The organism is Streptomyces sp. P3, from assembly GCF_003032475.1.
GTDB lineage: Bacteria > Actinomycetota > Actinomycetes > Streptomycetales > Streptomycetaceae > Streptomyces.
The window spans coordinates 5381680-5439350 of sequence record NZ_CP028369.1 but is presented as its reverse complement, the minus strand read 5'-3'; the positions used below and the strand labels follow the sequence as shown (position 1 = coordinate 5439350).

7 protein-coding genes (2 of these 7 only partly in view) are annotated in these 57671 nt (G+C 73.7%); all 7 read right to left on the bottom strand.

The genetic code is table 11. The features are described from left to right. Nucleotides 1-779: the 5' portion of a type I polyketide synthase gene (locus C6376_RS24280; RefSeq protein ID WP_107449151.1), read on the bottom strand. Its footprint begins 10090 nt before the window's first position; the window shows 779 of its 10869 coding nt (coding positions 1-779); the start codon lies at nt 777-779; the stop codon falls past the left edge of the window. 37 nt (nt 780-816) lie between these two features. Continuing rightward, nucleotides 817-10986: a type I polyketide synthase gene (locus C6376_RS24275; protein WP_107445371.1), complete on the bottom strand. Its 10170-nt coding sequence runs from the start codon at nt 10984-10986 to the stop codon at nt 817-819. 66 nt (nt 10987-11052) lie between these two features. Next, nucleotides 11053-35085 carry a type I polyketide synthase gene (locus C6376_RS24270; protein ID WP_107445370.1) on the bottom strand — a complete coding sequence of 8011 codons (24033 nt, stop codon included), beginning with the start codon at nt 35083-35085 and terminating at the stop codon, nt 11053-11055. A 283-nt stretch (nt 35086-35368) separates the two neighbouring features. Continuing rightward, complete coding sequence (locus C6376_RS24265) at nt 35369-36163, bottom strand: futalosine hydrolase (protein WP_107445369.1); 795 nt, start codon at nt 36161-36163, stop codon at nt 35369-35371. After that, nucleotides 36160-37227 carry a glucose-1-phosphate thymidylyltransferase gene (locus tag C6376_RS24260; RefSeq protein WP_107445368.1) on the bottom strand — a complete coding sequence of 356 codons (1068 nt, stop codon included), beginning with the start codon at nt 37225-37227 and terminating at the stop codon, nt 36160-36162. The genes C6376_RS24265 and C6376_RS24260 overlap by 4 nt, the downstream gene beginning before the upstream one ends. A 95-nt stretch (nt 37228-37322) precedes the next feature. Then, nucleotides 37323-52313, bottom strand: coding sequence for a type I polyketide synthase (locus C6376_RS24255; RefSeq protein WP_107445367.1), 14991 nt, complete (start codon nt 52311-52313; stop codon nt 37323-37325). A gap of 45 nt (nt 52314-52358) precedes the next feature. Next, on the bottom strand, nt 52359-57671 hold the final stretch of the coding sequence (locus tag C6376_RS24250) for a type I polyketide synthase (RefSeq protein WP_159083238.1). Its footprint extends 7116 nt past the window's final position; only the last 5313 of its 12429 coding nucleotides appear in the window; its start codon lies beyond the right edge, outside the window; its stop codon occupies nt 52359-52361.

The window sequence follows — 57671 nt, the reverse complement described above, 5'->3', positions numbered from 1 at the left end:
TCCGCGAAGGCGCGGCAGCGGCCGTTCGGCGACAGGCCGCGCTGGCGGCTGAACTCGAGGAAGATCGTGGGCGTCGACATGACGGTGACGCCGCCGGCGAGGGCGAGGTCGCACTCTCCCGCGCGCAGGGCCTGCGCGGCCAGGTGGAGGGTGACCAGCGAGGAGGAGCAGGCGGTGTCGACGGAGACGGCGGGGCCTTCGAGGCCGAGGGTGTAGGAGATCCGGCCGGACAGCACGCTGGGCGCGTTGCCCACCCCGTCGTCGCCGGCGTTGTCCGACAGACTGAGCAGGGTGGTGTAGTCCTGCAGGTTGGTGCCGGAGAACACACCGGTGCGGCTGCCGCGCAGGGCGATCGGGTCGATCCCGGCGCGTTCGAGCGCCTCCCAGCTGATCTCGAGCAGGATCCGCTGCTGCGGGTCGGTGCCGACGGCCTCGCGCGGCGAGATGCCGAAGAAGCCGGCGTCGAAGTCGCCGACACGGTCGATGAATCCGCCGGTGCGGGTGTAGCTGCGGCCGGGGGTGCCGGGCGTCGGGTCGTACAGGGAGTCGATGTCCCAGCCCCGGTCGCGGGGCCACTCGGACATGGCGTCGCCACCGTCGTCGAGCAGCCGCCACAGATCGTCGGGGTCGCTGACCCCACCCGGGAATCGGCAGCCCATCGCGACGATCGCGACGGGGTCGTTGCGGTGTGCCTCGGCCGCGGCCAGACGCTGTCGCGTCTGGTGGAGGTCGGCCGTGACCTTCTTCAGGTAGCCGAGGAGTTTTTCCTCATCGCTCATGTCTTGTCACCCGTTCTCAGGTCCCTTGGCCGCGCCGTCAGGAGATGCCGAGGTCGTTCTCGATGAAGTCGAAGATCTCGTCCGCGCCGGCGGACTGGATCCGGTCGCTGACGTCGTCGCCGCCGCCGGCCGCGTCGGCGGCGGCGGTGTGACCGCCGAAGCCGGCGAGCAGCGACTGCAGGCGGGCGCCGATGCGATCGCGCCGGACGTCGTCCTTCGCCAGTGCGGTCAGGGCCGCTTCCAGGGAGTCGAGCCCGGCGAGGACGGTCTCGGCGCCCTCGGCGCCGTCCGAGAGCCGGCCGCGCAGGTACCCGGCGAGCGCGGTGGCGCTCGGCTGGTCGAACAGCAGGGTGGCGGGCAGGGCGAGTCCGGTGGCGGCGCCGATCCGGTTGCGCAGTTCGACCGCCATCAGCGAGTCGAAGCCGAGGGCGTTGAACGCCGTCGTGGCGCCGACCCGGTCGGTGCCGGTGTGGCCGAGGACGGCGGCGGCCTCGGTCCGCACCAGGCCGGTCAGGGTGCGTTCGCGTTCGGCCGCGGACTGTCCGGTGAGCCGTTCGCGCAGGGCCTGCGGGGCGCCCGTGGCGCTCTGCGGGCGGCGGGCGTGCAGGTCGCGGACCTCGGGGAGGCCGGTGAGCAGCGGGCTGGGCCGGGAGGTGGTGAAGCCGGGGGCGAAGCGTGCCCAGTCGACGTCGGCGACGGCGAGGACGGCGTCGGTGCGGGCGACCGCCCGGCCGAGGGCGTCGACGGCCCGCTCGGGGTCGAGCGGGTCGATGCCGCCGCGCCGCATGCGGTGTTCGCTGTCGGCGTCGGCGGTGGCCATGCCGCCGCCCGCCCACGGCCCCCACGCCACGGAGGTGGCGGGCTTTCCGTCGGCTCTGCGCCGTTCGGCCAGGGCGTCCAGACAGGCGTTGGCCGCCGCGTAGTTGGCCTGGCCGATGGTGCCGAGGGTGCCGGAGATCGACGAGTACAGGACGAACGCGGTGAGTTCGCGCCCACGGGTCAGTTCGTCGAGATGGCGGGCGGCCGCCAGCTTGGGCCGCAGGACGCGGTCCAGGGATGCGGCGTCCATGCCGTCGAGCAGCCGGTCGTCGAGCACGCCCGCGGTGTGCACGACGGCGTCGACGGGGTGCTCGGCGAGCAGCGCGGCGAGCGCGTCGCGGTCGGCGGTGTCGCAGGCGGCCAGGATCAGCTCGGTGCCGGAGTCGGCCAGCGCGTCCTTGAGGCGGGCGGCTCCCTCGGAACCCGCGCCGGAACGGCTGACGGCCACGATGCGGGCGGCGCCCTGCGCGGCGAGCCAGGTGGCCGTGCGCAGACCGAGCGCCCCGGTGGCCCCGGTGAGCAGGACGGTGCCGGACCAGTCGGGCGCGGATGCCCGGGGCGCGCCGGCCGGGGCGCGTTCGAGGCGGCGCACGAACGTGCCGACGGGCCGTACGGCGACCTGGTCCTCGCCTGTGCGGTCGGCCAGCGTCGCGGCCAGCCGGCGCGCCACGTCGCTCGCGACGGCGGTGTCGGTGCCGGCGGGCAGGTCCACCAGACCACCCCACAGCTGCGGGTGTTCGAGGGCTGCGGTGCGTCCCAGTCCCCACACGGCGGCCTGTTCGGGGACGACCGGTGCCTCCGTCCCGAGCACGCCGACGGCGCCCGCGGTGAGCGCCCACAGGCGCACGGCGTCGGTGCCCGCGGCCCCGTCCGAGAGGGCCTGGACGAGGGCGGCGGTCGCGGCGAGGCCGGCCGGGACGGAGTCGAGTCCGGGCAGCGCGGCGATGTCGGCGGCGAGCAGCGACAGCACGCCCGTCCAGGGCCCGTCGCCGTCCTGCCGCAGGGAGCCGAGGGCGGTGGCCAGGACCGTGCGGTCCGCGGTGGCGCAGTCGACGGGCAGGACGCGGACCCGGGCCCCGTGCGCGGTGAGCGCGTCCGCGACGGAGGTCGTCCAGGCGCGGCCGTCGAGCCGGTCGGGAACGGCGAGGACCCAGGTACCGGCGGGTGTGGCCACGTTCTCCGTGGTGGGCCGCCACACGACACGGTGCTCCCAGCCCTGGATCTCCGTCTGCCTGCGGTCCTCGCCGCGCCAGGCGGCGAGGGCGGGCAGCACCGCGCTGAGCGGGGCGTCGGTGTCGACGGCGAGGCGCTCGGCGAGGGCAGAGGGGTCCGCCGCCTCGACGAGTCTCCAGAAGGCGGCGTCCTGGTCGGACGCGGCGGGGTTCGGCGCGGAGGCCTCCAGCCAGAAGCGCTCGCGCTGGAAGGCGTACGTGGGCAGGGGCACGGGCCGGGCCTCGTCGTCGACCGGCGGCGCCGGCACGTCGCCGAGCCCGTGCACGTGCAGCGTGGCGGCGGCGAGCAGCGCGGAGCGGCCCTCGGGCAGGTCGCGGCGCACCAGGGGTACGGCGGTCACCGCCCCGGAGGCGCTGAGGCCGTCCTGGACCAGGGTGGTGAGGGTGGGGTCGGGGCCGAGTTCGAGCGTGAGGGTGACGCCGTTCGCCTCCAGGGTGCGGACGGTGTCGCCGAAGCGGACGGCCCGCCGGACGTGGGCCACCCAGTAGTCGGGGGTGGTCAGGGCGTCGGCGGCCGCGAGGTCGCCGGTCACGTTGGACACGATGGGGACGGTCGGCGGGTGGAAGCGGACCCGGGAGGCGACGGCGCGGAACTCGTCGAGCATGGGGTCCATCAGCGGCGAGTGGAAGGCGTGGCTGACCCTCAGACGCCGGGTCTTGCGGCCGCGGGCCGCGAACACGGCGGTGATCGCCTCCACGGCGTCTTCCTGGCCGGAGACGACCACCGAGACCGGTCCGTTGACCGCGGCCACGGCGACACGGTCGGCCCGGTCCTCCAGCAGGGGCCGGACCTCGTCCTCGGTCGCCTCCAGTGCGGCCATGGCGCCGCCCTCGGGCAGGCTCTGCATGAGCCGGCCCCGGGCCGCGACCAGGGCGCAGGCGTCGGTCAGGTCGAGGACTCCGCCGACGTGGGCGGCGGTCAGTTCGCCGACGGAGTGCCCGGCCAGCACGTCGGGCAGCACACCCCAGGACCGGACGAGGGCGTGGGCCGCGGTGCCGTACGCGAAGAGGGCGGCCTGTGTGTAGGCGGTGCGGTCCAGCAGGGCGGCCTCGGCGCTGTCCGGGGCGGCGAAGACGACGTCGCGCAGCGGCGGTCCGTCGAGGTGGGGGTCGAGTCCGGCGCACACCTCGTCGAAGGCGCGCGCGTAGACCGGGTGGGCGTCGTACAGGTCGCGGCCCATGCCGGGGCGCTGGGCGCCCTGTCCGCTGAACAGGACGGCGAGCCGTGCGCCCCCGGCGGTGCCGGTGACGGTGCGGGCGTCCGGCTCGCCGGCGGCGACTGCGGCGAGCCCGGCCAGGAGTTCCGCACGGTCCGCCGCGACGACGGCGGCCCGGTGGGCGTGCGGGTGACGGGCCACGGCGAGGGTGCGGGCGAGGTCGCGGAGGTCGTCGTCGTGGCGCAGCAGGTGGGCGCGCAGCCGGCCGGCCTGGGCGCGCAGCGCGTCCGGGGTGTGCCCGGAGACGGGGTGCACCCGGGGTGTCTCGGCGGGCGCCGTCCGTTCGGCGGCGGGCTCGGCGGCGGGCGGCTCCTCCAGGATGACGTGGGCGTTGCTGCCGCTGATCCCGAAGGAGGACACGCCCGCGCGGCGCGGCCGGTCGCGGCGGGCCGGCCAGGGGCGGGCCTCGGTGAGCAGTTCGACGGCGCCGCTGGTCCAGTCGATGTGCGGGGAGGGCTCGTCGACGTGCAGCGTGCGCGGCAGTTCGCCGTGGCGCATGGCCATGACCATCTTGATGACGCCCGCGGCGCCCGCGGCGGCCTGGGTGTGACCGAAGTTGGACTTCGCGGATCCCAGCAGCAGGGGTTGCGCGTCGCGTTCGCCCCCGTAGGCGGCGAACAGCGCCTGGGCTTCGATGGGGTCGCCGAGGGTGGTTCCGGTGCCGTGCGCCTCGACGGCGTCGACGTCGGAGGGCGCGAGTCCGGCCGAGGCCAGCGCCTGCCGGATGACGCGCTCCTGGGCGGGGCCGTTGGGGGCGGTCAGGCCGTTGGACGCGCCGTCCTGGTTGGTGGCGGAACCGCGGATCACGGCGAGGACGGGGTGGCCTTCGCGGCGGGCGTCGGAGAGGCGTTCCAGCAGGAGCATGCCGACGCCCTCGGAGAAGCTGGTGCCGTCGGCGGCGGCGGCGAAGGCCTTGCAGCGGCCGTCGGCGGCCAGCCCGTTCTGGGCCGTGAACTCGGTGTAGGTGCCGGGGGTGGCCATGACCGTCACCCCGCCGGCCAGAGCCATCGAGCACTCGCCCTGGCGCAGGGCGTGGGCGGCGAGGTGCAGGGCGACCAGTGCGGACGAGCAGGCGGTGTCGACCGTCATCGTCGGCCCCTCCAGGCCGAAGGTGTAGGCGACTCGGCCGGAGATGACGCTTGCGGACACGCCGAGTCCGATGTAGCCCTCCATGCCTTCGGGGATGTCGGCCAGGCCGGAGGCGTAGCCGGAGCCCATCGCCCCGACGTAGACGCCGGTGCCCGTGCCGCGCAGGGAGAGCGGATCGATCCCGGCGCGTTCTAAGAGCTCCCAGGAGGTCTCCAGCAGCAGCCGCTGCTGGGGATCCATGGCGAGCGCCTCGCGAGGGGCGATGCCGAAGAGGGAGGCGTCGAAGTGTGTGGCGCCGTGGAGGAATCCGGCCTCCAGGCCGGGCAGGCGGTCCAGGTCCCAGCCGCGGTCGGTGGGAAAGGCGCCGATGGCGTCCTGGCCCTCGGAGACGAAGCGCCAGAGGTCCTCGGGGGAGGTGACCCCGCCGGGGTACTGGCAGGCCATGGCGACGACGACGACCGGGTCGTCCTCCTCGGCCGCGGTCCTCCCGGTGGCGGACTGCACTGCGGTGCCCGCGAGTTCACGGGCGAGGTGGCGGGCGAGCGCGCTGGGCCGGGGGTGGTCGAAGACGAGCGTGGCCGGCAGCCGCAGCCCGGTCTCGGCGTTGAGGCGGTTGCGCAGGTCGACGGAGCTGAGGGAGTCGAAGCCGAGGTCCTTGAAGGACTGTTCGCCGTCGACGGCGCCGGCCGAGCCGTGGCCGAGGGCCACGGCGGCGTGGCGGCGGACCAACTCGAGCAGATGGCGCTCCTGTTCGGGTGCGGACAGGCCGGACAGGAGGCGGCTCAGTGCGGAGGAGTCCGCGTCCGCGGCGCGGGCGGTCCGCCTGCCCCGGGCCGCCGGGACGAGGCCGTGCAGGAGGGCGGGCAGCCGTCCGGCCGAGGCGGCCGAGCGCAGCGCGGCGGGATCGGTGCGCAGCGGCGCGAGCAGCGGCTCGCCGGTGGCGAGAGCCTCGTCGAGCAGGCTCAGGGCCCGCTCCGGGTCCAGGGCGGGCAGTCCGGAGGCCGCGATGCGGCGCCGGTCGTCCTCGCCGAGCCCGCCGGTCATACCGCTGTCGTGGTCCCACAGCGACCAGGCCAGCGAGGTGCCGGGCAGGCCGGTGGCACGGCGGTGGTGGGCCAGGGCGTCCAGGACGGTGTTGGCGGCGGCGTAGTTGGCCTGTCCGGCGCCGCCCAGCAGGCCGGCGGCCGAGGAGAACAGGACGAAGGCGGTGAGGTCGGCGTCCCTGGTCGCCTCGTGCAGGGTGAGCGCGGCGTCCGCCTTGGCGCGCAGCACGGCGGCGAGCCGGTCGGGGGTGAGCGAGCCGAGTACGCCGTCGTCGAGGACTCCGGCGGTGTGCACCACGCCGCGCAGTGGCCGCTCCCCGGGCAGCGTGCCGAGGAGGTCGGCGAGGGCTCCCCGGTCGGTGGCGTCGCACGCCTCGACGCGTACGACGGCGCCGTGGGCGGTGAGTTCGTCCGCCAGTTCGCGGGCGCCGGGGGCTTTCGCGCCCCTTCGGGACGTCAGCACCAGGGAGCGCACTCCGTGGGTGGTGACCAGGTGGCGGGCGACCAGCGCGCCGAGCGCGCCGGTGCCGCCGGTGACCAGGACCGTGCCGTCCGCGTCCCACACGGGCGCCCGGCCGACGGCGGGCGTCCGGGTCAGCGCGGGGGTGAGCAGCGTGCCCTCGCGCAGGGCGAACTGGGTCGCCCCGGTGCCGACGGCGGCGGCGAGGGCGGCCCGGGAGGCGTCGGTGCCGTCGATGTCGGCGAGGACGACGCGGCCCGGGTTCTCCGTCTGCGCGGAGCGGACCAGGCCCCAGACGGCGGCGGCGGACAGGTCGGTGACGTCCTCGCCGTCGACCGCGCCGACGGCGCCGCGCGTGACGATCACGACGGGGGCGCCGTCGGTGCGCGGATCGGTCAGCAGTGTCTGCAGGCGGGTCAGGACGCGGCCGGTGATGTCGGCGGGGGTCTCACCGGGAGCGGAGACGCACGGCAGGACCACGGCCGAGGGGGCGTCGTCGGCGCCGAGCGCCGGCCAGGCGGGGACCAGGCCGGCCGGGTCGTCGTCGGCGAGCCGCGGGCCGTCGGCGATCGCGGCGTCGGGCGCAGCGGCCTCGGGCAGAGCGCTGTCGCTCCAGCGCACCGCGTACAGGGCGCAGTCCGCGGGCCGGGCGGTGTGCTGGGCGACCTGCGAGAACGGGCGGCTGACAAGGGAGTCGACGGTGGCGACGGGGCGTCCCGTGCCGTCGGCGAGGTGCAGGCTCACGGCGCCCGATGCGCCTCGGTCCAGGCGGACCCGGAGCCCCGTGGCCCCGACGGCGTGCAGTGTGACGCCGCTGAACGCGAACGGCAGGCCCACGCCTCCCCGTTCGCCGCCACCGCTGTCTCCCCCGCCGTCGTCGCCCCTGCCGTCGTCGGCGAGCTGGGCGTGCAGGGCGGCGTCGAGGAGCGCCGGGTGCAGACCGAAGCGGGCGGCGTCACGGTGCTGGTCCTCGGGGAGGGTCACCTCGGCGTACCAGGTGTCGCCGGACCGCCACGCGGCCCGCAGCCCCCGGAAGACGGGGCCGTACTGGTAGCCCCGGGCGGCGAGAGCGTCGTAGAAGCCGTCCAGGGGGACGCTGCGGGCGCCGGAGGGAGGCCAGGCGACGGGCTGCTCGGCCTCGGGCGCGGCGGGCGCCGGTGCGAGGACGGCGGTGGCGTGCCGGGTCCAGGGGCCGTCGTCGTCGGCGTCGGCCCGCGAGTGCACCGTGACCGGCCTGCGGCCGTCTGCGTCGGGGGCGCCGACGGCTATCTGCAGCTGCACACCGGTGGTGTCCGGGAGCGCCAGCGGGGCTTCGAGCGTGAGGTCGTCCAGGAGACCGCAGCCGACCTCGTCGCCGGCGCGCAGCACGAGTTCGACGAACGCGGCGCCCGGCAGCAGGACCGTGCCGGACACGGTGTGGTCGGCGAGCCAGGGCTGGACTCGGGTGGACAGCCGCCCGGTGAGCAGGACCCGGTCGTCGTCGGCGACGCGGACGACGGCCCCGAGCAGCGGGTGGCCTGCGCCCACGAGCCCGGCGCCGGTGACATCGCCGGAGCCGAGGGAGGGGCGCAGCCAGTAGTGGTCCTCCGCGAACGCGTAGGTGGGCAGGTCGACCCGCGGATCGGCCGGGTCGCTGCCGAGCAGGGCCTCCGGTTCGACGGAGGCCCCGTGGACATGGGCGGCGGCGACGGCGGCGAGCAGGGTGCGCGACTCGGAGCGGTCCTTGCGCAGCACGGGCACGCAGAGGCGGTCGGCGGTGTCGTCGGGCAGGCCGGTCCGGGCGAGCGCGGTGAGGGTGGCGTCGGGGCCGAGCTCCAGGAAGCGGGTGACACCGTGGGCGGCGAGCCAGTCGACGCCGTCGGCGAAGCGGACGGCGTGACGCAGGTGGCGCACCCAGTAGTCGGCCGACGCCAGTTCCTCGGCCGTGGCCGGCCGTCCGGTGAGGTTGGAGACGACGGTCAGGCGCGGAGGGTGCGCGGTGACGCTTTCGGCGACGGCCCGGAAGTCGTCCAGGACGGCGTCCATGCGTGCCGAGTGGAAGGCGTGCGAGACCCGCAGCCGGCGGGTGGCGCGGCCGCGGGCCGCGAGTTCGGATGCGACGGCCTCGACGGCGGTCTCGTCACCGGAGATCACGGTGGCGCGCGGGCCGTTGACGGCGGCGACCGACACGGCGTCGCCGTGTGCGGCGAGCAGTGCGCTCACCTCGTCCTCGGCTGCCTCGGCGGAGACCATGGCACCGCCTCGCGGCAGGGCCTGCATCAGCCGCCCGCGGGCGGCGACGAGCCGGCAGGCATCGGGCAGCGACCACACGCCGGCGACGTGCGCGGCGGAGAGTTCGCCCAGCGAGTGCCCGAGAACGTACTTGGGCGTGACGCCCCACGACTCCAGCAGGCGGTAGAGGGAGACCTCGACGGCGAACAGGGCGGGCTGGGCGAGGCCGGTCTCCCGCAGCGCCTCGTCGTCCGGGGCGCTTTCGAGGACGGCTTCCCCGAGGCTCAGGCCCAGTTCGGGGTCGAGATGGGCGCAGACCTCGTCGAAGGCGCGGGCGAAGGCGGGGAACGCGCCGTACAGTTCGCGGCCCATCCCGGGCCGCTGGGCGCCCTGGCCGGAGAACAGGAACGCGGTCGCGCCGCGCAGGGTGCGGCCGGTCACGACGTCCGGATGCTCCTCCCCCGCGGCGAGGGCGCGCAGGGCGTCGCGGGCGCCGGCCGTGTCCTCGGCGAGGACGACGGCCCGGTGTTCGAAGGCCTGCCGCGTGCCGGCGAGGGCGCGGGCGGTGACGTGCGGGTCGTCGGCGGGGTGGGCTTCGGCGTGTTCGAGGAGGCGGGCGGCCTGGGCGCGCAGCGTTTCGGCGCCGCGCGCGGACAGCAGCCAGGGCGCCAGCGGCAGCCGCCCGGCGGTCGCGGGGACCCGACCCGACTCCTCGCTCCCCCCGTTCCCCTCGGCCTTCTCGGTCCCCTCGGGCGCGGCCTCCAGGACGACGTGGGCGTTGGTGCCGCTGATACCGAAGGACGAGACGGCGGCGCGGCGGGGACGTCCCTCGGTGAGCGGCCAGTCGGTGGCCTCGGTGAGCAGCCGGACGTGACCGGCGTCCCAGTCGACGTGGGTGGACGGCCGGTCCACGTGCAGGGTGCGCGGCAGCCGTCCGTGCCGGAGGGCCATGACCGTCTTGATGACGCCCGCGACGCCGGCCGCCGCCTGGGTGTGGCCGAGGTTCGACTTCAACGAACCCAGGCGCAGCGGGCGTTCGGCGTCCTTGGCACGGCCGTAGGTGGCGAGCAGGGCCTGGGCCTCGATGGGGTCGCCGAGGGTGGTGCCCGTGCCGTGCGCCTCGACGGCGTCGACGTCCGCGGCGGTGATCCCGGCGTTGGCGAGGGCCTGCTCGATGACGCGCTGCTGGGCGGGCCCGTTGGGCGCGGTCAGACCGTTGGAGGCGCCGTCGGAGTTCACGGCGGAGCCGCGGACGACGGCCAGCACCGGGTGTCCGTTGCGGCGGGCGTCGGAGAGGCGTTCCACCAGCAGCAGGCCCACGCCCTCGGACCAGCCGGTGCCGTCCGCGGCGTCGGCGAAGGCCTTGCAGCGGCCGTCGGCGGCGAGGCCGCGCTGCCTGCTGAACTCGAAGAGCAAACCCGGGGTGGCCATCACGGCGACGCCGCCGGCCATGGCGAGGTCGCACTCGCCCGCCCGCAGGGCCTGCACCGCCCAGTGCAGGGCGACCAGGGAGGAGGAGCAGGCGGTGTCGACGGTGACGGCCGGCCCTTCCAGGCCCAGGACGTAGGAGATGCGGCCGGAGGCGACCGAGGTGGCGTTCCCGGCGAGCATCAGTCCGTGCACGTCCTCGGGCACCTCGACCGGGCCCTGACCGTAACCGGAGGTCGCGGCGCCCACGAACACGCCGGTGGAGCTGCCGCGCAGGGTCCGGGGCCGGATCCCGGCGCGCTCCAGCAGCTCCCAGGACGCCTCCAGCAGGATCCGCTGCTGCGGGTCGGTGGCGAGGGCCTCGCGGGGGCTCATGCCGAAGAAGGCGGCGTCGAAGGAGGCGGCGTCGCGCAGGAAGCCGCCCTCGCGGGTGGAGAACGTGCCGGGCCGGTCGGGGTCCGGATCGTAGCGGTCCGCGATGTCCCAGCCCCGGTCCTCCGGCAGCGGGCCGATGGCGTCCCGGCCCTCGTCGACGAGCCGCCACAGGTCTTCGGGCGAACGGATGTCGCCGGGGAAGCGGCAGCTCATCGCGACGACGGCGATCGGCTCCCGGCTGCGGTCCTCGACCTCGCGCAGCCTGCGACGGGTCTGCCGGAGTTCACCCGTGACCCGCTTGAGGTATTCCACGTACTTGTCGTCGTCAGCCACGAGAGTCACTTCCTTGAACCGGGCGGGGCCGGGGCGTCGGGTGCGTGCGGAGGACCGGCGGGGTGCTCATACGTCGCCCAGCTCGCGGTCGATCAGGTCGAAGAGGTCGCCCGCCGTCTCGACGTCGGCGAGTTCCGCGTCCTGTGCGGCGGAGACGGCGGCGGGGACGGCGGCAGCCACGAGGGGCTCGCCCTGCCAGCGGGAGAGCAGCTCGCGCAGCCGGGCGGTGACCTTCTCGTGGTCCTCACCGGCCATGTCGGCGTCCGCCAGGGAGCCCTCCAGACGGTCCATCTCCGCGAAAAGGGCCTGCGCGGTGCCGGGCGGTTCGGGCAGGGACAGTTCGTTCAGCAGGTACCGGGCCTGGGCCAGGGCGGTCGGGTAGTCGAAGACGAGGGTGGCGGGCAGCCGCAGGCCGGTGGCGGCGCCGAGCCGGTTGCGCAGCTCGACCGCCGTCAGCGAGTCGAAGCCCAGCTCCTTGAAGGTCTGCTCGGGGTCGATGTCGGCCGCCGAGCCGTGTCCGAGGACCGCGGCGGCCTGCTCCGCGACCACGTCGAGGAGGAGCTGGTCGCGGTCCGCGCCGGGCAGCGGGGCCAGCCGGTCGGCCAGCGACTGCGGAGCCCCCGTGACGGGCGCCGTCCCGGCGGCCGTGGCGCGGCGCCGGGCGGGGGTGCGGACCAGGCCCCGCAGGAGCACCGGCAGGACGTCGTGGTGTTCGCGCAGCGCGGCCGGGTCCAGGTCCATCGGCAGCAGTGCGGCCCGGTCGGTGCCGGCCGCGGCGTCCAGCAGCCGCATGCCGGCAGTGGCGTCGAGCGGCACCATTGCGGTGCGGGCGTGCCGTTCGCGGTCGGCGTCGCCGAGTTCTCCGGTCATGCCCGCGCCGGGCAGCCAGGTGCCCCAGGCGAGCGACACGGCGGGCAGGCCGTGGGCACGCCGGTGGTGGGCGAAGGCGTCCAGGAAGGCGTTGGCGGCCGAGTAGTTGGCCTGTCCCGCTCCGCCGAAGGTGCCGGCGACGGAGGAGAAGACCACGAACCGGGCCAGGTCGAGGTCGCGGGTCAGTTCGTGCAGCGCGACCACGGCGTCCGCCTTGGGGCGCAGCGCTTCGGCCAGTCGGTCCGGTGTCATCGAGGACAGCACGCCGTCCGCGAGGACTCCCGCGGTGTGGATCACGGCCGTCAGCGCCCGGTCGGCGGGGATGGCCGCGAGGAGCGCGGCGAGCGCGGTGCGGTCGGCCACGTCGCAGGCGGCCACCGTGACGTCGGCTCCCAGCTCGGCGAGTTCGTCGCGCAGTGCGGCGGCGCCGGGCGCGTCCGGGCCGCGCCGGCCCGCGATCAGCAGGTGCCGTACACCGTGCTCGGCGACGAGGTGACGGGCGGTGATGCGGCCGAGTCCGCCGAGTCCGCCGGTCAGCAGGACCGTGCCGGCCGGGTCGGGCTCGGTCGGCAGGGTCAGCACGACCTTGCCGATGTGCCGTGCCTGGCTGACGAACCGGAATGCGTCGGGTGCCCTGCGTACGTCCCATACGGCCATCGGCAGCGGCCTGAGCACACCGCGCCCGAACAGGTCGGCCAGATCGGCCAGGATCTCGCCGATCCGGTCGGGACCTGCCTCGACCAGGTCGAACGCCCGGTAGTCGACGCCGGGATGGTCGGCGGCGACCTGTCCGGCGTCGCGTACGTCGGTCTTGCCCATCTCCAGGAAGCGGCCGCCGCGCGGCAGCAGCCGCAGGGAGGCGTCGACGAACTCCCGGGCCAGCGAGTCGAGGACTACGTCGAAACCGCGGCCGTCGGTGGCGGTGCGCAGCCGCTCCTCGAAGCCGAGGTCGCGGGAGGAGGCGGTATGGGCGTCGTCGAGGCCGGCGGCGCGCAGCGCGTCCCACTTGGCGGGTGACGCGGTTCCGTAGACCTCGGCGCCGAGGTGCCGGGCGAGCCGGACGGCGGCCGAGCCGACGCCGCCGGCCGCGGCGTGCACGAGAACGCTCTCGCCGGGCTCGAGTCCGCCCAGGTCGACCAGTGCGTAGTAGGCGGTGAGGTAGGCGATGGGGACGGTCGCGGCCTCGGCGAAGCTCCAGCCCTTCGGGATCCTCGTGACCATCCGGGCGTCGGCGACCGCGACGGGCCCGAAGGCGCCGGCGAACATGCCCATCACCCGGTCCCCGGGTGCGAGGACGGTCACCTCGGCGCCGACCCCGGTGACCACACCGGCGCCCTCCAGGCCTATCGCGGTGGCGTCGCCGGGGTACATGCCGAGCGCGGTGAGGACGTCGCGGAAGTTGACGCCGGCGGCGCGCATCGAGATGCGCACCTCGTTGGGGGCGAGCGGCGCGTCGACCTCCGGGCAGGCCTCGAGACGCAGGCCGTCCAGGCTGCCCCGGTGTTCCACGCCGAGCCGCCAGGCGGCGGTGCCGGCGGGCGGGAGGAGAGCGCGGTCGGCGGCCAGCGGCACGATGTGCGGTGCCGCCACCGTCCCGTCCCGGACGACGAGTTCGAACGCGGTGTCGCCGAGCGCGGCGGGCAGTGCGAGCGCCGAGGCGTCGCCGCCGTCGGTGTCGGCGAGGACGAAGCGGCCCGGGTTCTCGGTGCGGGCGGCCCGCACGAGGCCCCAGACCGCCGCCTGCGCCGGGTCGGCCGGCCGGGGGCCTGTGGGAACGGCGTCGCGGGTGACGACGGCGAGCCGGGCGTGCGCGAACACCGGGTCGTCCGCCCACTGCCGGACGACGGCGAGCGCCTCGGCGAGGGTCGCGCGGGTCGCGTCGGCGAGGACGCCCTCGGCGTCGCCCTGGATGTCCGCCGCGACGGGCACGGCGTACAGGACGGTGTCGGGCACCTCCCCGGTCTCCGCCAGGGCGCCGAGGGCGGGGACGCGGCGCACGGTGTGACCGGCGGCGCGCAGGGCACCGGCCAGTGCCTCGCCGGCGCCGACGACCGTCCATGCGGCCGGCACGACGGCGTCCACCGCGGCCACCGGCTGCCAGTCCAGTTCGTACAGGCCCTGCCGGTCCGGGGCGCCGACGGTGGAGCCCGCCAGGTCGCCGGTCAGCTCGCGCAGGGTGAGCGAGCCGACGGAGCCGACCGGGCGGCCCGTCGGGTCGGCGAGGGCGAGGCCGACGGCCTCCGGGCCTTCCTGGACCATCCGCAGCCGCAGCGCCGAGGCGCCGACGGCGTCCAGGCGCACGTCGCTCCACGAGAAGGGCAGCCGTCCGGTGTCCTTCATGGGCACGAACATCACGGCGTGCAGCGCGGCGTCGAGGAGGGCCGGGTGCAGGTCGAAGGCGTCGGCGGCCGGCACGGCGTCCGCGGGCAGCTCGACCTCGGCGAACACCTCCTCGCCGCGCGTCCAGACCCGGGTCAGCCCCTGGAACAGCGGACCGTAGAGGTGGCCGCGGTCGGCGAAGGCGTCGTAGAAGCCGTCGAGCGGCACCTCCGTGCCGTGCTCGGGCGGCCAGACGGTGAAGTCGTACGGTGCGGACGCCGGTTCGGCGGCGGCGGTGAGCAGGCCGCCGGCATGCAGGGTCCACGGTGTGCCGGGCTCGGCGGCGTCGGGCCGGCCGTGCACGGTCAGGGGGCGGGCGCCGGTGGCGTCCGGGGCCTCGACCCGTACCTGGACCTGGACACCGCCCTGGGCGGGCAGGGTGAGCGGGGCCAGGATCGTCAGTTCCGCGACCTGTTCGCAGCCGGTCCGGGCGCCCGCGTGCAGAGCCAGGTCGAGGAACCCGGTCGCCGGGAACAGGGCGGTGCCGGTGAGCGCGTGGTCCTTGAGCCACGGGCTGCTGCCGAGCGCGAGCCGGCCGGTGAGGACCTGGGTGTCGCCGTCGGCCAGTTCGACGGCCGCGCCGAGCAGCGGATGGCTGCTCGCGCCCAGCCCGGCGGAGGTGACGTCGCCGAGGAGCAGGGGCGGTCGCGGCCAGAAGCGGCGGCGCTGGAAGGGGTACGTGGGCAGCTGTACGGTGCGGGCGCCCGAGCCGTCGAACAGTCGCGGCCAGTCGACCGGCAGACCGTGCGCGAAGGCCCGCGCGACGGCTTCGACGAGCGTCTCGCGCTCGGCACGGTCCCTGCGCAGCGACGGCACGAAGAGGGTGCCCTCGGCGTCCGGCAGGCAGCTCTGCGCCATCGCGGTGAGGGTGCCGTCGGGGCCGACCTCCAGGAACCGGTCGACACCGTGCTCGGCGAGCCAGCGGAGGCCGTCGGCGAAGCGGACGGCCTCCCGTACATGGCGCACCCAGTACTCGGGGTCCTGGAGTTCGCCGTCGGCGGCGCGGCCGGTGACGTTGGAGATTACCGACATCCGGGGCGCCTCGTAGGCGATGCTCGTGGCGACCTCGCGGAACGCGTCGAGCATCGGCTCCATGAGCGGGGAGTGGAAGGCGTGGCCGACCCGCAGCCGGGTGGTGCGTCGCCCGTCGGCGGCGAGGCGCGCGGCGATGCCGGTGACCGTGTCCTCGGCGCCGGAGACGACCACCGAGCGCGGGCCGTTCACCGCGGCGATGCCCCCGTCGCGGAGCCCCTCCAGCAAGGGGCGTACCTCGTCCTCGGCGGCTTCGAGCGCGAACATCGCGCCTCCTGAGGGGAGTTCCTGCATCAGCCGGCCGCGGGCGGCGACCAGGGCGCAGGCGTCCCGGAGGGAGAACACGCCGGCGACATGGGCCGCGGCTATCTCGCCGACGGAGTGGCCGGCGACGTGGTCCGGGCGGACGCCCCACGACTCCAGGAGTCGGTACAGGGCCACTTCCACGGCGAACAGCGCGGGTTGGGTCCACTCGGTGCGGTGCAGTTGCTCGGCCTCGCCGCCGAGGACGAGGTCGCGCAGTTCGTCGCCGAGGTGGGCGCAGACATCGTCGAAGGCGTCCGCGTAGACGGGGAACGCCTCGTACAGTCCGCGTCCCATGCCCGGGCGCTGGGCGCCCTGCCCGGAGAAGAGGAAGGCGGTCCTGCCTTCACCGCGGCGCACGCCGGTCACGGTGTGCGGTCCGCTCTCGCCGGAGGCGATCAGCTTCAGTCCGTCGGTCAGCACCGCCCGGTCGGCGCCGAGGACGACGGCGCGGTGCTCGAAGGCGGTGCGGGTCGCGGCGAGCGACAGGCCGATGTCGGCGACACCGGTGTCGGGCGACTCCCGCAGGTGCCCGAGGAGTCGGGCGGCCTGGGCGCGCAGGGCGTCACGGCTGCGTGCGGTGAGGACCCAGGGGGCGGGCGGGGTGTCCGCGTCGTCGGCGAGAGGTTCGTCGGTGTGCGGTCCTTCGGTGACGCCTTCCAGGATGACGTGCGCGTTGGTACCGCTGATACCGAACGACGACACACCCGCACGCCGCGGACGCCCGGCCTCCTCCTCCCACACCCGCGCCCCCGTCACCAACTCCACCGCACCCGACGACCAGTCCACATGCGACGACGGCTCATCCACATGCAACGTCGCCGGCACCACACCCGCCCCCATCGCCAGCACCATCTTCATCACACCCGCCACACCGGCACCCGCCTGCGTATGACCGACGTTCGACTTCACCGACCCCAACCACAACGGACGACCCCCGTCCCGCCCCCGGCCATAGGTCGCCAACAACGCCTGCGCCTCGATCGGATCACCCAACCGCGTCCCCGTACCGTGCGCCTCCACCACATCCACATCCACCGCCGACACACCCGCATCCGCCAACGCCGCACGGATCACCCGCTGCTGCGACGGACCGTTCGGCGCACTCAACCCGTTCGACGCACCGTCCTGATTCACCGCCGAACCCCGCACCACCGCCAACACCGGATGCCCCAACCGCCGCGCATCCGACAACCGCTCCACCAACAACAGACCACCACCCTCCGAAAACCCCGTCCCGTCCGCCGCCTCCGCGAACGCCTTGCACCGACCATCCACCGCCAACCCCTGCTGACGACTGAAGTCCACGAACAGACCGGGTGAGGCCATGACGGTGACGCCGCCGGCGAGGGCGAGGTCGCATTCGCCGGTGCGCAGGGACTGCACGGCGAGGTGCAGGGCCACGAGGGAGGCGGAGCAGGCGGTGTCGACGGTGACCGCCGGGCCCTCCAGCCCGAAGGTGTAGGAGAGCCGGCCGGAGACGACGCTGGCGGCGTTGCCGGTGAGCATGTAGCCCTCGAAGTCCTCGCCGGAGGCGGCGAGCATTCCGGTGTAGTCCTGGCCGTTGGTGCCGGCGAACACGCCGGTCCGGCTGCCGCGCAGCGACCGCGGATCGATCCCCGCCCGCTCGAACGTCTCCCACGCCATCTCCAGCAGGAGACGCTGCTGCGGGTCCATCGCCACGGCCTCGCGCGGCGAGATGTTGAAGAACGCCGGGTCGAATCCGCCCGCGTCGCTGAGGAATCCGCCGGTCCGGGTGTGGACGGCGCCCCCCTTCCCTGGCTCGGGGTGGTGGAGGGCGTCGAGATCCCAGCCGCGGTCCTCGGGGAAGGGGACGAGGCCCTCTTCGCCGTCCAGGAGCATCCGCCACAGCTGGTCGGGGGTGTCGATGCCGCCGGGGAAGCGGCAGCCCATGGCGACGACGGCTATCGGGTCGTCGTCGACCGCGGTGCGGCGCCGGGTTTCGTCCGGGGCGTCGGGCGCGGTGTCGTCGGCGACCTGGCTGAGCAGGAAGTCGGCCAGGGCCCGGCAGTGGGGGTGGTCGAAGACGAGGGTGCTCGGCAGGCGCAGGCCGGTGACGCGGTTCATGCCGTTGCGCAGTTCGACGGCGCTGAGCGAGTCGATACCCAGGTCGGTGAAGGGGCGTTCGGGTTCGACGGCGTCGGCCGAGGGGTACCCGAGGACGCTCGCGACGTGTCCGCGCACGATCTCCAGGGCGGCGCCGGCCCGTTCGTAGTCGGGCAGGGCCGTCAGGTGGGCATGCAGCGAGGACACCTCGGCCGCGGCCGTCGGGTCCGGCCGAGCGGCGTCCAACGCCCGCCGTGCGGCCGGCAGTTCGTCGAGAAGGCGGCTGGGCCGCGGGGCGGTGAAGGACAGCGCGTAGGTGTCCCAGCGCAGGTCGGTGACGACGACGTGGGTGTCGCCGAGGTCGAGGGCACGACCGAGGGCCTCGCAGGCCTCGGCGGTGTCCATGGGGTGCACTCCGTAACGGCGCATGCGGTCGCCGACGGCGTCTCCCACCATGCCGCCCTCGGCCCACAGGCCCCAGGAGACGGCCGTGGCGGGAAGGCCGGCGGCGCGGCGTTCGGCGGCGAGGGCGTCGAGATACGCGTTGCCGGGAGCGTAGTTGCCGAGGCCCGCGCCACCCAGGACGCCCGCGGTGGAGGAGAACATGACGAAGGCGGAGAGGTCGAGATCGCGGGTGAGTTCGTGCAGGGCCCTGGCGGCGGTGGCCTTGCCGCGAAGGACCGGTTCCATGCGGTCGGCGCCGAGTGATTCGATCACACCGTCGTCGAGGGCGCCGGCGACATGGAACACCGCGTCCAGGGGCAGGTCCGCGGGGACCGCGGCGAGCAGGCCGGCGAGGGCGGTCCGGTCGGACACGTCACAGGCCGCGAGGGTGACGTCGACTCCACGGGCGGTGAGTTCGTCCCGCAGGCCGACGGCGCCCGGCGCGTCGGCGCCGCGGCGGCCGGCCAGTACGAGACGGGTCGCGCCGCGGTCGGCGAGCCAACGGGCGACGTGACCGCCCAGGGCTCCGGTGCCGCCGGTGACCAGGACGGTTCCGCGGGGCCGCCAGTGCTCGGCGAGGACGTCCGCGCCCGGGGCGTGGACCAGCCGCCGGCCGTGGGCGCCCGTGGCGCGCAGCGCGATCTGGTCCTCCTGGCCGGGGTCGGCGAGAACGGCGGTCAGGCGGGTGGCGGAGCGGGCGTCGAGGTCGGCGGGCAGATCGATCAGGCCGCCCCAGCGCTCGGCGTGCTCCATGGCGGCGACCCGGCCGAAGCCCCAGACGAGGGCCTGTGCGGCGTCCGGCGCGGGGTCGGCCGCGCCCACCGCGACGGCGCCGCGGGTCGCGCACCACAGGGGTGCGTCGACGCCGAGGTCGCCGAGCGCCTGCACCAGGGCGAGCGTCGAGGTGAGACCGACCGGGACGGCCGGGTGGGCGGGGTGGTCGCGGGTGTCGAGTGCGAGCAGGGAGAGCAGGCCGTCGACGCGTCCCGTGTCTCCGCCGGCCGTGAGGAGGCCGGCGAGCGTGGCCCGGTCGGCTCCGCCGTCCGGCAGGACGATCCGGCGGACCGTGCGGGCGCCGCCCGCGGTCAGCGCGTCGGCGGCCGCGTCGGCGAGTGCGGTGTGCCCGGCGGCGTCGGCGGGGGCGAGCAGCAGCCAGGTTCCGGTGAGGGCGGCCGGGCCGGGGTCGAGCGGTGTGAAGGCGACGCGGTAGCGCAAGGCGTCCGTGGTCGCCAGTGCCCGGCGGGCGCGCCGCCAACTGCCCAGCGCGGGCAGCACGGTGCTGAGCGGGGCGTCGGCGGGCAGGTCGAGGGCGTCGGTCAGGCTCTCCAGGTCCTCCTGCTCGACGGTCTGCCAGAAGCGGGCCTCGACGGAGTCGGCCGTGAGCCCGCCGTCGGCGGCGAGGTCGGCGGCGACCGCCTCCCGCAGAGTCGGCCAGTAACGCCGGTGCTCGAACGGGTAGGTGGGCAGGTCGGTGCGGGTGGCGCCGGTGCCGTCGAAGACCGCTTCGAAGTCGACGTCGACGCCGTGCACGTGCGCCTCGGCGAGCGCGCCGAGGAACTGCCCGAGGTCGCCCCGGTCGCGTCGCAGGGAGCCGAGGACGGCCCCGTCCACTCCGGCCTCGTCGAGGGTGTCACGCAGTCCGACGGCGAGCACCGGATGCGGTCCGACCTCGACGAAGGTGCGGTGTCCGGCGTCGATCAGGCCGCGCACGGCGTCCTCGAAGCGGACGGTCTCGCGCAGGTTGGCGTACCAGTAGTCGGCGGTCAGCGCGGTGGTGTCGAGCCAGTCGCCGGTGAGGGAGGAGCGGAAGGGGAGGTCCGCCTCCCGTGGGGTGATGCCGTCCAGGGCGGCGAGGACGGTGTCGCGGATCGCCTCGACCTGTGCGGAGTGCGACCCGTAGTCCACGTTGACCTTGCGGGCCCGGACGCCGTCCCCGGTGAGGGCGACGTGCAGTTCGTCCAGCGCGCCGGCCTCGCCGGAGACGACGACGGACGTGGGTCCGTTGACGGCCGCGACGGCGAGCCGGTCCGCCCACGGCGCCATGCGGGCGCGGGTGTCGTCGGCCGGCAACGGCACGGACATCATGCCGCCGGTGCCGGCGATACCGGTGATGGCCCGGCTGCGCAGGGCGACGACCCGGGCGCCGTCCTCCAGACTCAGGGCGCCCGCGACGCACGCGGCCGCGATCTCGCCCTGGGAGTGTCCGACGACGGCGGCCGGACGGACGCCGTGGGCTCGCCAGAGGGCGGCGGTCGCCACCATGACGGCCCACAGGGCCGGCTGGACGACGTCGACGCGGCCGAGGTCGGCGGCGTCCTCGTCGCCCCGCAGTACCGCGGTCAGCGACCAGTCGACGTGCGGGGCGAGCGCCTGCTCGCAGGCGTCGATCCGGTCGGCGAACACCGCTGACTCGTGGAGGAGTTCGCGGGCCATGCCGACCCACTGGGCGCCCTGTCCCGGAAAGACGAGCACGGGTTCGTCGCCTCCGGGGACGGCCGCGCCGACCACGGCGGGCGCGGTGAGCGGTCCGTCGGCGGCGAGCGCGGCGAGCGTCTCGTCGAGCCGGTCCGCGTCGTCGGCCAGGACGGCGGCACGGTGGGCGAAGGAGGCACGTCCGACGGCGAGGGTGTAGCCGAGGTCGGTGAGCGACGTGCCGGGCCGGGCGCGCAGGTGGGCGCGCAGCCGGACGGCCTGGGCGCGCAGCGCGGCGGGCGTGCGGGCGGACAGCAGCACGGGGACGGCGGGCAGTGCGATCCGCCCGGCGGGCAGTGCCGGCGCGTCGGGGGCCTGCTCGACGATGACGTGCGCGTTGGTGCCGCTCATTCCGAAGGAGGACACCCCGGCGCGGCGGGCACGGCCGGTGACGGGCCAGGGACGTTCCTCGCTCAGCAGCCGGACCCGGCCGGCGCTCCAGTCGACGTGCGGGGTCGGGTCGTCCGCGTACAGGGTGCGCGGCAGGATCCCCTCGCGCAGGGCCATGACCATCTTGATGACGCCGCCGACGCCAGCGGCGGCCTGGCTGTGCCCGATGTTGGACTTCAGCGAGCCGAGCCACAGGGGATGTTCGTCGTCGCGGTCCTGGCCGTAGGCCGCGATCAGCGCCTGGGCCTCGATGGGGTCGCCGAGGGTGGTTCCGGTGCCGTGCGCCTCCACGGCGTCCACGTCCTGCGGCGACAGCCCCGCCGACGCCAGCGCCTGCCGGATGACCCGCTGCTGCGACGGCCCGTTGGGGGCGGTCAGACCGTTGGACGCGCCGTCCTGGTTGAGGGCGGAGCCACGGACGACGGCGAGCACCTGGTGACCGTTGCGGCGCGCGTCGGAGAGGCGTTCCAGGACGATCATGCCGACGCCCTCGGCCCAGCTCGCGCCGTCGGCGTCCGCGGAGAACGGCTTGCAGCGGCCGTCCTCGGCGAGAGCGCGCTGTCGGCTGAACTCGATGAGCGAGCCCGGCGTGGACATCACGGTGACACCGCCGGCCAGGGCGAGTCCGCACTCTCCCTGCCGCAGCGACTGTGCGGCCAGGTGCAGGGCGACCAGGGAGGAGGAGCAGGCGGTGTCGACGGAGACGGCGGGGCCTTCCAGGCCGAGGGCGTAGGAGATGCGGCCGGACAGCACGCTGGGCGAGTTGCCGGTGCCCACGTAGCCCTCGAAGTTGTCGTCGGAGGCGGCGAGGATCGTCACGTAGTCCTGGTAGGTGACGCCGGCGAAGACGCCGGTGTCGGAGCCGCGGGCGGCGACGGGGTCGACGCCCGCGCGCTCCAGTGCCTCCCAGGACACCTCGAGGAGCAGGCGCTGCTGGGGGTCCATGGCGAGGGCCTCGCGCGGACTGATCGCGAAGAACGCCGGGTCGAAGCTGCTCGCGTCGTGGAGGAACCCGCCTTCCCGGGTGTAGACCGTGCCCGGGTGGTCGGGGTCGGGGTGGTAGAGCCGTTCGGGATTCCAGTTGCGGTCGGTGGGCAGCGGCGAGATGCCGTCCACTCCGGCGCGCACCAGGTCCCACAGGTCCTCGGGCCCGGCGATGCCGCCGGGGTAACGGCAGGCCATGCCGACGACCGCGATCGGGTCGTCGTCGACGGCGCGGCGGACGCGCGCGGCGGGCCCGCCGGTGACGACGTCGCCGAACAGGTCGTCGGCGAGGTGCCGGGCGAGGACGGCGGGCGTCGGGTGGTCGAAGACGAGGGTGGCGGGCAGGGTGACGCCGAGGGCCGCGCTGAGCCCGTTGCGCAGTTCGACCGCGGTCAGGGAGGTGAGGCCGAGGTCGGTGAAGGGCCGGGCGGGTTCGACCTCTTCGGGACCGCTGTGGCCGAGCACGGCGGCGACCCGGTCCCGGACGGTGGCGAGGAGCGAACGCTCGCGTTCCGCGGCCGGGCGGCCGGCCAGCCGTTCGAGGAGGCTGCCGGGGGGCTGGGTACGGGCGGCGGCCCGGCGGCGGCCCGGTTCCGCGGCGGGCGCGGTCTCCGGGCGGGCGGCGGCGGGGGGCGTGGGCGTGCCGGGCACGGGCCGCAGCAGCAGCGACCCGACGGTCAGGACGGGGTCGCCGACCGCGTCGGCGGCGGTGAGGGACAGCGTGTCCGCTCCGCTGCGCTCCAGGCGGACACGCAGCGTCGTGGCGCCGGTGGCGAACAGCCGGACCGCGCCCGCGGAGAACAGCATGCGTCCCTCGCCCAGGCCGTCGAACGTCCCGAGGCCCAACGGGTGCAGGGCGGCGTCGAGCAGTGCCGGGTGCAGGTCGTGGCGGCCGGCGTCGGCCGTGGCGGACTCGGGGAGCGCGACCTCGGCGTACACGGCGGTCCGGTCCCGCCAGGCGGCCGACAGGCCCTGGAAGACGGGCCCGTAGTCGAGGCCGGCCTCCCGCAGCCGCGTGTACAGCCCGTCGGTGTCCAGTTCCTCGGCGCCGGGCGGCGGCCATGCCGTCAGGTCGTGCTCCGGGGCCGGTTCGGTCTGCGCCGTGAGGACACCGGCGGCGTGCCGGTTCCACGCGCCGCCGGTGTCGGCGGCCGGACGTGCGTGGACGGCGAAGGCACGATCGCCACGGACGTCGGGCGCCTCCACGCGGATCTGCAGGGCGACGCCGTCGTGCTCGGGCAGTGACAGCGGGCGTTCCAGGACCAGTTCCCGGATCTGCGGGCAGTTCGCGTGGGCGCCGACGGCGAGGGCCAGCTCGAGGAAGGCGGTGCTCGGGACGACGGCCGTGCCGCCGATGCGGTGTGCGGCGAGCCAGCTCGCGGCACGGGTGCCGAGGCGGCCGGTGAACAGCAGGGAGTCGTCGACGGCGGACGGGACGACCGCGCCGAGCAGGGGGTGGTCGGCGGGCATGAGTCCGGCGGCGGCCGGGTCGCCCCCGGCCGCCCCCGCCTCGATCCAGTACGGCCGGTGCTGGAAGGCGTAGGTGGGCAGCTCCACCGGGCGGGCGCCGGGCGCGGTGGCGTCGAGCACGGCTCGCCGGTCGACGGGTGCGCCGTGGGCGTGCAGGGCGCCGACCGCGGTCAGGAACGTCTCCGCCTCGTCGCGGTCGTCGCGCAGCGTGGGCACGGCGAGCGGCGTACCGCCCTGCCAGGCCGCCTGTGCCAGGGCGGTCAGGGTCGTGTCGGGGCCGAGTTCGACGAGGCGGGCGACGCCCTGCTCCTCCAGGGTGGCGACCGCGTCGGCGAACCGTACGGCGTGCCGCACGTGCCGCACCCAGTACGCGACGTCCGTCAGCAGGCCGGGTTCGGCGACGCGGCCGGTGAGGTCGGAGACGACGGGGACGCGGGGCTCGGTGTATTCGACGGTGTCCGCCACGGCCCGGAAGTCGTCGAGCATCGGCTGCATGCGCGGCGAGTGGAAGGCGTGACCGACCCGCAGCCGGGTGGTCCTGCGGCCCTGCTCCGCGAAGTGGGCGGCGACGGCGAGAGCGGCGTCCTCGTCGCCGGAGACGACCACGGACCGGGGTCCGTTGACGGCCGCCACCCCGATGGCCTCCTCACCTCCGGCGAGCAGCGGCAGCACCTCGTCCTCGGACGCCTGGAGGGCGATCATCGCGCCGCCCTCGGGCAGCGCCTGCATCAGCCGGCCGCGGGCGGCGACCAGGCGGCAGGCGTCGGGCAGGCTGAACACCCCGGCCACGTGGGCGGCGGCCATCTCGCCCACGGAGTGGCCGGTCAGGTGGGTGGGCCGCGCCCCGAACGACTCCAGGAGCCGGAAGAGGGCGACCTCGACGGCGAACAGGGCCGGCTGGGCGTACTCGGTGCGGTTCAGGATGTCCGTGTCGCCCTCGTTCACCACCTCGGCCAGGGGCCGCGCGAGGAGTCCGTCGAAGTGCCCGCAGACGGCCTCGAAGGCGTCGGCGTACACGGGGAACGCCTCGTACAGTCCGCGGCCCATCCCGGGGCGCTGGGTGCCCTGTCCGGCGAACAGGAACGCGGTGCCGCCCCCGGTCAGGGTGTCCCCGGTGACGACGGCGGGGTCCGGCTCTCCTGAGGCGAGCGCGCGGAGTCCGGCCAGCAGTGCGGCACGGCCGGAGCCGGTGACGACGGCACGGTGCTCGAGCGGCGCACGCGTGAAGGCAAGCGCGTGCGCGACGTCGGCGGCGTCCAGTTGCGGGCGCTGTTCCAGGTGGGCGAGGAGCCGGCTCGCCTGGTCACGCAGGGCGGGTGCGCTGCGCGCGGCCAGCAGCCACGGCAGCGCCGTCCGCTCGCGGTCCGTACCGCCGGTGCGGGGAGCGCTCGGCTCGTGTCCGTCGGCGGCCGGTTCGGCGAGGATGACGTGCGCGTTGGTGCCGGAGACGCCGAACGCGGAGACACCGGCGCGGCGGGTGCGGTCGCCGGCGTGCCAGGCGACGGCCTCGTCCAGCAGGCGGACCCCGCCGGTGCTCCAGTCGACGCGGGAGGAGGGACGGCCGGTGTGCAAGGTGGACGGCAGCAGGCCGTTGCGCAGCGCGAGGACCATCTTGATGACGCCGACGGCTCCGGCCGCTGCCTGGGTGTGGCCCAGGTTGGACTTGACGGAGCCCAGCCACAGCGGCCGGTCCTCGTCGCGGTCCCGGCCATAGGTCGCCAGCAGCGCCTGGGCCTCGATGGGGTCGCCGAGGACGGTTCCGGTGCCGTGCGCCTCCACGGCGTCCACGTCCTGGGGGGACAGTCCCGCCGATGCCAGCGCCTGCCGGATGACCCGCTGCTGCGACGGCCCGTTGGGGGCGGTCAGACCGTTCGACGCGCCGTCCTGGTTGACGGCGGTACCCTCGACGACCGCCAGCACACGGTGACCGTTGCGCCGGGCGTCGGACAGCCGCTCCACGACCAGGATGCCGACACCCTCGGCCCAGCCGGTGCCGTCGGCGTCGTCGGAGAACGCCTTGCACCGGCCGTCCGGGGCCAGCCCGCCCTGAAGGCTGAACTCGACGAAGGCGCCCGGGTCGGCCATGACCGTCACGCCCCCGGCGAGGGCCAGGTCGCTCTCGCCGGACCGCAGCGACTGCGCGGCCAGGTGCAGGGCGACCAGGGAGGAGGAGCAGGCGGTGTCGACGGTGACGGCCGGGCCTTCGAGTCCGAGGGAGTAGGCGATGCGGCCGGAGACCACGCTGCCCGCCTGGCCGGTCAGCAGATGTCCGCCGAGGCCCTCGGGGATCTCCGTCAGACCGGTGGCGTAGCCCGAACCGCCGGCTCCGACGAAGACGCCGGTGCGCGAGCCCTTCAGAGCGGTGGGGTCGATGCCGGCGAACTCCAGTGCCTCCCACGAGGTTTCCAGCACCAGCCGCTGCTGCGGGTCGAGCGCCTGAGCCTCGCGGGGGCTGATGCCGAAGAACGCGGCGTCGAAGGCGGAGGCCCGGGCAAGGAAGCCGCCGGAACGAGTGTCGCTGACCTCGAGCAGGGACGTCAGGTCCCAGCCGCGGTCCTCGGGGAAGCCACCGACGGTGTCGCCGCCCGCGGCCAGCAGCTCCCACAGCTGGTCAGGGCCGTCGATGCCGCCGGGCAGCCGGCAGCCCATGCCGACGACGACCACGGGGTCGGCGTCGGTGACCCGTGCCGTCGCCTCGTGCCGGGCTTCCCCGGTCCCGAACAGCGCGTCCCGAAGGTGTTCGGCGACGGCGAGGGGGGTGGGATGGTCGAAGACCAGCGTGGTCGGCAGCGGGACGCCGGTCTCGGCGGTGAGGTCGTTGCGCAGTTCGACCGCGGTCAGCGAGTCGAAGCCCATTTCACGGAAGGCGCGTCCCACGGTGACCGCGGCCGGGTCGGTGTGGCCTAGCGCGGCGGCGGCGCGGCGGCACACCAGGTCGAGCAGGGCGGCCGCGCGCTCGTCCACGGTGAGCGGCGCGAGGCGGTCGCGCAGTGCGTTGTCCGCCTGCGGGACGGACTCGCCGACGGCCGGGTCCGCGGCCGTCTCGGTCGGCACGGCGAGCAGGGGGCTGGGACGGCCGGTGGTGAAGGCGGGCAGGAACCGCTCCCAGTCCACGTCGGCCACGACGACGGTCGTGTCCCGGCCGGCCAGTGCGCGCTCGAGCGCGGTCAGCGCGGCAGCGGGATCCAACGGCCGCAGCCCCCTGCGGATCAGCAGCTTCGCCGTCTCCTCGTCGGCGGCCATGCCGGTGTCGCCCCACGGTCCCCAGGCCACGGAGGTGCCGGCCAGGCCGCGGGCGCGACGGCGTTCGACCAGCGCGTCCAGGTGGGCGTTGGCGGCGGCGTACGCGGCCTGCCCACCGCTGCCCCAGACGCCGGCGATCGAGGAGAACGTCACGAAGGCCGACAGGTCGCTGTCGCGGGTGAGTTCGTCGAGGTGGTCGGCGGCCACGGCCTTGGCCCGCAGCACGGCCGCGAGCCGGTCGGGCGAGTAGGCGGCGATGACGTCGTCGTCGAGGACGCCCGCGCAGTGCAGCACCGCGTCCACGGGGTGCTCGGCGAGGAGCCGCGCGACCGCGTCCCGGTCGCCCACGTCACAGGCCACGACGGACACCCGTGCCCCGAGCGCGGCGAGTTCCGCGCACAGCTCGGCCGCGCCGGGCGCACGGAGTCCGCGACGGCCGGCCAGCACCACCTCGCGCGCCCCGCGCCCGACGGCCCAGTGTGCGACACGCGTGCCGAGGGCGCCCGTGCCGCCGGTGATGAGGACGCGCTCCGGTGATGTCCACTGCGCCGTGCCGGCGGGGGCGGGGGCGGGGGCTGACACGATCCTGCGGGCGTAGGCCTGCGCGCCGCGCACCGCGACCTGGTCCTCGTCGGCGGCCTCCAGAAGGGCGGCGGCCTGAGCGAGGACGCGCCGGTCCGGCCGTGCGGGCAGATCGAGCAATCCGCCCCAGACGTCCGGGTGTTCGAGCGCGGCGACCCGGCCGAGGCCCCACACGGAGGCCGCTCCGGGTTCGACCGCGGCCTCGGTCCCGGCTCCCACGGCCACGGCCCCGCTGGTGACGATCCACAGCCGCGCGCCGAGACCCGCGTCGCCGTGGCCCTGCACCAGGGCAAGGGCGTTGTCCACACCCGGCAGGCACGAGAGCACACCGGCGACGGGAACGCCGTCGGCCATGGCCACGCCGAACAGAGCGCGCAGCACCGGGCGTTCCATGCCCTCGGCGCAGACCACACGCTCGACTCCCGGCACGAACTCCTCGATGCCGGGCAGCACATCGGCGTCACCGGCCTGCAGCAGCAGCCACCGACCGTTGACCGTCCGCTCTCCGTCCGTCGCCAGACGATCCCAACGGACGTGGTAGCGCAGCGCATCCGCGGCGGTTCGCTCGAGCTGAGCACGCCGCCACTCCGCCAGCGCCGGCACGACACCGTTCAGCTCTGCGCCGTCGACGCCGAGGACACCGGCGAGTCCATCGGCGTCACCCTGATCGACGGCAGCCCAGAACGCGTCCTCCCCGGCCGTCACCGCGGCCGCCGCCGTAAGGGCGCTCTTCTTCACCTCGGGCCAGTGCCGGGTGCGCTGGAAGGCGTACGTGGGCAGCGGCGCGGGGCGCACGCCGGCGAAGAGCCCGTCCCAGCGGACGGGAAGTCCGTTGGCGTACTGAGCCGCCATCGCGGCGAACAGGCCGTCGACCTCGGGGCGGCCCTTACGCTGCACGGGAACGCAGACGACACCGTCCCCGAGAGCGGTCCGGGCGAGTGCGGTGAGGGTGCCATCGGGGCCGATCTCCAGGAACCGCGTCACGCCCTCGGCGGCCAGCACACCGATCCCGTCGGCGAAACGCACCGCCTCCCGCACATGCCGCACCCAATACTCCGCCGACGCCAACTCGCCCTCCACCGCGAGCCGCCCCGACACGTTCGACACCAACGGAATCGACGCGGAACCGTAGGCGATGCCCTCCGCCACCTCACGGAAAGCCTCCAGCATCGGCTCCATCAACGGCGAATGGAACGCATGCGACACCCGCAGACCAGACGCCCGCCGACCCAACGCCTTGAGCCGACCGGCGATCTCGGCGACCGCCGCCTCGACACCCGCGATCACCACCGCACGCGGACCATTCACCGCAGCGACCGACACCTCACCCTCACGGCCCTCCAACAGCGCCAGCACCTCGCCCTCGGCCGCCTCCACCGCCACCATCACCCCACCCGACGGCAACCCCTGCATCAACCGCCCCCGCGCCACCACCAACGCACACGCATCCTCCAAAGACAACACACCCGCCACATGCGCCGCCGCGATCTCACCGACCGAATGCCCCATCACAAAGTCCGGACGCACCCCGAACGACTCCACCAGACGGAAAAGAGCCACCTCGACCGCGAACAACGCAGGCTGCGCCCACTCCGTACGCCCCAGCAACTCCACATCCTCGCCGAACACCACCTCCCGCAACCCACCCCCCACCCGCGCACACACCGCGTCGAACGCCTCCGCGAACACCGGGAACGACGCATACAGCTCACGCCCCATCCCCACCCGCTGCGCACCCTGACCAGCGAACAAGAACGCCGTCCGGCCTTCGCCCACCGTTCCGGTGACGACGTGGGAGTGGGCTTCGCCTGCCGCCAACGTTGCGAGAGCGGAGAGGAGTTCGGCGCGGTCCCGGCCCCAGACGACGGCCCGCTCCTCGAACGCGGTACGCGTCGCGACAAGGGCGGCGCCGACCTCCGCGCATTCGATGTCGGGGGTGGACCGTACGGCGTCCAGCAGCCGGGTGGCCTGTGAGCGCAGGGCGTCGGAGCTGCGTCCGGACAGCACCCACGGCACCACCGGCAGACCCGCACCCCCACTCTCTACCTCGTCCGCCGGTTCGGCCGGGGCCTGCTCCAGGATGACGTGCGCGTTGGTCCCCGACAGACCGAACGACGACACTCCCGCACGTCGTACCCGCCCATCGGCCTCGGGCCACGGCTGCGCCTCCGTCAACAGCCGCACCTCCCCCGCCGACCAGTCCACATGCGACGACGGCTCCCCCACATGCAACGTCGCCGGCAACACCCCACGACGCAACGCCAGCACCATCTTGATCACACCGGCCACACCCGCAGCCGCCTGCGTATGACCCACATTCGACTTCACCGACCCCAACCACAACGGCCGATCCCCGTCCCGCCCCTGGCCATACGTCGCCAGCAACGCCTGCGCCTCGATCGGATCACCCAACCGCGTCCCCGTACCATGCGCCTCCACCACATCCACATCCACCGCCGACAACCCCGCCGACCCCAACGCCGCCCGAATCACCCGCTGCTGCGACGGACCGTTCGGAGCCGTCAACCCGTTCGACGCACCATCCTGATTCACCGCCGAACCCCGCACCACCGCCAACACCCGATGCCCCAACCGACGCGCATCCGACAACCGCTCCACCAACAGGACACCCACCCCCTCACCCCACCCCGTACCATCCGCACCCTCACCGAACGCCCTGCACCGACCATCCGCCGCCAACCCACCCTGACGACCGAACTCCACGAAAGCACCCGGCGTCGACATCACCGTCACACCGCCCGCCAGCGCCAGGTCGCACTCCCCCGACCGCAACGCCTGCCCCGCCAGATGCAACGCCACCAACGACGACGAACACGCCGTGTCCACCGTCACCGCCGGACCCTCCAGACCCAGCACATACGACACCCGCCCCGACGCCACACTCGCCGCGTTCCCCGTGCCCACATAACCGCCGAAGTCACCCTCCGACACACTCAACAACGCCGGATAGTCCTGACCGTTCGTCCCCACGAACACACCCGTACGACTCCCCCGCAACGACCGGGGATCCAACCCCGCCCGCTCCACCGCCTCCCACGAAACCTCCAGCAACAACCGCTGCTGCGGATCCATCGCCAACGCCTCACGCGGCGACACCCCGAAGAACTCCGCATCGAAACCACCCACACCCGACAGGAAACCGCCGCGTGCGGTGTGGCTGGCGTACGGGTTGTCCGGGTCGGGGGCGAAGAGCAGGTCGAGGTCCCAGCCGCGGTCGGTGGGGAAGTCACCGATGCCCTCGCGGCCGTCGACGAGCATCTCCCAGAACTGCTCCGGGGTCTCGGCGTCGCCGGGGAAACGGCAGGCCATGCCCACGATCGCCACCGGCTCGTCCACCGCGATCGCAGCCGTCCCGTGCGGTGTGGCGGCAGCGGCGGTCTCGTCCCCGAACAGCTCGGCGTGGAGGAACACGGCCAGCGCCTGCGGAGTCGGATGGTCGAAGACCGCCGTCGCCGGGAGAGCCACTCCCGACACGGAAGCCAGAACGTTGCGCAGCTCCACCGCGATGAGCGAGTCCACGCCCAGATCGCGGAAGGCCCGCTCCGCGCCGACCTGCTCGGTGCCGGCGTGTCCGAGTGCCGCCGCGGCCCGGGCGCGGACCTCTGTGACGAGTTCCCGCAGGCGCGCCTCAGGGGCGAGGCCGCGCAGACGCGCCTGGAGTCCGGTCGTGACGGTCTCGGCGGTGACCCGGGGTCCGACCGGAGCGCGGTACACCTCTGCGAGGAACGGGCTGTGCCGGACCGCGGTGAAGGCGGCGCCGAAACGGCTCCAGTCGACGTCGGCCACGAAGGCGGCGGCCGTCGCGTCCCCAGCGGCGGCGGCGAGGGCGTCCAGGGCCCGGTCAGGGTCGAGGAGGCCCACACCGCCTCTCAGCTGCCGGCCCTCCGCGTCGGCGTCGGCGGCCATGCCGCCGCCTGCCCACGGCCCCCAGGCGATGGAGGTGGCGGGCAGCCCCTCGCTCCTGCGTCGCTCCGCGAGGGCGTCCAACAGGGCGTTGGCGGCAGCGTAGTTGGCCTGCCCGGCGGAGCCGACCGTGCCGGCGAAGGACGAGAAGAGGATGAAGGCGGAGAGCTCGCGGTTGCGGGTCAGCTCGTCCAGGTTGCGTGCGCCGACGACTTTGGCGGCGAAGACCTTCTTGAAGGCGGCCGGAGTGAGTCCGTCGAGGACGCCGTCCTCCAACACCCCTGCCGTGTGGACGACCGCGTCCACGGGGTGGGCGTCGAGCAGCGCCCGCAGCGCCTTACGGTTCGTCAGGTCCACTGCCGCGAACGTCACTTCGACGCCGGCGTCACGCAGTTCGCCGCACAGCTCCTCGGCACCGGGTGCCCGGTCCCCGCTGCGGCTGACCAGGACCAGGTGCGCGGCGCCCGCCCGGGCGGCCCACCGCGCCACTCGGGCCCCCAACGCGCCCGTGCCGCCGGTCACCAGGACCGTGCCGGACGGCTGCCAGGCGGATTCCGGTGCGGGAGAGGCCGGAACCAGGCGGCGGCCCAGGAGTCCGCCGGATCGGACCGCGACCTGGTCCTCGCGTGGACCCATGGCCGTCGTGCCGTCGGCGAGCAGGGTGACCAGTCGGGCGGCCGAACGCCGGTCCAGGGGCGCGGGAAGGTCCACGAGACCACCCCAGCGGTCGGGGTGCTCCAGAGCGACGACGCGCCCGAGGCCCCAGACGGCGGCCTGGTCGGGTTCCGGGGCCGGATCGTCGGCCGTCGCCGTGACGGCTTCCCGGGTCAGGGTCCAGAGCGGCGCCGAGACGGCGGCGTCACCGAGGGCCTGGACGAGCGCCGTGGTAGCGAGAACGCCGTCGGGCACGTCTCCGTTCGCCCCGCGCTCCAGGGCGAGGGTGGAGACGACGCCGGTGACCGGGGCGTCGCCGACGGCCACGGCGATACGGCGCGCCAACTCGGCCCGGCTGTCACTGTGGTGGTGCTCGACGGCGACCAGTTCCGCACCGGCGTCGTGCAGTGCTCCAGTCAGGGCGCCGTCCCAGCCGTCCGCGCCCGCCGAGGACACGGGCCTGAGGAACAGCCAGCGCCCGGACAGCCGCGCGCCCTCGGACAGGCCGGCGACCGTGCGCCAGACGACACGGTGGTGCAGGCCGTCGACGGCGACGGCCGAACCGTCCTCGGCGTAGGAACGCTCCAGCCAGAACCGGTCACGGCGGAAGGCGTACGTGGGCAGCTCGACCGTCCGCGCCCCCGGGAGGAGCGTGGACCACGCCACCGCCGCGCCGCTCAGATGCAGTCGCGCGAGGGCCGCCACGAAGTGCCGGGCCTCCTGTCCGTCCTTGCGGAGGACCGGCGCGTACAGCATGTCGTCCGCCGCGCTGTTCTGCGCGAGTGCGGTGAGGGTGCCATCGGGGCCGATCTCCAGGAACCGCGTCACACCCTCGCCGGCCAGCACACCGACCCCGTCGGCGAAACGCACCGCCTCCCGCACATGCCGCACCCAGTACTCCGCCGACGCCAACTCGCCCTCCACCGCGAGCCGCCCCGACACATTCGACACCAACGGAATCGACGCGGAACCGTAGGCGATGCCCTCCGCCACCTCACGGAAAGCCTCCAGCATCGGCTCCATCAACGGCGAATGGAACGCATGCGACACCCGCAGACCAGACGCCCGCCGACCCAACGCCTTGAGCTGACCGGCGATCTCGGCGACCGCCGCCTCGACACCCGCGATCACCACCGCACGCGGACCGTTCACCGCAGCGACCGACACCTCACCCTCACGGCCCTCCAACAGCGCCAGCACCTCGCCCTCGGCCGCCTCCACCGCCACCATCACCCCACCCGACGGCAACCCCTGCATCAACCGCCCCCGCGCCACCACCAACGCACACGCATCCTCCAAAGACAACACACCCGCCACATGCGCCGCCGCGATCTCACCGACCGAATGCCCCATCACAAAGTCCGGACGCACCCCGAACGACTCCACCAGACGGAAAAGAGCCACCTCGACCGCGAACAACGCAGGCTGCGCCCACTCCGTACGCCCCAACAACTCCACATCCTCGCCGAACACCACCTCCCGCAACCCACCCCCCACCCGCGCACACACCGCGTCGAACGCCTCCGCGAACACCGGAAACGCCCCATACAGCTCACGCCCCATCCCCACCCGCTGCGCACCCTGACCAGCGAACAAGAACGCCGTCCGACCACCCCGGGTCGTCCCGGTCGTGGTGCGCGCGTCGGGCTTGCCCGTGGCCAACGCGGAGAGACCGGCGAGGAGTTCGGTGCGGCCGTGGCCCTGGATCACGGCGCGGGTCTCGAAGGCGGTGCGGGTGGTGGCCAGGGAGGCCGCCAGGTCGTAGAGGTCGATGTCCGGGCGCTCGGTCAGGTGGGCGGCCAGGCGGCCCGCCTGGCCGCGCAGCGCGGTCTCGTCGCGGGCGGACAGGAGCCACGGCAGGACCGGGAGAGCGGTACGGGGTTCCGGTTCCGGGGTGGTCTCGTCCACGGCGGGTTCGGGGGCCTGCTCGATGACGGCGTGGGCGTTGGTGCCGGAGACGCCGAACGCCGAGACTCCGACGCGGTGCGGGTGGTCGACGTGCGGCCAGTCGACAGGCCCGGTGAGCAACCGGACGTGACCGGCGCTCCAGTCGACGTGCCGGGAGGGCCGATCGGCGTGCAGGGTGGGCGGCAGGACGCCGTGTCGTAGCGCGAGGACGGACTTGATGACGCCGACGACGCCCGCGGCTGCCTGGGTGTGGCCGATGTTGGATTTCGCCGAGCCGAGCCACAGCGGCCGGTCGGCGGTGCGGCCCTGACCGTAGGTCGCGAGAAGCGCCCGGGCCTCGATCGGGTCGCCGAGCGAGGTGCCCGTGCCGTGGGCCTCGACGGCGTCGATCTCGGACGCGGGCAGGCCGGCGTTGGCGAGCGCGGCGAGGATGACGCGCTGCTGGGCAAGGCCGTTGGGGGCGGTGAGGCCGTTGGAGGCGCCGTCCTGGTTGACCGCGCTGCCGCGCAGCACCGCCAGCACCTGATGGCCGTTGCGGCGGGCGTCGGAGAGCCGTTCGACGACGATCGTTCCGGCGCCCTCGGCCCAGCCCGTCCCGTCCGCGTCGTCGGAGAAGGCCTTGCAGCGGCCGTCGCCGGCCAGGCCGCCCTGCTGCTCGAACTCGATGAAGGCGCCGGGGCTGGACATGACGGTGACACCGCCGACGACGGCGAGAGAGCACTCGCCGGAGCGCAGCGACTGGGCGGCCAGGTGCAGGGCGACGAGGGAGGAGGAGCAGGCGGTGTCGACGGTGACGGCGGGGCCTTCCAGTCCCAGGGTGTAGGCGACACGGCCGGAGAGGACCGACATGGAGTTGCCGGTGAGCAGATGGCCCCGGACGTCGTCGGGGACCTCGCGCAGCCCAGAGGTGTAGCCCTGGTCGCTGCACCCGACGAACACCCCCGAGCGGCTGCCTCGCAATGTGGCGGGATCGATGCCGGCGCGCTCGAAGGCCTCCCAGACCACTTCGAGCAGCAGACGCTGCTGCGGGTCCATCGCGAGCGCCTCGCGCGGGGAGATACCGAAGAAGGCGGGGTCGAACCGGTCGGCGTCGTCGAGGAAACCGCCACGGCGACGTTCGGCGGCGCCGTTGTCCGGCCCGGGCACGGTGGACCAGCCCCGGTCGGCGGGCCAGCCGGTCACCGCGTCGGTCCCGTCGACCAGCAGGTCCCAGAAGTCGTCGGGTGTGCGGACGCCGCCGGGCAGGCGGCAGCTCATGCCGACGATGGCGACGGGCTCCTGCTCGCGGGCCTCCAACTGCCGCAGCCGGCGGCGGGTGTTGTGGAGATCGACGGTGACCCGCTTGAGGTAGTCCCGAAGCTGCGCTTCATTCGTCATGGACTGCCCCCATGCTGATCGGTTCTGTGACGGAACGTGTCCCCGCGCGTGGTCGGCGGGCCCTGTGGGCGTCCGACTGCTGGTGTGCTCCTCGAGCGGTGGGGACAGCATGACCCGGCCCGGGAGCCTTTCTCGGCACCCGGCCGGGTTCTCTGGGGAAACCCTTGGAAATCATGGGCCCGCCGCCGTTCACGCAGGCCGGGGCAATGGCCGGTCGGACGGTCCGGACGTGCCGAGGCCCCGAACGGCCGTTTCCTGCACGAGAGTTCGGGGCCCGGGCTGCTCAGACGTACGGCGGTGGGGCGCCCCGGGCGAGAACGGTGTGCAGGACCGCGAAGGCGTCCTGAAGCGCCGTCAGGGCGTCGGGGATGCGCCAGGCGGCACGGTCGCGGGGGCCGACGGCGTTGGAGACGGTGCGCAGTTCCAGCAGCGGGACGCCGTGGACGGTCGCGGCCTCGGCGACGCCGAAGCCCTCCATCGCCTCGGCCGCGGCTCCGTGGCGTCGCCGTAGGCGCTGGGCGCGTTCCTCGGTACCGGTGACGGTGGAGACGGTCAGGACGGGGGCGTGGACGGCGCCGAGGACCCGGGCGACGGCGGCGGAGAGGTGGGGTGCGCAGGCGTGCTCGCAGGCTCCGAAGCCGAGACAGTCCATGGACAGGAATCCGTCCGGGGTCTCGCAGCCGAGGTCTGCGGCTATGACGCGGTCGGCGACGACGACGGAACCGACGTCGGCGACCGGCGCGAAGCCCCCCGCGATGCCTGTCGAGACGACCAGGTGGTATCCGTCGCCCCGGACGGCCGCCGCGGTGAGTGCCGCGTCGGTCGCCGCGGCCGCGGCTGCGGGGCCCACTCCCGCTGCCACCAGGTCGGCGACGAGCTCCCGGTGACGGACGGGACCCCGGCCCGCCGCCGTGCGGTCGGCCGGCGCGGACGAGGCGTCCCCGGTGCAGTTGATCCGGAGCATCTCGCGGCCCGGCAGGGCGCCGCACTCGACCGCAGGGGCAGGGCCCAGACCCCGCGCCACGGCGTCGCGTTCGGCTCGTACCGCGGTGACGACGAGGAGGCGTACGGCGGTCATGACGAGAGCTGGACGTGCCCGTGATCGCCTATGACGAGGCGGTGGGTGGCAGGCAGTCCGGGGGCGACGGCGACTTTGACGTTGCGGCCGACGAGGGAGGCCGCCACACGCCGGATCCGGTCGAAGGACGACTCCCGCAGCACGATCGAGTACTCGATCTCGCTGTGGGAGATACGGCAGTTCTCCGCGACCGACGTGGAGGGGCCCACGTACGAGTCGCTGACGACGCTGCCGGCGCCGATGATCACGGGACCGACGATGCGGGAGCGCCGGACCTCGGCGCCCGCCTCGATCCGGACACGTCCGATGATCTCGCTCTCGTCGTCGACGTAGCCGTTGACACAGGGCTGGAGGCGTTCGAGGAGGGTGCGGTTGACCTCCAGCATGTCGGTGACGTTGCCGGTGTCCTTCCAGTAACCGGTGATGACCGTGGAACGGACCTCCATTCCCTGGTCGATCATCCACTGCAGCGCGTCGGTGATCTCCAGCTCGCCGCGGGGGGACGGCTGGACGGCCCGCACCGCTTCGTGGACGGCCGCCGTGAAGAGGTACACGCCGGCGACGGCCAGGTCGCTGCGCGGCTTGCGCGGTTTCTCCTCGAGCACGAGGACGTTGCCGTTGTCGTCGGTGACCGCCACGCCGAAGGCCGTGGGATTGCTCACCCGGGTGAGCAGCACCTGGGCGTCGCGTGGGTCCTTGCGGAACTCGTCGACGACGTCGGTGATGCCGTCGAGCACGAAGTTGTCACCGAGGTACATGACGAAGTCGTCGTCGCCCAGGAAGGATTCGGCGACGAGCACGGCGTGGGCGAGCCCCAGGGGTTCGCTCTGCGGGATGTAGGTGACGGTCAGGCCGAAGGCGGAGCCGTCACCGACGGCTGCCTCGATTTCCGGGGCGGTGCTGCCGACGATGACGCCGACGTCGGTGATGCCCGCGGCGGCGATGGATTCGAGACCGTAGAAGAGGATCGGTTTGTTGGCGACCGGGACCAATTGCTTGCTGGACGTGTGGGTGATCGGTCGCAGTCGTGAACCTGATCCCCCCGCGAGCACGAGAGCCTTCACTGTTCCATCCATGTGACGGGTGAGAGGTGGTGGGTGAGAGGTGGTGGCCGTTCCGGCCCGGACGCGGTGTCCGGGCCGGAACGGGGCCGATCGGTTCAGACCTCGCCGAGGTCGCCCTCGAGGAAGGCGCGCAGTTCGTCGTCGGAGACCTCGTCGGCGGTCGGCCCCGGCACGGTCGGCGCGGGGCCGGAGGCGGTCCCGGTCGCCGGGTCGTCGTCGAGCCGGGCCAGCAGACCGCTGAGTCTGCTGCGCAGCCGCTCCTGGACGGCGGTGTCCAGGACCGACGCGGTGAACTGTGCTTCCAGGGCGTCGAGACGGTCGAGGACCGGGGAGGTGGCCGGCTGCGCCTCGTGGGTGATGCGTTCCAGGAGGTGCGCGGCGAGCCGTTCCGGCGTCGGGTAGTCGAACATGAGGGTCGCGGGCAGTCGTGCTCCTGCGAGGGCGCCGATGCGGTTGCGCAGTTCGACGGCGGTCAGCGAGTTGAACCCGCTGTCCAGGAAGCCTCCTTCCGGGTCGATGGAGTCGGGGCTGTCGTGCCCGATGACCAGGGCCGCCTGAGTGAGTACGGCGTCCAGGACGACGGCGTGCCGGGCGTCCGGGGCGAGCCCGGCGAGGCGGTCGCGCAGCTCGCCCTCCGCGGACGTCGCCGACGCGCCGGTGGCCGGTGCGGCCCGGTGCCGGGTGCGGGCCGGGACGAGGTCGCGCACCAGGTCAGGCACCGACCCGTCGGAGGCGCGCAGCGCGGCCGGGTCGAGGTCGACGGGCGCGTGGTACGGATCCCGGGAGCGCAGCGCCGCGTCGAGCAGGGCGAGCGCGTGACCGGTCTCCATGGGCCGCAGTCCGCTGCGGGCGATGCGGCGCATGTCCGCTTCGCCGAGCTTGCCGGTCATTCCGCTGCGTTCGGCCCACAGACCCCAGGCGAGGGACTGGACGCGGCGTCCGCCGGCGGCGCGGCGGGCGGCGAAGGCGTCGAGGAAGGCGTTGGCGGCCGAGTAGTTGCCCTGCCCGACGCCGCCGAGGGTTCCGGCGATCGAGGAGAACAGAACGAGCGCGGCACCGGTGTCGCGGGTGAGTTCCTCCAGCAGGACGGCCGCGTCGGCCTTGGCCCGCAGCACCGTGTCGACGCGCTCGGGAGTGAGCGACTGCACGATGCCGTCGTCGAGGACGCCCGCGGTGTGCACGACGGCGCGCAGCGGCCGGTCCGCGGGGACGTGGCCGAGCAGGGCGGACAGGGCCTCGCGGTCGGCGACGTCGCAGGCCGCGACGGTGACGTGGGCTCCGTGAGCGCTGAGCTCCTCGTGGAGTTCGGTCATGCCCTCGGCCGCCGGGCCGCGCCGTCCGGCCAGCACCAGGGAGCGCACACCGTGGGCGGTGACCAGGTGGCGGGCGATCTCCCGTCCCAGGATGCCGCCGGCCCCGGTGACCAGGACGGTACCGTCCGCGAACGCCCCGTCCGCCGTCTCGGCGGGCGGCGTCGCCCGGGTGAGCCGGGGTGTGAGCGCGGAGCCCTCGCGCAGGGCGATCTCGCTCTCGTCCGAGGCCAGCAGGGCCGGCAGCCGTGCCAGGGAGGCCGCACTGCCGTCGTGGTCGATCAGGGCGAAACGGCCCGGGTTCTCGGCGCGCGCCGCACGGACCAGCCCCCAGACGGCCGCCTGGGCCGGATCGGTGCGGGGCGCGTCCTCGGCTCCGGTGGTGACGGCGTGGCGGGTCAGCACCACCAGCCGGGAGGCCGCCAGGCCGTCCTGCGCCAGCCAGTCGGTGAGCAGGCTCAGCGCGTGGCTGGTGGCGCGTCGGGTAGCGGCGGTGACGTCGCCGTCCGCGTCGGACCGGGTGTCGGGCATGGCCGCCAGGACCGTCGCGGGCACTGCGGTGCCTGTGGCCGCGTACAGCGCGGCGGGGTCCGTGTGCCGGACGGCGGTGCCGAGTGCCGGTGCGTCGGGCAACGGCACGCTGCCGACGAGGTGCGGCGGACCGGCGGGCGCCGTGCCGATGCCGACGGGCGTCCAGCGGATCCGGTGCAGTGCGCCGCGGGCCGGAGCGGCCGGCAGGGCGCTGGTGTCCACGGGGCGCAGGGTGAGTCCGTCGATGTCGGCGACCCGGTGTCCCCCGCCGTCCAGGAGGTTCACCCGGTAGGTGTGCTCGCCGACGGGGGTGAGGCGCACCCGCAGCGCGGTGGCGCCGGCGGAGTGGGCGACGACGTCGGAGAAGGTGAACGGCAGGACGGTGCCGGTGCCTGCGGCGGGAGCCAGGGCCACCGTGTGCAGGGCGGCGTCCAGGAGGGCGGGGTGGACGCGGAACCGGTCGGCGCCCTGCAGGTGTTCGCCTTCCTCGGGGGCGATCTCGGCGTACACGTGGTCGCCGTCCCGCCAGGCGGCGCGGAGCCCGCGGAACGCGGGGCCGTAGGCGAAGCCGCCGGCGGCGATGCGGTCGTACAGTCCGTCGACGTCCACGGGCGTGGCGGCTGCGGGCGGCCAGGCGGCCGGCAGAGGTGCGGGGGCGACGGCCGACGGCGTGTCGGTGAGGGTGCCGTCCGCGTGCCGCGTCCAGGCGGTGCCGGTGGCGGGTCGGGAGTGCACCGAGAGGGCACGGTCGCCGTTGCCGTCGGGCGCCGCGACGGACACCTGAAGCCGGACGCTGCCGTTCTCCGGGAGCACGAGTGGCGTCTGGAGGGTGAGGTCGCCGATCCGGGCGGCCCCGACGTGACCGCACGCCTCCAGGGCAAGGTCGAGGAACGCCGTGCCGGGGAAGAGGATGCGGCCGTCCAGGGCGTGGTCGGCGAGCCAGGGCCTGTCGTTCACGCAGACGGATCCGGTCAGCACCACGCCGGAGCCGTCGGCGAGGGCGACGGCCGCGGTGAGCAGCTGGTGGCGTACGGGGTCCAGGTCCGTGCGGGTGCTGTCGGAGCCGGTCGCCTCGAGCCAGTAGCGGCGCCGCTGGAAGGGGTAGGTGGGCAGATCGGTGCGGACGGCGCCCGAGGGGGTGAACCAGGTGTCCCAGTCCACTCGGTGGCCGTGGGTGTGCAGACGGGTGAGGGCGGAGGTGAGCGAGGTGTCTTCCTCCGCGTCGCGCCGCAGCGTCGGCACGAGTGCGGCGACGCCGTCGACGCAGTCTGCGGCGAGCGCGGTCAGCACGCCGCCCGGACCGATCTCGACGTAGGTGGTGACGCCCTGTTCCTCCAGTGCGCGAATGCCCTCGTGGAAGCGGACGGCGTCGCGCACCTGGCAGACCCAGTAGGCGCCGTCCATCGGCTCGTCGGCGGTGACGGGACGTCCGGTGACCGTGGAGACCACGGGCAGGGCGGGGGCGGCGTGTTCGAGAAGCGCCGTGTGTGCGGCGAACTCGTCGAGCATGTCGTTCATGTGGTGGGAGTGGAAAGCGTGACCGACCTGCAGACGGTGTGTCTTGCGGCCCCGGCCGGCCAGTTCGGCCGCCACCGCGGTGACGGCTTCCTCGTCGCCGGACAGGACGGTGGCGAGCGGGCCGTTGACCGCCGCGACGGACACCCGGCCCTCGTGGGCGGCGAGGAGCGGTGTCACCTCCTCCTCACCTGCCTGGACGGAGATCATGACGCCGTCCGCCGGCAGGCTCCCCATGAGTTTTCCGCGGACGGCGACGAGCCGGCACGCGTCCTCCAGCGTGAGCACTCCTGCGACGTGGGCCGCGGCGATCTCGCCGACCGAGTGGCCGAGCACCGCGTCGGGCCGTACGTGCAGGCTCTCCAGCAGTCGGTGCAGGGCGACCTGCACGGCGAAGAGCCCGGCCTGGGTGTAGGAGGTACGGTCCAGGAACGCCGCCTCGGGAGTGCCGGGCTCGGCGAACAGAACCTCGCGCAGGGGTAGTTCGAGTTCGGCGTCCAGGTGGGCACAGGCCTCGTCGAGGGCGTCGGCGAAGATCTCGTACCGCTCGTACAGGACGCGCCCGGTGGCGGCCTGCTGACTGCCCTGCCCGGAGAACAGGAAGGCCACCTTGCCCCCGCGGGCCCGGCCGGTGGTGAGCAGCGGGTGCTCCCGGCCCTCGGCCAGAGAGGTGAGCGCCTCGGTGAGTGAGGCGGTGTCGCCGGTGGCGACGGCCGCGCGGTCGTCGTGGTGGGCGCGCGTGGTGGCCAGGGAGAGCGCCAGGTCGGCCGGAGCGGTGTCGGGTCGGGCGGCGATGTGGTCGAGAAGACGGCGTGCCTGGGCTCGCAGGGCGGCGTTCCCGCGGGCCGACAGCAGCCACGGCAGGGTGCGGGAGGCCCGGTCGACCGGACGGGGCTCCGCCGGGGCACGGGTTTCCGGCTCTTGGATGATCACGTGTGCGTTGGTGCCGGAGACGCCGAAGGACGAGACGCCCGCGCGACGCGGGCCGTCACCGGGGGTCCAGTCGCGTTCTTCCTGCAGCAGGCGCACGGCGCCGGACGACCAGTCGACGTGCGGGGACGGCTGCTCGGCGTGCAGGGTGCGCGGCAGGACGCGGTGGCGCATCGCCATCACCATCTTGATGATGCCCGCGACGCCGGAAGCGGCCTGTGTGTGGCCGATGTTGGACTTCAGCGCCCCGAGCCACAGCGGGCGATCGGCAGGCCGGTCCTGACCGTAGACGGCCATCAGCGCCTGCGCCTCGATGGGGTCGCCGAGGGTGGTGCCGGTGCCGTGCGCCTCGACGGCGTCGACGTCCAGCGGGGAGAGCCCGGCGGAGGCCAGGGCCTGGCGGATGACCCGCTGCTGGGCGGGTCCGCTGGGCGCGGTCAGCCCGTTGGAGGCGCCGTCCTGATTGACGGCCGTGCCGGCGACGGTGGCGAGCACGGGGTGGCCGTTGCGGCGGGCGTCGGACAGGCGCTCCAGCAGGAGGAGGCCGACGCCCTCGGCCCAGCCCGCGCCGTCGGCCTCGGCGGCGAACGGCTTGCAGCGGCCGTCCGGCGACAGGGCACGCTGCCTGCTGAACTCGACGAAGGTGTCCGGGGTGGAGATCACGGTGACACCGCCGGCCAGGGCGAGTTCGCACTCCCCGGACCGCAGGGCCTGCACCGCGAGGTGCAGCGCGACCAGGGAGGACGAGCAGGCGGTGTCGACGGTGACGGCCGGTCCTTCCAGACCGAAGGTGTAGGCGATGCGTCCCGAAGCGACGCTGCCGGCGCTGCCGGTGGCCAGGTAGCCCTCCAACTCCTCGGGGGCCTGACGGGCGCGGCTGCCGTAGTCGTTGTAGTTGGATCCGACGAAGACGCCCGCGCGGGCGCCGCGGATGCGGTCCGGATCGATCCCGGCGCGTTCGAACGCCTCCCAGGACGTCTCCAGCAGCAGCCGGTGCTGCGGGTCGATGGCCACGGCCTCGCGGGGCGCGATCCCGAAGAACGCGGGGTCGAACCGGTCGGCGTCGTGCAGGAAGCCGCCGTGGCGGGCGTACGAGTGGCCGATGCGGTCGGGGTCGGGATCGTAGAGGTTCTCGACGTCCCAGCCTCGGTCGGCGGGGAACGGTGTGATGGCGTCGGCGCCGTCGGCGACCAGTCGCCACAGGTCCTCCGGCGAGACGACACCGCCGGGGAAGCGGCAGCTCATGCCGACGATGACGACCGGGTCGTCGTCGACGGCCGCCGTCGGCAGTGCGAGCAGCGGCTCGGCGGCCGCGCCCGTACCGAACAGTTCTCCGTCCAGGTAGGCGGCGAGGGCTCCTGCGGAGGGGTGGTCGAAGGCGAGCGTGACCGGCAGACGCAGCCCGGTGGCCTCCGCGAACCGGTTGCGCAGTTCGACGGCGGTGAGCGAGTCGAAGCCGACGTCGCGGAACGCACGCCCGTCGGGGACCGCGCCGGGATCCGCATGGCCGAGAACGGCGGAGGCCTGGGCGCGGACCTCGGCGACCAGAGCGGCACGGCGCTCCACCGGGGGCAGGCCCGCGAGGCGCTGGACGAGCGGCGGTCCGTCGACGGAGTCGGCCTTCTTCTCACCGCTCTCCGGGGAGAGCGGTGCCCGGGCCTCGGGGAGCTCGCGCAGCGCGGCGAACGCGCGGGCGGTGATCAGCTTCCAGTCGACGTCGGCGACGATCAGGAACTCCTCGTCCTGCTCCAGCGCCTTCTGCAGGGAGGCGATGGCCAGTTCGGGGTCCATCGGTGGTACGCCGTCCCGCCGCAGCCGCTCGGCGACCTCCTCGCCGACCATGCCGCCGCCTGCCCAGGTTCCCCAGCCGATGGAGGTGGCGGGCAGTCCCCGCGACCTGCGGCCGGCGGCCAGGGCGTCCAGGAAGGCGTTGGCCGCGGCGTAGCTGCCCTGTCCGGGACCACCGAGGGTGCCTGCCATCGACGAGAACAGTACGAACGCGTCGAGGTCGAGATGGCGGGTGGCGGCGTCGAGGGCCAGCGCCGCATCGGCCTTGGGTCGTAGGACGTCATGGGCACGCTGCGGGGTGAGCGCGTCGATGAGGCCGTCGTCGATGATGCCGGCGGTGTGCACCACTGCCGTGAGGGTGCCGCCGCCGGGCAGGTCGTCGACGAGGCGCCGCACCGCGTCGGCGTCGGCGACGTCGCAGGCGATGACGGTTGCCGAAGTGCCCAGCTCGGCGATTTCGGCGACGAGTTCGTCGGCACCCGAGGCGTCGGGGCCGCGCCGGGAGGCGAGCACGAGGTGTTCGGCGCCGGAGCGGGCGAGCCAGCGGGCGACATGCCGGCCGAGGCCGCCGGTGCCACCCGTCACCAGGACCGTGCCGGACGGCTGCCAACTGCCGTCGGGCCGCGGCCCGTCACCGGCGCGCACCAACCGCCGAGCGAAGAGTCCGGAGGCACGCACGGCGAGGTGGTCCTCTTCGAGCGTCCCGGACAGAGCGCCGATCAGCCGACGCGCCGCACGGTCGTCGAGCGTGCCGGGCAGGTCGACGAGCCCGCCCCAGCGCTGCGGGTACTCCAGGGCGGCGATGCGGCCGAGACCCCAGGTCATCGCCTGCAGAGGGCTGGTCAGCCGGTCGCTGCGGCGCACGGAGACCGCGCCACGCGTGGCACACCACACCGGGGCGTCCAGACGGGCGTCTGCGAGCACCTGGAGCAGAGTCGTGGTCAGGACCAGGCCGGTGGGCAGCACACCCTCGTCCGACCAGGGGGACTCGTCCAGCGCGAGCAGCGACAGCACGCCACCGACCTCGACGCCGTCGACCGCACCACGCACGAGGTCGACCATCCGGTCACGTTCGGCGTCCGGGCCGCCCACGACGAGAACGCGGGCCTCGGCGGAGCTGCCGCCGATCGCGGTACGCACGTCCTGCACGAGGGGGTCGTCCTCGTATCCGGCCGGCACGACGAGCAGCCAGGTGTTCGCCAGCTCGTGGACGCGTGCTGGCTGTTCGGTGCGGGGCCGCCATGCGACCCGGTAACGCCAGCCGTCGAGCGTGGAATGGTTGAGCCGGTCCCGCCGCCAGGATGACAGGGCGGGCACCACCTCGGCGAGTGAGCGCACGTCATCGAGGCCGAGGCTGTCCGCCAGGGAATCGAGATCGTGGCTGTCCACGCTCGCCCAGAATCCGTCGTCGAGAAGGTCCACCGCCCCGAACGTCCCGGAGTCGGCGGTGGTCTGCGGAGCAACCGGTTCCAGCCAGTAGCGGTTGCGCTGGAAGGCATACGTCGGCAACTCCACCCGACACGGCGACAACCCCTCGAACACCGGCCCCCAATCAACCCCCACACCCCGAACCCACGCCTCACCCAACGACAGATAGAACCGCTCCAGACCACCCTCACCCCGCCGCAACGACCCCACCACCACCGCGTCCGAACCGGCAGCCTCGACCGTCTCACCGATCGGCACCGTCAACACCGGATGCGGACTCATCTCCACAAACGCACCGAACCCCTCCCCCACCAAACGACGCACCACCGGCTCCAACAACACCGACTGCCGCAGATTCCGGAACCAATACCCCCCGTCCGTCTCCGCACCCTCCACCCACTCACCCGTCACCGTCGACAAGAACGGCACCGACGGAACCAACGCCGACACCGAACCCAACACCCCCGCCAACTCCTCCTCCAACACCTCCACATGAGCCGAATGCGACGCATAATCCACATCAATACGACGCACCCTCACCCCCGCCCCCTCCGCAAACCCCACCAACTCCTCCAACGCACCCACATCACCCGACACCACCGTCGACGACGGACCATTCACCGCAGCCACCGACACCCGACCACCGAAACGACCCACCAACTCCCGCACACCCTCGGCGGGCAGAGCCACCGACACCATCCCCCCACCACCCGCCAACGCCACAATCGCCCGCGACCGCAACACCACCACCCGCGCACCATCCACCACACTCAATGCACCCGCCACCACCGCAGCAGCAATCTCCCCCTGCGAATGACCCACCACCGCAGCAGGACGCACACCGAACGACTCCCACAACGCAGCCAACGACACCATCACCGCCCACAACACCGGCTGCACCACATCCACCCGATCCAACCCAGGCACACCCCCCACCCCCCGCACCACATCCACCAACGACCACTCCACCAACCCCTCCAACGCCACCCCACACTCCACAAACCGCGCAGCGAACACCGGCGAAGAATCCAACAACTCCACCGCCATCCCCACCCACTGCCCACCCTGACCCGGAAACACGAACACCGGGTCCACGGTGTCGCCGAGGCGCCGGGTGGCGCCTCGCACGAGGCCGGCGCCGGGCGTTCCGGCGGCCAGACCGCGCAGCGAGGCGACGAGGCCGTCGCGGTCGGCGCCGACGACGGCCGCGCGCTCCTCCAGCGCGGCACGGCCGGTCAGGAGGGAGTGCGCGATGTCGACGGGATCGCCGTCCGAGCTCTCCAGACGGGTCAGCAGCCGCTCGGCCTGGGCGCGCAGCGCGTTGTCCGAGCGAGCGGACAGCAGCCACGGCACGACGGTGCGGGGCGGGTCAGCGACGAGCGGTACCGACTCCTCCTCGGTGAGCGTCGGATCGGGTTCTTCGAGGATGATGTGCGCGTTGGTGCCGCTGACTCCGAAGGAGGAGACGCCGGCCCGGCGAGGCCGGTCGTCGCGTTCCCACGGGCGGGCCTGCGCGAGGATCTCCACCTGTCCTGCCGACCAGTCGACGAACGGGGAGACCTCCTCGGCGTGCAGGGACCTCGGCAGGGTGGCGTGCCGTATGGCCTGCACCATCTTGATGATCCCGGCCATGCCCGAAGCGGCCTGGGTGTGGCCGATGTTGGACTTCACGGACCCGAGCCACAGCGGGCGGTCGCCGTCGCGCTCCTGGCCGTAGGTGGCGAGCAGCGCCTGCGCCTCGATCGGGTCACCGAGCTTCGTCCCCGTGCCGTGCGCCTCCACCACGTCCACGTCCGCCGCCGACAGACCCGCGTCCGCCAACGCCGCACGGATCACCCGCTGCTGCGCCAGACCGTTCGGCGCCGTCAACCCGTTCGACGCACCGTCCTGGTTGATCGCCGAACCCCGCACCACCGCCAGCACCTGATGCCCCAGCGCCCGCGCGTCCGACAACCGCTCCAGCAACAGCACACCCACACCCTCGGACATGCCCATGCCGTCGGCGCCGGCCGCGAAGGGCTTGCAGCGCCCGTCGACGGCCAGGCCGCGCTGACGGCTGAAGCCGACCAGGCCGACGGGCTCGCCCATGACGGCGGCGCCGCCGGTCAGCGCGAGGGAGCACTCGCCCGAACGAAGGGAACGCATGGCCTGGTGCATGGCGACGAGCGCGGACGAGCAGCCGGTGTCCATCGTCACGGCCGGCCCTTCGAGGCCGAGGGTGTAGGAGATGCGGCCGGAGGCGATGCTGGTGACGGTGCCGGTGATGAGGTGGCCTTCGAGGCCCTCCGGGGCACCCCCGCTCGCTCCGTAGCCCTGGTGGGACACGCCGACGAAGACTCCGGTGTCGCTGCCGCGCAGGCTGTCGGGGGCGATGCCGGCCCGCTCCAGGGTCTCCCAGGTGGTCTCCAGCAGCAGTCGCTGCTGGGGGTCCATCGCAAGCGCCTCACGCGGCGAGATCCCGAAGAAGGCCGCGTCGAACTCGGCCGCGTCGTGCAGGAACCCGCCGTCGCGGGCGTACGTGGTGCCGGCTCGGTCCGGATCGGGGTCGTACAGGTTCTCCACGTCCCAGCCCCGGTCGAGGGGCAGGGAAGAGATGGCGTCGGTCTCGTCGAGGACGAGTCGCCAGAAGTCGTCCGGCGAGTTCGCTCCGCCGGGGAATCGGCAGCCCATGGAGACGATGGCGATCGGCTCGTCCGCATGACCCGGACCGGCCGCCGGGGCGGCGGGGAGCACGGCGGGCCGGACCTCGGCGGTTTCGTCGACGAGGTGTCCGCGCAGATGGCGCGCGAGATCGCGGATGTTGGGGTGGTCGAAGACGATCGTGGCGGGCAGCGTGAGACCGGTCGCCTCGTTGAGGCGGTTGCGGAGTTCGACCGCGGTGAGTGAGTCGAATCCGAGTTCCCGGAACGCACGTGTGACGGCGATGTCGTTGCCGTCTGCGTAGCCGAGGACGGCGGCGACCTGGGTGCGGACGACGTCGGTCAGGGTCCGGTCGCGTTCGGCGGAGCTCTGGCCGGCGAGTTCCGCACGCAGGCCACCACCGCGTTCCGTGACGCGGTCGAGAACGGCTTCGTCGGCCCGCATTGCGGCCGCCACCTCGGGAACCTCGTGCAGCAGCGGTCGGGGGTGGGCGGCGGTGAAGACGGGAACGAAACGCTCCCAGTCGATGTCGGCGACGGCGAGGAACCTCTCGTCGTGGTCGAGTGCCTGCTCGAGGCCCGCGACGGCGAGTTCGGCGTCCATGAACGGGATACCGCGCCAGCGCAGTTGTTCCCGGACGACGTTGACGGCCATGCCTCCGCCCTCCGGGCTCCAGATGCCCCAGGCGAGGGACATGCCGGTCAGCCCGCGCGCTCTGCGATGGTCGGCGAGTGCGTCGACGTAGGCGTTCGAGGCCGAGTAGGCGCCGTGGTCACCGCTGCCCCAGGTGCCGGCGACGGAGGAGTACAGGACGAAGGCGTCCAGCCGGTCGTGGTCGAAGATTTCGTCGAGGTTGACGGCGCCGAGCAGCTTGGCGCGGGCTCCCTCGGCGAAGAAGTCGAGGTCGGTTTCGGCGAGGGCGGCGAGCATGCCGACGCCCGCGGTGTGGACGACGGTGCGGATCGCGGGGCCGTCGGACTCCACCTGTTCGACGAGACGGTGCAGCGCTTCCCGGTCGGCGACGTCGCACGCGGCGATGGTCACCCGGCAGCCCAGCTCGGTGAGTTCCTGCCGCAGCGCCTGCGCGCCCGGCGCCTGGTCCCCGTGGCGGCTGGTCAGCACCAGGTGCTCGGCGCCCTTGCGGGCGAGCAGTCGAGCCGTGTGGGCACCGAGGCCGCCGGTGCCACCGGTGATCAGCGCTGCGCCGCTGGTGCTCCAGGGACGCGTTGAACTGCGGCCGGCCAGGGGTGCGCGGACCAGCCGTCGGATGTGGGCGCTCGATCCGCGCAGGGCGATCTGGTCCTCGTCGCCCCCTGCCGCCAGGACGGCGACCAGACCGCGGGCGACGTCGGGGTCGGGTGCGGAGGGAATGTCGACGAGGCCACCCCAGCGTCGCGGCTGCTCGAGGGCGACCACTCGGCCGAATCCCCAGAGCGCGCCCTGTACCGGACGGCTGACCGGCTCCCCGTCACCGGTACTGACGGCCTCGCTGGTCAGGAACCACGTCCTGGCCTCGATACCGGCGTCCAGCATGCCCTGGACCAGGACCAGGGAGGACATCATGCCGACGGTCGCGCCGGAGTGGTCCGGGGCGAGGCGTTCGTCGAGGGCCAGCAGGGACACGACGCCGCGCACGGAGCCGGTCCCGGCCACGCCGTCGGTTCCGGTGTCGGTTCCGGCGACGGCGTCGGTTCCGGTGTCGGTTCCGGCGACGGCGTCGGTTCCGGCGACGGCGGCCGTGAGGCGCTCGGCGACGAGCGCGCGGTCCAATTCGTCGCCGGCCAACGTGAGGGTGACGGCGGTCGCGCCCGCCTCACTCAGGGCGTCCTGGACGGCGGCGGCCAGTGGCGAGCGGCTGTGCTCCTCGGGTACGACGAGCAGCCAGGTCCCGTCGAGCGTGGCCCCTTCGGCGAGCCGATACGGCCGCCACGCCACCCGATAACGCCAGCTGTCCAGCTTCGCCCGACCCTGCCGCCCTCGATGCCAGGCCGACAACGCCGGCAGGACATCGCCCAGACCGCCCGTTCCGTCCAGCCCGAGCGTGCCCGCGAGTCCTTCGAGGTCGCCCTCCTCGACGGTCCGCCAGAACTCCTCCTGCGCCGGGTCGACACCGGCCCGCGCCTTGGGCAGATCCAGCCAGTAGCGGCTGCGCTGGAACGCATACGTCGGCAACTCCACCCGACACGGCGACAACCCCTCGAACACCGGCCCCCAATCAACCCCCACACCCCGAACCCACGCCTCACCCAACGACAGATAGAACCGCTCCAGACCACCCTCACCCCGCCGCAACGACCCCACCACCACCGCATCCCCACCCACAGCCTCGACCGTCTCACCGATCGGCACCGTCAACACCGGATGCGGACTCATCTCCACAAACGCACCGAACCCCTCCCCCACCAAACGACGCACCACCGGCTCCAACAACACCGACTGCCGCAGATTCCGGAACCAATACCCCCCGTCCGTCTCCGCACCCTCCACCCACTCACCCGTCACCGTCGACAAGAACGGCACCGACGGAACCAACGCCGACACCGAACCCAACACCCCCGCCAACTCCTCCTCCAACACCTCCACATGAGCCGAATGCGACGCATAATCCACATCAATACGACGCACCCTCACCCCCGCCCCCTCCGCAAACCCCACCAACTCCTCCAACGCACCCACATCACCCGACACCACCGTCGACGACGGACCATTCACCGCAGCCACCGACACCCGACCACCGAAACGACCCACCAACTCCCGCACACCCTCGGCGGGCAGAGCCACCGACACCATCCCCCCACCACCCGCCAACGCCACAATCGCCCGCGACCGCAACACCACCACCCGCGCACCATCCACCACACTCAACGCACCCGCCACCACCGCAGCAGCAATCTCCCCCTGCGAATGACCCACCACCGCAGCAGGACGCACACCGAACGACTCCCACAACGCAGCCAACGACACCATCACCGCCCACAACACCGGCTGCACCACATCCACCCGATCCAACCCAGGCACACCCCCCACCCCCCGCACCACATCCACCAACGACCACTCCACCAACCCCTCCAACGCCACCCCACACTCCACAAACCGCGCAGCGAACACCGGCGAAGAATCCAACAACTCCACCGCCATCCCCACCCACTGCCCACCCTGACCCGGAAACACGAACACCGGGTCGAGGGGGGTGCCGGGGCTCTCGGTGAGGCCGCGGGCCGCGCTCGCGGGCCGCTCGCCGCGGGCCAGGGCACGCAGGCCATCGACCAGCCCCGCGTGGTCCGTGCCGATGACGACGGCGCGCTCCTCCAGCGCGGCGCGACCGGTGGCCAGCGCATGGGAGACGTCCACTGCGGAGAGGCCAGCGGACTCGATGCGGTCGAGCAGCCGTTGTGCCTGCTCCCTCAGCGCGGCCTCCGAGCGGGCCGACAGCATCCAAGGCAGGACGACACCGGTCTTCTCCCTCTTGTCGGCAGCCTGGGCATCCGTCACCTGGGCATCCGCCACCTGGGCGTCCGTCGCCTCGACGGCTTCCGCCGGTTCGGCGACCGGCGCCTGCTCGAGGACGACGTGGGCGTTCGTGCCGCTGCCTCCGAAGGAGGAGACGCCCGCGCGGCGCGGCCGTCCGGTGTCCGGCCAGTCGACCGACTCGGTGAGCAGGCGCAGCGTGCCGGAGGACCAGTCGACGTGCGGGGTCAACTCCTGCGCGTGCAGTGACTTGGGGGCGACACCGTGGCGGAGCGACTCGACCATCTTGATGATGCCCACGACACCGGAAGCGGCCTGTGTGTGGCCGACGTTGGACTTCAGTGAGCCGATCAACAGCGGGTTGCCCGCATCGCGTTCCTGGCCGTAGGTGGCCTGCAGGGCCTGCGCCTCGATCGGGTCACCGAGCCTCGTCCCCGTGCCGTGCGCCTCCACCACGTCCACGTCGGCGGCCGACAGACCCGCGTCCGCCAGCGCCGCACGGATCACCCGCTGCTGCGACGGGCCGTTCGGCGCCGTCAACCCGTTCGACGCACCGTCCTGGTTGATCGCCGAACCCCGCACCACCGCCAGCACCTCATGACCCAGCCGACGTGCGTCCGACAACCGCTCCAGCAACAGCACACCCACACCCTCACCCCAGCCCGTGCCGTCGGCGCCGGCCGCGAAGGGCTTGCAGCGCCCGTCGACGGCCAGGCCGCGCTGACGGCTGAACTCGATGAAGTTGCGCATGCTGGCCATGACGGTGACACCGCCCGCGACAGCCATGGAGCACTCGCCGGAGCGCAGCGCCCGGATCGCGAGATGGAGGGCGACCAGCGAGGAGGAGCACATCGTGTCGAGGCTGACGGCGGGTCCCTCGAAACCGAAGCTGTAGGAGATGCGCCCCGACAGCACGGCGGCGGATCCGCCGGTCAGCAGGTGTCCTTCGATGCCCTCGGGCGCGCGGGCGCCGTCGGGCGCGTAGGCCTGGTTGCTGGCGCCGACGAACACACCGGTGGAACTGCCCCTCAGGGTCGTGGGGTCGATGCCGGCCCGCTCGAACGCCTCCCAGGTGGTTTCCAGCAGCAGTCGCTGCTGCGGGTCCATCGCCGTCGCCTCACGCGGCGAGATCTCGAAGAAGCCGGCGTCGAACTCGGCCGCGTCGTGCAGGAAGGCGCCTTGGCGGACGTAACTGGTGCCGATGCGCTCCGGGTCGGGGTCGTACAGCGCCTCGATGTCCCAGCCACGGTCGGTCGGCAGGTCCGAGACGGTGTCGACCCCGTCGGCGACGATCCGCCACAGTTCCTCCGGGCTGCGCACTCCACCGGGCATGTGACAGGCGGTGGCCACGATGGCTATGGGCTCGTGCGCCCGCGTCTCCAGGTCGGTGAGCCTGTGACGGGTCTGTCGCAGGTCCGTGGTGACGCGCTTGAGGTAGTCCCGCAGCTTGTCCTCGGTGTTGTGCGTGTTGGCCATGCCAGTCAGCCCTTCGAGAATCGGGAAGTCGTGTCGGGGGTGCGCTCAGGAGATCCCGAGTTCCTTGTCGATCAGATCGAACATGTCCTGGTCGGAGGCGCCGACCAGTTCCTCGTCCACGGTCACGGGGGTGGGTGCTCCGGTGGGCGCCGCCCAGGAGTCGAGCAGCCCGCGCAGCGCCTCGGCGAGTTCCGCCCTGCCGACCGGGTCCGAGGTGGCACGGTAGGCCGCCTCGATCCCCTTCAGCCGGGGGTCGAGCGCGCTGTCTACGTCGTCCGCGGGGAAGAGTTCCGCGTCCAGGTGGTCGGCGAGGGCCTTCGGCGTCGGATGGTCGAAGACGAGCGTCGCGGAGAGCCTGGCGCCGAGTGCGGAACCGAGCCGGTTGCGCAGTTCGACCGCGGTCAGGGAGTCGAATCCCATGTCCCGGAAGGCCCGGCCGGGCTTGACACCTTCAGCGGCTCCGGAGCCGAGGACCGCGCCGACGTGAGTCCGGACCAGCTCGGCCAGTCGGCGGTTGCGTTTGGCCGCCGTCAACGCGGCCAGTTCGCCGCGGAGCCCGTCGGCCGCCGCGCTCGCGTCCGCCGTGTGCCCGGCCGCCTCCTCGGTGGCCTGCGCGGCCAGCAGGGTCTGTACGTCCGGGATCTCGTCGATCAGCGGGCGGTGCCCGTGGGCGCAGTACGCGGGCACGAACCGGTCCCAGCGGATGTCCGCCACGACGACGGTGGTCTCTTCCGCCGCCACCGATTCGCGCAGGGCGCGCACGGCGAGCGTCGGCTCCATCGCGGGCACTCCGCGCCGCGCCAGCTGCTCGCCGACCTCGACGTCGACCATGCCGCCGCCGGCCCAGGCGCCCCAGGCGATCGAGGTGGCGGGCAGGCCGGCGGCGCGGCGCCGTTCGGCGAGCGCGTCGAGGTGGGCGTTGGCCGCCGCGTACGGCCCCTGGCCGCCGTTGCCCCAGACGCCGGCTCCGGAGGAGAAGAGCACGAAGGCGTCCAACGGGCGTGCGCCCAGCAGCTCGTGCAGGTTCTCTGCGCCCACGACCTTGGCGCGCATCAGCTCGACGGCCTCGTCGGCGTCGATCTTCGTGAGCGGCCGCGCCCGGTCGACGGCGCCCGCGGTGTGGACGACCGCGGTCAGGGGAGTCTCCTCCGGGATGCCCCCCACCACCGCGGCGAGCGCGTCGCGGTCGGCCACGTCGCAGGCGGCGATGGTCACCCGGCATCCGAGGTCGGTCAGTTCGCGCTCCAGCTCCGCCGCACCGGGCGCGCCGGGACCGCGCCGGCTGGTCAGCACCAGATGCTCCGCGCCCTCGCGGGCGAGATCCCTCGCCACATGGGCGCCGAGGGCTCCGGTGCCTCCGGTGATGAGTACGGCGCCTCGCGGTTTCCACACCGGCGCCTCGGCGGAACCGGCGAGCGGTGCGCGCACCATCCGGCGGACGCGCACTTCTCGCTGCCCGGGCCGGAGCGCGAACTCGCTCTCCGCGCCGGGTGCGTCACCTGCCGCGAGCAGCGCGGGCAGCCGTGTCAGCAGCTCGGCGCCGCCGTCCGCGGGAAGGTCCACCAGCCCGCCGGACCGCTCGGGATCGTCCAGCGCGGCCACCCGGAGCAGCCCCCACGCGGCGGCCTGGCCGGCGACCGGCTCTTCCTCGCCGTGGACGGCGACGGCTCCGCGCGTCAGTGACCACAGTCCGGCGTGGATCGCGTTGTCCGCGAGGGCCTGGCTCAAGGCCATGGAGCCGAGCACTCCCCCGGTGACGCCCGGGCCGCGCTCGTCCGGTGCGTCGTCCAGGGCCAGCAGCGACAGCACGCCGGCGGGCGCGTCCCCGGGTTTCACGGCGGCGTCCAGCAGTTCGGCGACGACCGTCCGGTCCGCCCGCGCCGGCACGACGACCGGGACGACTCGCGTCGCCTCCTCCAGAACGCGTCGCGTCCGGACCGTCACCTCGTCGTCCGTCCGCCCTTCGGGTACGACGAGCAGCCAGGTCCCGTCGAGCGTGGCCCCTTCGGCGAGCCGATACGGCCGCCACGCCACCCGATAACGCCAGCTGTCCAGCTTCGCCCGACCCTGCCGCCCTCGATGCCAGGCCGACAACGCCGGCAGGACATCGCCCAGACCGCCCGTTCCGTCCAGCCCGAGCGTGCCCGCGAGTCCTTCGAGGTCGCCCTCCTCGACGGTCCGCCAGAACTCCTCCTGCGCCGGGTCGACACCGGCCCGCGCCTTGGGCAGATCCAGCCAGTAGCGGCTGCGCTGGAACGCATACGTCGGCAACTCCACCCGACACGGCGACAACCCCTCGAACACCGGCCCCCAATCAACCCCCACACCCCGAACCCACGCCTCACCCAACGACAGATAGAACCGCTCCAGACCACCCTCACCCCGCCGCAACGACCCCACCACCACCGCATCCGAACCGGCAGCCTCGACCGTCTCACCGATCGGCACCGTCAACACCGGATGCGGACTCATCTCCACAAACGCACCGAACCCCTCCCCCACCAAACGACGCACCACCGGCTCCAACAACACCGACTGCCGCAGATTCCGGAACCAATACCCCCCGTCCGTCTCCGCACCCTCCACCCACTCACCCGTCACCGTCGACAAGAACGGCACCGACGGAACCAACGCCGACACCGAACCCAACACCCCCGCCAACTCCTCCTCCAACACCTCCACATGAGCCGAATGCGACGCATAATCCACATCAATACGACGCACCCTCACCCCCGCCCCCTCCGCAAACCCCACCAACTCCTCCAACGCACCCACATCACCCGACACCACCGTCGACGACGGACCATTCACCGCAGCCACCGACACCCGACCACCGAAACGACCCACCAACTCCCGCACACCCTCGGCGGGCAGAGCCACCGACACCATCCCCCCACCACCCGCCAACGCCACAATCGCCCGCGACCGCAACACCACCACCCGCGCACCATCCACCACACTCAACGCACCCGCCACCACCGCAGCAGCAATCTCCCCCTGCGAATGACCCACCACCGCAGCAGGACGCACACCGAACGACTCCCACAACGCAGCCAACGACACCATCACCGCCCACAACACCGGCTGCACCACATCCACCCGATCCAACCCAGGCACACCCCCCACCCCCCGCACCACATCCACCAACGACCACTCCACCAACCCCTCCAACGCCACCCCACACTCCACAAACCGCGCAGCGAACACCGGCGAAGAATCCAACAACTCCACCGCCATCCCCACCCACTGCCCACCCTGACCCGGAAACACGAACACCGCAGACCCCGCACCACCCACCACAGAACCCGACACCACCCACTCACCCGCAACACCCACCGACCGGCACTCGAACACCGACCGCGACCGCCACAACGACCACGCCACATCCACCGGGTCGGCTGCGGTGGACTCCAGGTGTGCGGTCAACTGCCGGACCTGGGCGGCCAACGCCGCTTCCGTGCGGGCCGAGGTGAGAAGAGGCACGACCGCCCGGTCGTGCGCCGGGTTCCGCTCGACGGCCTCGGATCGGTCAGCGGCGCCATCGTGCTGCGGCGCTTCGAGGACGACGTGGGCGTTGGTGCCGCTGATGCCGAACGACGACACCGCCGCACGTCGCGGCCGGCCGTCGGTCTCCTCCCACACCCGGGCCTGTCCCAGCAACTCCACCGCACCCGACGACCAGTCGACGATCGGGGAAGGCTGGTCGCCTCTCAGCGACCTGGGCAGGGTGGCATGACGCATGGCCTGCACCATCTTGATGATCCCGGCCATGCCCGAAGCGGCCTGCGTATGACCGATGTTGGACTTCACGGACCCCAGCCACAGCGGGCGGTCGCCGTCGCGCTCCTGACCGTAGGTGGCCAGCAGCGCCTGCGCCTCGATCGGATCGCCCAGCCTCGTCCCCGTGCCGTGCGCCTCCACCACGTCCACGTCCGCCGCCGACAGACCCGCGTCCGCCAGCGCCGCACGAATCACCCGCTGCTGCGACGGACCGTTCGGCGCCGTCAACCCGTTCGACGCACCGTCCTGATTGATCGCCGAACCCCGCACCACCGCCAGCACCTCATGACCCAGCCGACGCGCGTCCGACAACCGCTCCAGCAGCAGCACACCCACACCCTCGGACAGGGCGAATCCGTCCGCGTCTGCGGCGAACGGCTTGCAGCGGCCGTCGGGTGCGAGGGCACGCTGGCGACTGAAGGCGACGAACGCCCCGGGCCCCGACATCACGGTGGCGGCGCCGGCCACCGCCAGACGGCACTCGCCGGCGCGCAGCGCGCGCACCGCCAGGTGCAGGGCGACCAGGGAGGAGGAACAGGCCGTGTCGACAGTGACCGCCGGGCCCTCCAGTCCCAGCGCGTAGGCGATGCGCCCGGACGCCACACTGGCTGCCGCTCCGGTCGCGAGGTATCCCTCGTTGTCCCCGGAGGCCGCGCGCAGCCGGGCGGCGTATTCCTGATCGGTCAGGCCGACGTACACGCCGGTCGAGCTGCCCCGCAGCGTCTTGGGGTCGATGCCCGCACGCTCCAGGGTCTCCCAGGCGGTCTCCAGCAGCAGTCGCTGCTGCGGGTCCATCGCCACCGCCTCACGCGGCGAGATCCCGAAGAAGGCCGCGTCGAACTCGGCGGCGTCGTCGAGGAATCCGCTCTCCCGGACGTAGCTGGCGCCGAGGCGGTCGGGGTCGGCGTCGTAGAGGGCGTCGAGGTCCCAGCCGCGGTCGGTGGGCAGCGGGGACATGACGTCCATGCCGTCGGCCACAAGACGCCAGAGATCCTCGGGGGCGCGGACGCCGCCCGGGAAGCGGCACCCCATCGACACGATCGCGATCGGCTCGTCGGCGGCCGTCGGAGCGACCGCGCCCGCCGGGTCCGTGGCGGGTTGCGCGTCCGCGCGCCTGCCGCCGAAGGCCAGTTCGTCGATGCAGTCGGCGAGCGCGGAGATGCTGGGGTGGTCGAAGACGACGGTGGTGGGCAGCTTCAGGCCGGTGGCACGGTGCAGACGGTCGCGCAGCGTCACGGCGGTGAGGGAGTCGAAGCCGAGCTCCTTGAAGGCCGCGTCGACGCTGACCGCTGCCGCGTCCGCGTGCCCCAGCGCCGTGGCCACGTGGGCGCCGATCAGGGCGCGCAGTGCGGCGATCCGCCGCTCGGGCTCGAGATCGGCCATCTCACGCAACACGGCAGAGACGTCGTCGCCCTGGGCGGCCCCGGCCGCCGTTTCCGTCGTCTCGACACCGGCAGGAGTGAGCTCCGAGAGGAGGGCACTGCCGCGTACGGACGTGAAGACCTCGGCAAATCGGCGCCAGTCGACGTCGGCGACCGCGACGACGGTGTCCTCGTGGTCGAGGGCTTGCTGAAGGCC

What these genes read in the sequence shown, in the direction of transcription:
- C6376_RS24265 (WP_107445369.1), bottom strand. Translation starts at nt 36,163, where the DNA reads ATGACCGCCGTACGCCTCCTCGTCGTCACCGCGGTACGAGCCGAACGC.
- C6376_RS24255 (WP_107445367.1), bottom strand. Translation starts at nt 52,313, where the DNA reads ATGGCCAACACGCACAACACCGAGGACAAGCTGCGGGACTACCTCAAG.
- C6376_RS24270 (WP_107445370.1), bottom strand. Translation starts at nt 35,085, where the DNA reads ATGACGAATGAAGCGCAGCTTCGGGACTACCTCAAGCGGGTCACCGTC.